Raw genomic sequence first — 57,671 nt, 5'->3', positions numbered from 1 at the left:
ATGCGGTCTTCGGGAACGGAATCTTCGTCGACCGGTTCGCTGCCGTGCTGGCGAAGGGCTTTCAGCCCACAGCGGTATGCGATGCCCATGATCCAGGTGGATACACGCGAGTCGCCGTGGAAGCTGCCGGCCTTCTGCCAGGTGATCCACAGGCAGTCGTTGATGACTTCCTCGATGATGTCCGCGCGCCGGGTCAGGCGCGACAGGAATCGGCACAATCGCCCGTGATAGCTGCGGTAAAGCACGGTCAGCGCTGTGCGGTCGCCTGCCGCCATCCGCTGGAGCAGGAGGCGATCGGTGGTATCGGCGTCGGTGTCCGCGTCATTCATGGGCTGTGGGAACAAGTCGGGAGGCCAGCGTGAGTACCCCTTTCGAGGGGAAAGGTTGCGCCGGCTCAGAACGCCTTCGATACGGTCGCATTCCATCGTGAGACTGACGGCGATCCGTCAGGTCGTGGCGCGTGCTCGGTGATGATGCGTTTGAGTTCCACCCGCCAGCCGTCATTCTCCCACGCCAGTCCGGCGTGTCCGTATTGATAGCGAGGGTACTCCCGATTGTAGGGCGGGATCAGGTACTGGGCCGTTCCCACGCTGGCGGTCACGGAAAGATGCGGAGCGATGGGCCAGCGGAAACCGATATCCGCCGCGCAACGCGGGCCGCGGCCGCCCGTATGGACGAGCCGGGCCTCGGAAATACCAAGCGTAAGGACATCGCGATAGATCCAGTTGGCTCCCAGTTCCACGCGGTCGTAGGTTCGCCAATGGGAATCGTTGCCGTAGCGGTAGTAGAGCAAGCTGGTCTGCATTTGCCAGTCGGTGGACAGCGACCACGCATACGCGGCCTGGGCCAGGGCCTCGACCACCTGTCCGGGTGAGCGCGTCTCGGTGCTCGCCGACAGGCCGAGCGACCAGCCCGAAGGCGTGGTCCAGGAGAGAGCACCCTGGAGCACCGGGGTCTTCGGCGTAACAGCCAGCCCACGATCGACCAGCTGGTTGCTGATCGCCACGACGCCACCGACGCTTGCCGACTGGGCGTGCGGCGCCCCACAGGGAAGGCCGAGCAGCAGGGTTGCCCCGAGGGCGAGGCAGGCACGCCAACGCGTCGGCAAGGTGGAGAGCCACCGTGCCGACCCTATCCCCCTGCGTGTGGAGCTGGGGTCGCTTTGCCGCATCACGTCGTCATTCAGATGGGTTCAGTGCACGCTGCTCAGGTAAGACAGGAGATCGTCCAGCTGCTTCGCGTCGGTGAGTCCATCGTATTTCATCTTCGTGCCAGGGTTGGCCTGTTTGGCGGGTTGGGACAGGTACCAGTGGAGCTTGTCCGCGGTCCACACCCAGTTCGCCTGTTTCAGGGCATCGGAATAGCTGTAGTCGGCGATGCTGCCCGACTGGCGTCCGACGATACCGAACAGGCTGGGGCCTTTCTTGTTGCGACCTTCCTTCACGGTATGGCACTCGGCGCACTCGGACTTGAAGACGTCGGCTCCTGCGGTGGCGTCGCCGGCCCGTGCGGCTGGGGATGCCGCGAGCCAGCCGACCACGAGCGCACCCAGCGCGATGCCATGCAGCCACCGGCCGCGATGAGCCTCAGAACGCCACGCTTGCGGAAAGGGAGAAAGCATTCAGATCTCCTGCACGAGTAGGTTGGACGCCAGGGGGAGCGCCGAAGATGTTGGTCTCGCGACCGTTGAACCGCGTGATGCGGTACCAGGTGGCAGCCAGCTTGAGGTTGGCGATGGTGGTGTACGAATCGTCCTTGCCGAACGGCGCCCAGAACAACGTGATCATGTTGCTCGTGGCGTCCGGATCGCCGAACGGTGGATAGCGCACGCTGTCACGCGTACCCGTGCTCAGCATGTGCGACACGGCGAGGCTGTACGTCTGGTGGAAGGTGTAGGTCGCGGTGAGCGTCTGGTCGCGGACATCGCCGCGATCCGGAGCGACCACGCCACCGGGACCGAACAGGTCCGCGCCATAGTGACGCTGCTCGAGGATATTGACGTAGCTCAGCTGGAGGATGTGCTCGCGATTGCCGAGGTACTGGTAAGTCAGGTCGTAGCCCAGATCGGTGAGCTTGTCGCTGGGGCCCGAGCGAGGCAGCGAGCGATCGGTCGTGAGCGCCACGACGCCGGCCGAGAAGAACTGCGTCTTCATGTCCTTCATGTACGCGAAGCGGAAGTAGCCGGTGTCGTGAAGCTTGCCGGGATCGCTGGCGATGTTGTAACCGAAGTGGTCCTGCGTCGAGGTGGGCAGCGATCGATAGGTGCCTGCTTCGCTGTACCAGTTCTTGTCGTAGAGGGCATACATCGTGGCGCCGATGACGCGGTCRGTCGGCGCATTCGGCGTGGCCAGACTGAGGAACGTGCCAGTGACGCCCACCGGCGAGATGAACGATGCGTTCGGCAGGGCGGCGATCGGATCCTGGAAGCCGGGGCTGTTGTTCACGCTCACGCCGAGCGTGAGGTCCTTCCCGCCGAGCTTCAGTTCCTTGGCGACGAAGCGCAGGTCGAGGTTGCTCAGTCGCGTGTTGTACGTGTCGTGTCCGGTGCGATCGGCCTCGATCTTTACGAAGCCACCGACCTGGTCGGTCAGACGACCGGCGAGGTAGAGATCGCCCTCGGACAGGTCGGTCGAGCTCTTACCCGTGGCCGGGTTCGTGTACGTTTCCTTCAACTGGCCCGACACCGGAACCTTGAAGCCCTTGCCATCGGTATCGGTATAGCCGTTGAGCTTGAAGCGCATGCCGTACGGCGTGAGTTGCGGACCGTAGGAACCCGCGTGACAGTCCGCGCAGGCGGAGCCCGTCTGCCGTGCATAGGCCGGGATCGCCTGTACCGATGTGCTGGCGAGCATCAGCAGGGCAGCGACGGCCCAGCCCAGGTGTGCGGGGCGTGCCCAGCGGCGAACGCTTCGAATCAGAGGGGACAACATGACACTCCTTGTTTTCTCGGGTTGATCAGCGACGACGCTTGGGCCACATCCGGCGGAGCATGCCGTCGCGCATGACGAAGTGGTGCCAGAGCGCGGCGGCGATATGCAGGCTTATGAGGCCGAGTAGCAACCAGGCGGCATCCAGGTGCCAGGCCTGCAAGCTGTCGGCGAGGTCTTCGTCGGCCGCCACTAGATTGGGTAGCGTGGCGCCGAACAGATGCACGGGCTTGCCCTGCGCACTGCTCAGTGCCCAGCCAAGCAGGGGCAAAGTGACCAGCAACGCGTAGAGCGCGATATGGGTGAGGCCGGCGGCGACGCGCATCGGCCAGGGGGCATCGCCCGCCGGTGGCAGCTTGCCGGCCCTCAGGCGCACGACGACGCGGATGACGAACAGGGCCAGCACGAAGAGGCCGAAATGACGGTGCCCTTCGAGCAGCCAGAGGCGTACGGCGCGTCCGTCGAGCTGGTCGCGAGTGAGGATGAACGCCGCGGCCATGGCCACGCAGATCACGGTGAGCCAATGCAGGATGCGCATCCGGCGGGGCAGGGGCGCGGGGCCCCGACGTCCCTCGTGCGCCAACCGGTAACCCCGTGACGGGCTGCCCTTCAATGGAAACACCCTGTTCAGTCCCATGCCCGAGCTGCCCTTCGCATCGCTGCCAATGCGATTGAGTGCCGCCTGGGCGGCGGAAGGTTGCCGCAACCTTTGACGGCAGGCCCGGCACTCAGTTTTCGTAACCCGCCATCAACGCAACAGGGCCTGGCCGACACCATGGACATCGAGCGCATCCAGTTACAGAAGCACGGCGACAGCCGGGGCATGCTCGTTTCCCTGGAGCAGAACCGGAACGTGCCCTTCGACATTCGCCGCGTTTATTACATCTTTGCCAACACGCCCGACGTGCACCGTGGGCAGCATGCCCACCGTCACCTCACGCAGCTGGCGGTCCCGGTGCGTGGCTCGGTCACGCTCCTGCTCGACGACGGCACGGGTCCGGCGACGGTCGTGCTCGACGATCCCACGCAAGGTCTCCTGCTCGGCAGCATGGTCTGGCGCGAGTTGTACGACTTCAGCGACGACTGCGTGCTGATGGTGCTCGCGGACCAGTTCTACGATCCAGCCGACTACATCACCGACTACGCTCAGTTCCTGCGCGAAGTGCACGGCGTGCGTTATGTGGAAGGGCTGGCCCTGTGACGCCGGCCGCGTAATGGACGTGTCCTTCCTCGATGTGCGTGCCATCAATGCGCGCCATGCGGACGAGCTGAAGGCCGCCGCCGCGCGCGTGATCGACTCGGGCTGGTACGTCCTCGGCGAGGAAGTGGCCGCGTTCGAAGGTGAGTTCGCCCAGTGGTGCGGCGTGCCTCATGCGGTCGGTGTCGGCAATGGCCTCGACGCACTCGTACTGATCCTTCGCGCGTATCGCTCGTTGGGTCGTCTGGCGGAGGGCGACGAGGTGATCGTGCCGGCCAACACGTTCATTGCGAGCTTCCTTGCGATCACGCAGAGCGGGCTGGTGCCCGTCGCGGTGGAACCGGACACGCAGACCTTCAACCTGGACCCGGCGCGCATCGAGGCGGTCATCGGGCCGCGAACGCGGGCGATCATGCCGGTGCATCTTTACGGCCAACTGGCCGACATGCCTACTATCTCGGCCATCGCGCGTCGGCACGACCTGCTGGTGATCGAGGATGCGGCGCAGGCACATGGCGCGACCTGGTCCGGCCGCCGTGCCGGCGCCTTCGGCGACGCCGCCGCCTTCAGCTTCTTTCCCGCCAAGAACCTGGGCGCGCTCGGCGACGGTGGCGCGATCGTCACCGCCGATCCCGAACTGGCGCAGCGGGTCGCCGCGCTGCGCAACTACGGCTCGCTGGAAAAGTACCGTCATCTCTACCAGGGCGTGAACTCACGACTGGACGAAATGCAGGCAGCGATGCTGCGCGTGAAACTGAAATATGTCGATGCGGATGTCGGCCGTCGTCGCGCGATCGCGCGACGCTACATCGCCGCCATCCATCATCCCGAGATCGCCTTGCCGCTTGTGTCCGCCGAGGAGCGTCACGCGTGGCATTTGTTTGTCGTGCGCAGCGCGCATCGCGATGCGCTGCAGGCGCACCTGCTGGCCCAGGGCGTTCACGCGCAGGTTCACTATCCCGTGGCGCCACACCGGCAGCTGGCGTACGCAGGCGAGCTGCCGGAAACCCTGCCCTTGACCGAGCGTCTGCACGATGAGGTCCTGAGCCTGCCGATCGGGCCGACCCTGGACCACGGCGGTGTCGAGCGCGTCGTTGCCGCGTGCATGAGCTTCAGGCCGCCGGCATGAACCTGGCGCGTGCCGGCTTCTATTCGGCGATCGGGACCGCCGCGCGCCTGCTGGCCGGGCTTGTCGTGATCAAGCTCGTGGCATGGTTTGCCGGGCCCGAAGGTGTCGGCAGGCTGGGACAGTTCATGAGCCTGATGTCGCTGTTGGCCGTGCTTGCCGGCGGCGGTATCAGCGCGGGTATCGTCAAGTACGTGGCTGAGTACCGTAGCGATCCGCAACGTCTTTCGCGGCTGCTCGCCGCCGCGCTTTCCTATGCGCTATGCGCCTCGTGCCTGATGGGCCTCGCCGCCCTGGTCTTCAGCCGGCAGCTCGCCGTCTGGATACTCGGTGACGCGAGCTTCGCAAGCCTCATCCGCGTACTGGCGCTGGCCCAGCTGGGCATCGCCGCCGCGAACTATGTGCTGGCGGTGATCAATGGCTTCATGGACGTGCGGCGGCTCGCCTTCATTCAGGTGGTCGGTTCAGTGCTGGGCATCGCCATGGCGGCCTGGCTGGCCAGCCGTTTCCAGCTCTACGGCGCCTTGCTTGCCCTCGTCCTCGGCCAGCTGGCGTGGCTGGCGGTGGCGCTGCCTTCATGGTGGCGCAGCCCGTACTTCCGGCAGAGCCTGCCGCGCCTGCGCTTCGATCGCGAAATGAACGGCCGGCTGGCCGCCTTCTCGCTGATGACGATCAGTTCGGCGGTGTTGCCGCCGCTGGTGAACATCGCGGTGCGCGATCACCTCGCGCTGCGCTTCGGCTGGCAAGACGTGGGGAACTGGCAGGCGGTGAGCAAGGTATCCGACGCCTACCTGCTCTTCCTTACCGCCGCGATCAACATCTACTACCTGCCCAAGCTCGCCTCGATCAGCGGGCGCGTCGCGCTGGTAGGTGAGCTGCGTAACGCCTACCGGCACATCCTGCCTGCGGTGATCGTGCTCGCCGCCCTGGTCTACGTGGCACGTGGCTGGGTCACGCGGATCCTCTTCAGCACGGACTTCACGACGGCCGAAGCGCTCTACGCGCCGCAACTGATCGGCGACGTGGTCAAGATCGCCTCGTTCGTCCTTTCCTACGTGATGCTGGCGAAGGCGATGACCCGGTTGTTCGTGGCCTCGGAGATCGCCTTTGGCCTGAGTTACCTGCTGCTCGTTTACCTGTGCACGGCGCATTTCGGCCTGGTCGGCGCGATGTACGCCTTCGCCATCAACTACGTGGGCTACCTGCTCTTCAACCTGCTGGTGGTCCGTCACTACCTGGGAGGGCTGCGCACATGACCGCCGACCTGGACGAAGGCACACGCACCCCCCTGGTATCGGTGCTCATCCCCGCCTTTAATCACGAGGGCTTCGTGGAGCGCTGCCTGGACAGCGTGCTGGAGGATCCCTATCCGGCCAAAGAGATCGTCATCATTGATGACGGATCCACCGATCATACCGCCGAGCGGATCGCGCATTGGGTGGCGGCACATGGCAGCGAGATTCCCGTGGAGTTCGTGCGTCGGGAGAATCGTGGGATCGCGGCGACGCTCAACGAACTGGCGGCGCGCTCGCACGGTGAGTTCCTCCGTATCGGTGCCAGCGACGATTACCTGCTCCCCGGCGGACTCCAGGCGCAGGTGGGCTACCTGCTGTCGCATCGGAACAAGGGCGCGGTGATCGGCGACTCGATCGTGATCGATGGCGAAGGGAACCGGCTCTACGACAGTGGCATGTGCGACCTGCATGGCGCGGACAAACGCCTCTACGATTCCAGTGACGGCATCCGTCGCGCGGTGATCGGCCATTGGGCGGTGGGCGGCCCGGTCACGCTGTTGCGCAAGAGCGTGCTCGAGACGGTTGCCCGCTGGACCGAGGGCCTGCGCATCGATGACTGGGACATGTTCCTGCGCCTGGCCGCGCGCGACGCGATCGGCTTCATCGATGTCACCGTCTGCGCCTATCGCCTGCACGGCGCGAATTTCAGCAAGACCCGGCACACGGCGACGCGCATCGTGAACCTCATCGAATCGCGCGAGGTGGCGATGAGCCGTGTCTGCCTGTTCGACGAGCCTTATCGCACGTTGCTGCGCGCGCAAACCCAGTTCATCGCCGCGAAGATCGCCTTCCTGCAGAAGCGTCACACGCGCGTCGCCCTGCACCTGGCCACCTACGCGTCCCTGGTGTTGCTGTCGAAGCTGCGTCTGCACCGCGCTGCTCATACCCACGCGGAAGGTGTATGAAGCGGTTCCTTCGCCTGCCTTCGACGTACATTGCCTGGCCTTTCCTGTTTGCCTGCGCGATCACCTGGTTTGCCTACGACTTTCCGGCGGGCTACCTGCAGGGAATGGTCTTGCTCGTGATCGTGGCCGCAGGCATCGTCCTCGTCGACGCCTTCGCGGGTATCCGCCTGCCGTCGGTGGCACGCCTTCGTGAACGGAACTACGCCGGCAGCCGCGAGGCCCTGGTCGCTCTCATCTTTGCCGCAGTGGTGATCGTCTTCTGCGGGCTCGACCTGGCCCTGTTCCCCATACCCTTGATCGACAATCCCGCCTCGTACGCGACGATGGAGCCGGGCCGTGAACACGTCCGGCACATCTCCTCGCTGTGCTGGACCTTGCCGCCGATCGGCTTGCTCTGCACGCGCCAGCGTGGCCTGCGCAACGCGCTCATCGCGATCGGCCTGGTCTTTCCGGTGCTGGTGATCGACCGCAACCGGATCTTCGCCGCGCTGTTTTCCTTCGCCCTGGTGATCCTGTTCCGGCGCGATCCGCATCGCCCCCTGCCATGGAAATCCGTCGGCGTGATCGGCGTGATCGGCGCCGGCGTGTTTTCCATACTCGGCGCCGTGCGCTCCGGGTCGCTGGACAACGTGAAGCTACCCTTCAGCGCGCTGTACCTGGCTTCGCCCCAGGGCATCAAGTGGCTGGTGCTTTACATGAGCGCGGGGCCGTACAACTTCGCGTCGATGGTGGCCAAGGGCTATGCCGATACGAGCATCCTGGTCAGCCAGCTGGTCCCGCTCAGCGGACCGCCGGCGACGGCCAGCATTCCGTTCGACGCGGCCAACATCAATGTCGGCACCGAGTTCCTGCCGTTCCTTCTTGCCTTCGGTCCGGTGGGCGCCGTCGCCTCGATGCTCCTGCTCTATGCGCTTCTGCTGTGGAGCGTGCGCCGCCTTCGTGCCTCGGTGTCGCTGTTCTCGCTGTTGATCTTCCTGCGCGTGGCCTATGTCTGCGTGATGTCGCCCTTCGCGCCGCAAGCCTTCATCTGGACCAACGCCGTCTTCATCGTCCTCTGTCTGTTCATGCAGCTCTTCGCGGCGTTGCTGCCAAGCCGACGTGACCGGGCCCTTCTCCATCCCATCGAGCCCCACGCATGGAACCGAACGAGATCTACCTGATCGACCTGTGGCACATCTTCCGTCGCGAGTGGCGCTGGTTCATCGCCGTGCTCGTCGTGGTGCTCAGTCTCACGGTCGCCTGGCTGCACACGACGCGCAGCCAGTGGGAGGCCAACGCCTGGATACAGGTCGGCCAGGTCGCTTCGGCACCGCCCGGCCAGGACCTCAAGACGGAGCCGATGCTTCGCGTGACCGCTCGCGTGCAGTCGGAGGCATTCCAGGAGGATGTGATCCGTCGCCTGGGACTGAGTCCGGAGTCGGCTGACGCGGGGCTGTATCGGTCCAGCATGAAGACCGATCCCCAGTTCTACGCCAACTTCTTCAAGCTCACCGTCCGCGCCTACTCGGCCGCCCAGGCGAGCGACCTGGCCAAGGCGTCGGTCGACGCCTTGCAGGCGATCCATCGGGGTATCGATGCCTTGCCGCTGAAGCTCGCCCACGACCGGCTCGAGGAACTGGAGAGCAACCTGCGCATCGCGCTGGCGGACCGCGATCGCCTCATGGCCTCGACGACGTCGGCCGATCGCACGGCGGCTGCGCTCGCGGGGGTCCTGCTGGCCAGCAAGAACGAAGATATCCGCGCGCTGCAGCAGGCGCACAGTGAACTGCTGGTGCGGCTGGCACCCAATTACACCTATGAGACGTCGATGCCCTGGCCGATCGCCGTCTCGTCAGGCCGCGTCTTTCCCAACGGGGTGTTGACCCTCGGCATCGGCACGGTCTTCGGCCTGTTCCTTGGCGGCGTCGCGGCGATTGCGCGCAATGCGCTGCGGCGTCGTTCAACCAAAGCGGCGCCGCCCGGCACTCACTGATCCGATCCCCCGGAAACGACTGCCATGAGTGCTCAATCGACGCCTGAACCGATCGACGACGCGCGTCTGCTGGACACGCAGCGGGCGTTCGACAGCGTCGCCGCCGACTACGACGGACCGCGTGGTAACAACGCGCTCATCCAGCGGATGCGCCAGACGTTGTGGGACACGGTGACGGCCGCACTTGGCAACCATGCGCGGCTGCTCGACATCGGTTGCGGCACCGGCATCGACGCAGCCGAATTCGCCCGGCGCGGTCACGCGGTCGTGGCGACGGACTGGTCGCCGTCGATGGTCGCGCGCACGGATTCCCGCGCAGGCGACCCGGCGCTGGGCGGACGGTTGAGTGCCCGCCATCTCGGCGTGCAACAGCTCGATCGGCTCGAGGGTACGTTCGACGGTGTCTATTCGAATTTCGGCCCACTCAACTGCGCACCGGACCTGGAGGACGTGGCCAACCAGTGCGCGCGCCTCGTTCGCCCGGGCGGGGTCATGGTCTTCTCGGTGATGGGCCGGATCTGCCCGTGGGAAGCGGTGCACTACGCCCTGCGCGGACGCTTCCGTCGTGCTGCGGTGCGCGCCGCGCGAGGCGCGACGGCCGTCGGCATGAATCGCCACACCATCTGGACGAAGTACTACCTGCCGCGCGAGTTCTATCGCCCTTTCGCGGAGCACTTCCAGCTGGCCAGCTACAGCGCGCTGAGCCTGTTCATGCCGCCACCGTACATGGTCGATCGCTACGAGCGGCAACCGGCGCGCTACGAGCGCCTGGGCAGGCTCGACGATCGGTTCGGCACGTGGCCCCTGTTACGCGACATGGGCGACCACTTCCTGATCGTGATGCGTCGGCGCTGACGGCATGTCCGCGTCACTGACAGCGATGCGTTCGGTGCTGGAGGGTGGCCTGACCACGCTGCCGCATGCCGCGTCGCGAGCACCGTTGCCGCTGCACGGGGGGCGTGTCGCCGCGACGTCTGCCGGTGACGCTTATCGCGTCGACGTTCACGGGCACCGCATTTTCCCCGGCCTGATCAATGCGCACGAACACCTTCAGGTCAATGCGGTGCCCGCCCTGCGCGGCGCGGGCCCGTTCCCGAACAGCTACGCGTGGATCGCCGCCTTCCAGCAACATTTCCAGGATGCCGAGGTGATCGCCGCGCTACGCGTGCCGAAGGCCGTACGGCTGCGCCATGGCGCCCTGAAGAACCTGCTCGCGGGGACCACGTTCGTCGTCCACCACGACCCCTGGCATCCGGTGCTCGACGCGGCGGACTTCCCCGTGTCGCTGCTGCGCGATCACGGATGGAGCTACGCGCTGGACGGTCCGGACTTCGGGCCGCCCGTACGCGACAGCTACGTCGCCACACCGGCCGACCGACCGTGGATCATCCACCTGGCCGAAGGCACGGACGCCGTCGCGGCGTCCGAGCTTGCACGCCTGGACGCGCTCGGCTGCCTCGGCGGCAATACGGTGCTGGTCCATGGCGTCGGACTGAGCGAAGACGACATCGAACGGGTCATCGCCCGCGATGCCGCCGTGGTCTGGTGTCCGGGCAGCAACAAGGCGCTCCTGGGTCGTACGCTCGATCCCCGTCGGCTGCATGCGGCCGGGCGCCTCACGCTGGGCAGCGACTCGCGGCTGAGCGGCCGGCGCGACCTCCTGGACGAGCTGAGTGCCGCCGCGACGAGTGGCGAGCTATCCCACACGGCCCTGCTTGCGTTGGTCACGACCGACGCCGCGCGCATCTTCCGTCTTGGCCTGCGCGGGAGTCTTGCCCCGGGTGCGCCGGCAGACCTCGTGATCGTGAGGGATCGCGATGGCCTGGCTGCGGACTCCCTGGTCGGCGTCGCGCGCAGCGATATCCGCGCGGTGGTACGCGATGGCGTGCCACGTGTCGCTGATCCGGACTTCGCGGACTGGTTCGCCGCGGCGGGCGTCGATGCCGTGCCCGTGCAGCTCGATGGCCAGCCGAAACTAATCGCCCGCGACCTCGTCGATCCCGCCGTCGTGGCTCTCGAGCCCGGCCTCGACCTGTCCCTTTCCGAAGACGAAGGCGAGTTCGATCTCGCTGTGGAGGCCCGGTGTCACTGACCTCACCCTTGCCCGAGCTGGATCCCCTGGAGGCCTATGCGCTGTGGTCGTCGAACTATCCGGCCCATGCGCACAACCCGGTCATGATGGCCGAGGAACGCGCGATGCTGGCCCTGATGCCCGAGGCGTTGCGCGGCAGGCATGTGCTGGACGCGGGCTGCGGCAGCGGACGGTACCTGCTTCACGCGCTTCGCCGCGGTGCCTCGCGGGTCACGGGCGTGGACCTTTCCCCCGCCATGCTCGAACGTGCGCGCGAGGCCCTCGGCGACTATGGCGACACGGCGCACGTCGATCTGCGGCAGGGCGACCTCGCCGCCCTGCCGCTGCCCGGCGCCATGGCCGACCTCACGGTCTGCGGCCTGACCATCGGCCACCTCGAGGCGCTCGCGCCCGCGTTGGGCGAACTGCGTCGTGCCACGCGTCCCGGGGGGCGCATCCTGTGCAGCGACGTGCATCCGATCGGGCATGCCCTCGGCTGGCAGCGTGATTTCCGCGCCGGCGGCCAGCGTTACGCCGTGCGCCATACGCGGCACCTTTACAGCCATTGGCACGCGGCCTGCGCGACGCTCGGTCTGGCGATCGAGCGCGTGGAGGAGCCGATGCTCGATCCCGCCGATATTCTCGTCGGCGCGCATTTCGATCCGATGGCCCTTGAACTCCCGGTGGCCATCGTCTTCCAGTTGAGGCGCATTGCGTGAACCCATTCAATACATCGACGCCCGACATCGGCGGTTCGCCGCGGACCTTGTTGATCAATCCCACGATCACCTCGCGTTCGAGTGCGCGATTCCCCCTGGCACTCCTGAACCTGGCAGCCGCGCTCGACCGTAACGGGCACAGCCAGATCGTCGATGGCAACGTTGATCGCGACCTCATCGGCGCGACACTGGCGGCGATCGAGAGCGACCGGTTCGACGCGATCGGCGTCAGCGTGATGGGCGGGCCGCAGATCGCGCCGTCGATCGAGGTGTCGCGCGTGATCCGTGAGCGATATCCACAGCTGCCGATCATCTGGGGCGGTTACTTTCCGACGCTCTATACGGACACGGCGCTCTCGGCCCCGTATGTCGATTACGCCATTCGCGGTCAGGCTGAAGAAAGCCTGCCGGAACTCGTGGCGGCGCTGGCGCGTCCGGGCACACCGGCCATCGCCAACATCGGCAGCCTGTCGTGGAAACACGATGGCGCGGTGGTGCACAACCCCAACCGACGCTTTTCGCTCGGCGACAGCGGCATCGTGCTGCCTTACGAGAAGCTGGGCGATCCGCGTCGTTACCTGGCACGTACCTTCCTCGGCGAGCGCACCGCCGCGCACCAGGCCGCCATCGGCTGCCGCTTCCGTTGCACGTTCTGTGGCGTGAACGCGATGTTCGGCGGCATGACCGCACTGCCTACGGCGAAACGCCTCGAGCGCGACCTCAGCTATCTCAAGTACGAGCTGGGCGCGGACTCCATCCAGTTCTTCGACCACAACTTCTTCGATCGCGAAGTGGACATGATTCCCTTGCTCGAAGTCATGGCGAAGCTGGAGATGCCGTGGTGGTGTTACGCCCGTTCCGACGCGCTGCTGAACCTTTCCGAGAGCACCTGGGACCTGGTGCGCAAGAGCCGCCTGCGCATGGCCTACGTTGGCGCGGAGTCGCCGAGCGGTGCCATGCTCAAGGAGATTCGCAAGGGCACCCGGCCCGACCAGACGCTGCAGGTGGCCGAACTGTGTCGCAAGAACGGGGTCATTCCCGAGCTGTCCTTCATGGTGGCGCCGCCGCAGAACACGCTGGAGGAAACCGAGCACACGTTCGAGTTCATCCGTGAACTCAAGCGTATCAATCCGGCCTCCGAAATCATCGTCTACATCTACACGCCGTTGCCGGAGAGCAGCAAGCACGAGAAGGATCGCGGCAAGCACGCCTCCATGCCGCTGCTCGATCTGCACGGCGAGCCGGTGGTCTTTCCCTCGTCGCCCGAAGAGTGGACGGAACGCCGCTGGGTGGACTACGCCTGCCACGCCGACGCGCCCTGGCTGACCGACGAGCTGCGTCGGCATATCCAGGATTTCGTGACGGTGCTGCGCTGCCGATTCCCCACCGTGCAGGACTTGCGTTCGCCCTCGTGGGCCAAGCGCGGGCTCAGCGCGATGGCCTCGTGGCGCTATCGCCGTCGTCAGTACGATCGCCCTTGGGAGTTGAACCTCGCGAACCGGCTCGTGCGCCTGCGCATGCCCCAGGTCTCCGGTCTCTAGGCGGGATACGTCCGTGCATGTCGCCCAGATCAACTTCCTCCGCGCGCCGGCGGATTGCCCGCCCGATGCCTTGTTCGAACGCTGGCCGTCGCTGGCGGACATCCCCGAAGCGGCGGCGGCCTCGGGGACGCGCGTATCGGTGATCCAGGTGGCGACCCACACCTGCGTGCTCACCCGGCACGGCATCGACTATCACTTCGTCGACCTGGGCGGCATGCGCTCCCTGGCGGCGCGCGGACGCTTCCTCGCCGACCTGGTCGCCGATATCGGTAGTCAGGTCGTTCACGTGCACAGCCTCGGCTTTGCCGCCGATGCGTTCGCCGTGGCCCAGTGCCTGCCACGCGTGCCGATCCTCATCCAGGACCACGCGGACCGTCCGCCACGCTGGTGGCGACGGGCGCGCTGGCGCATGTGGTACGCGGCGGCGTCCGGTATCGCCTTCACGTCGCCGGGACTGGCCGGGCCATTCACGCGTGCGGGCCTGTTCGCCCAGCGCACCCGCTTGTTCGCCATTCCGGAATCGAGCAGCCGCTTCCATCCAGGCGATCGCATGGCCGCGCGCGCTGAAACGGGCATGGGCGGCGATCCATGCGTGCTCTGGGTGGGACACCTTAGCCACGGCAAGGATCCCCTGACCGTACTGGATGGGATCGCGCGTGCATCGCAGCGCTTGCCGGGCATCCAGCTCTACTGTGCCTTCGGCAGTGCGCCCTTGCTGGACGAGGTGCGTCACCGGATCGAGAGCGACCCGCGCCTGCACGGCCGCGTTCATCTGCTCGGCAACCAGCCGCACGCGCGTATCGAGATGCTGATGCGCAGCGCCGATCTGTTCGTCTCGGGCAGCCGCGCTGAGAGTTGCGGCTTCGCCTTGCTCGAGGCGCTGGCCTGTGGCGTGACCCCGGTGGTCACGGACATTCCGTCGTTCCGCTCGCTCACGGGCAACGTCGTCGGTGAACTGTGGCCGTGCGGCGATGCCGCGCGGCTGGCGGAAGCGCTGGTTCGCGCGGCCGGGATCCGTCCCTCGCGTGCGGACGTGCGTGCGTTCTTCGATGCGACGCTGTCCTTCGCCGCCGTGGGCCGCCAATGGGCGGATGCCTACGCACGTCTGCTCGCCGATCGGCGGGAGGGCCGGTCGTGAAGATTGCCATCGTCGTCCCCGGCGGCATGGATCGCACGGGGGAATACCGGGTCATTCCCGTCTTCCTCGCGCTCGTCGCACGGCTTGCACAACGCCATGACGTGCATGTCTTCGTCCTTCACCAGGAGCCTCTGCCTGGGACCTGGCCGTTGCTGGGCGCGACCGTTCACAACATCGGCGACGGCTGGCCGCGTCTTCGCGCGATTGCCGCGATTCGCGCCGAGCACAGGCTGGCGCCGTTCGCCCTGATCCACGCGATCTTTTCCGGCTCGTGCAGTTTTGTCGCCGTTGCGGCGGCGAAGTGGCTGCGCATCGCGAGCCTGGTCCACATCGCCGGCGGCGAACTCGTCGCGCTGCACGGCATCGGCTACGGCGGCCGGCGCCGCTGGAAGGGACGGCTTCGCGAAGCGGTGGTGCTCCGTGCCACGGACGCCGTGACAGCGGCCAGTGCACCGATCGTCGATTCGCTTGCCGTACTGGGTATCACAGCGCGGCGCATCCCGCTCGGCGTCGACACGACCGCATGGCCACCGCTGGCGCCACGTCGCCGAGCCACGCCGCGCGCGCGCCTCATGCATGTCGCCAGCCTCAATCTGGTGAAGGATCAGACGACCTTGCTGCGCGCCCTGGCGGCGCTACGCGAGGCCGGCGTGGACTTCGAGATGGACATCGTCGGCGTCGATACCCTGCAGGGCCGGATGGATGGACTCGCCCGTCAGCTGGGACTCGACGCGCACGTGCGCTTCCTGGGCTTTCGCACGCAGCGCGAACTCCGCCCATTGGTGGAGGCTTCCGACCTGCTGGTGATGTCGTCGATGCACGAGGCGGGCCCCCTGGTGCTTCTCGAGGCCGCTGTCGCCGGTGTGCCCACGGTCGGTACGGCGGTCGGTCACCTTGCCGAGTGGTCTCCGGTGGCGGCACTCGCGGTCGACGTGGGTGACTGGGTCGGCCTGGCCGCGGCGATCCAGCGTGTCCTGCTCGACGAGGCGCTACGTTGCCGGCTGGCGGTGGCCGCCCAGCATAGGGCGCTCGCCGAGGGCGCCGACCACACCGCCCGGACGTTCGAAGCCCTGTACGTCGAACTGCTCGCGCGCCGCGGTACGGCCGTTTAGGCCAGCGGCGCCGCGGGTTCGAGCGCCGCACGCACGACGTACAACGTGTCCATGCGCGGCACCGGACGCGTGAGCCACGTGAGCATGCGTCGACGGTGACCCTGGGTGACCCAGCTCTGACCCTGCAACCACACCTGCGTACGCACCATGTCGGCGCGTTCCTTCACGCTCTCCGCCGAGGGGCGCAGGCGGTTGCGCAGGCATCGCGCGACCTCGCCCAGACTGCGTGACCACTCGACGCCGGGTAAGGCGTGCAACCACAGGTCCGAGCAGGACACGTCGGTCAGCATCCAGCGCCGTGACAGGGCGCGCAGGAGGGGAGGGCACTCGCTTTCCAGGCGCCCGAGAATCATCGGTGGCACCGCCTGCGTGTAGTAGCGTGCAACGAGGCGCAGCGGCGGTAACGCCCACCACGCCGAGCCGACGCGGCCGTCATCCCACAAGGCCTGCCAGTCGCTCGCCACCATGCGCGTCGAGAGCAGCGAGATATCGTTCAGGTGCATGAGTCGCAGGCTGCGGCCGCAGACATTGCCGGCGGCGTGCAGCAGAAGATGGCTCATCAAGGCGCCATGCGAGGGATAGGGATTGAGCCCCGGCCGCGGATGACGGGGGTAGATACGCGCCGTGATATCGACCGTGGACACCGGCAGGCGCTCCTGGATGCGCGTATGCAGTTCGATGTTGACCGGTGTGTCGCGGTGTTCGCCGAGCCCCTGGAACGCATGACTGTCGATCGGCTTGAACACGCGGTGCTTCCACTGCGCGAACGATTCCTCATAGCCGAGTTCGAGGAGCAGGGCGGTGGTCGGTCCGACGTCGTCCTCGCGGACGAGCAGGTCGATGTCGGCCATGGGACGATCGCCCGGGCTGTAGATGCCCAACGCGTGCAGCGCCGATCCTTTCAACGGCACGATGGCCAGGCCGACGTCGTGCGCGCCCTCGTCGATGCGTTGGAGCAGCGTGGCGATACGGCGGTGCCGTTGCTCCACGTGCTCGCGTTGGGTGGCGAGAAACAGTCGCCAGGCAGGTTTGTTCCAGGTGGACAGGCGACTGAGCAGCGGCGAGACACCGTGCGCCACGGCCACCGCGGAAGCCAGTCGCCATTCGAGGTCGGTCCACGCAGGGAGCCGGCTGCCCGGCCTGGCCAATGCGAGCTCCGCGGCAAGTGCCTCGGTGGTGCGGTTGAGACCGCTACGGACGAGCTTCAGGGAGGGCATCATGACGGCATCTACAGTAGGGGTAGTGCGATGGTCTGCATCGCCATGAACGGCGACGGCGTGGGTTGCTCGGTGCGATGTTCCGCTTCATGGGCGAACAGGGTGTTCCAGCGGGTCTCGAGCTGGGCGTGCACGTCGCGGCGCGTTGCCGGCGAGAGCGTCTCGCGCGACTGGCGCAGGTTGACCTGCTGGTGCAACAGGTCTCGCATGTTGCGATAGAAGTCCGAATCGTAGGCGCCGCGGAACATCATGGCGAGGTCGTTGCTGTCACGCCAATGGGTCTTCCTGCCCAACTGCGCTTTCACTTCTTCGTAGAATGTCGTACCTGGCAGCGGATATGACACGCTGACGCCGATGTCGTCCGGCGCGGCCTCGGCGACGAGGTCACGGGTGGCGAGCAGGTCGGTGAGTTGCTCGCCGAGGTAACCGAGCTGGATGAAGAAGCCGACACGCACGCCGTGCTCGCCGAAACGACGGCGCGCCGCGATCAGCTCGGCGACCGTCGTACCTTTGTTCATGCGGTCGAGTACGCGCTGGCTGCCGCTCTCCGCACCGATCCAGGCTTCCGCGCAACCGGCGTCGGCCAGGGCGGCGACCATGCGTTCGCTGCCGAGGTCGGCGCGGGTCTGGATGGTGAAAGGCACCGAGCCGTCGCTGTCACGAAGATGGTCGGCGAAGGCGCTCACCCAGCCAACATGGAAACCGAAGATGTCGTCGGCCATCCAGATGTGGTCCGGCTGGAACGTGCGCTTGAGATAGGTCATCTCGGCGGCGACGTCCTCGGCGCTGCGCTGCTTGTAGTGGTTGCCCCAGATCGGTTTCGCACACCAGTTGCAACGGAACGGGCAACCGCGGGAGGCCGCCATGTTCAGGCTGAAGTAGCCGTGGCGTTCCTGCCAGAGTGAGCGGTAACGCTCGATGTCGACGAGGTCCCAGGCGGGACGACCGACCACCCGCGGATCGGGGGGTACCGCGCCGAGTCGGACCAGTTGCGTCTCGCCGTCGACGAGGGTGGCGACACCGGCCAGGCCAGCCGTCCAGCTCGCCGTATCGATGTCCGGTGAGCGTTGCAGCCGGTCCACGAGGGCGGCCAGCCCGGCGATGCCTTCGCCGACAAGCACCGCGTCGGCCCCGGCGGCGAGAAACGCCTCGGGTTGGTCCGATGCGTCGGAGCCGGCGACGATCACCCGGGCCCCCGACGAGCGCGCCTCGGCGATCATCTGGCATGCCGCGTCGCGCATGCGGCTGAGGCACATCTTGGTCAGGTAGTTGAAGTTGTCTTCATAGATCACGACGAGGTCGGGGTCCGCGGCGTGCAGCGCACCGGCGTATTCCTCCACGCCCTCGGCCAGCATGGCGTCGAACAACGACAGGGTGTGGCCCATCTCCCTGAGCAGCGCGGCCACCTGGATGGTGGCAAGCGGGGGATAGGGTTTGCCACGTTCCCACTGCTTCGGGTCGTATCGAAGGAAGTAGGAGTGGCCGACCTGGATCTTGAGCATGTCGGGGAAGCCTCGATCGTCGCGTTGGTCAGTGAGTGCCTGCGCGCAACGCGAGGGTTGCCTTCACTTCATGCGCAACCTTTCCGCAGGCGCTCCGCACCCACGGGTTCACTGCCGGGATGCCGCATGGCCCAGATCACCCCTCCGGGCATTGGCGACATTGGCGCCGATCCCTTTTTCGAGCGCTCGCCCTATCCCTTCGCCATGGTCAAGACCATTCTCGGTGCCCGTTTCCGCTTCGACAGTACCCATCCGGCGCTGCTCGCGCCGGTCGAGGCGGCTTACGGTGGTTTGCCGCGCGACGTGCCGGGCACGATGCTGCCGAGCTTTCACATCGAGCTCCGTCTCTCGCCACGGCGCCACGCGCCGGCCTGGGACGAGCCGCCGCCGGTGCTCACGCAATCCGGCGGGGGCCTGCTGTGCGGCATCGTGGATGCCGCCAATTACGTCATCATCGACCACGGCCGCCAACGGGCCTTGGTCGTCGTGTCCGAAGACATGCTCGACTGGCCTTATCACGTCCGCTACGAACTGATCGAGTTCGCGGTCTTCGTGCTGGCCGCACGCGGCATGGACCTGCTCCCGTTGCACGGCGCCTGCCTCGGTCTGGACGGCCGTGGTGTCCTCCTGCTCGGCGCGAGCGGTGCCGGCAAATCCACACTCGCCCTGCATGGCCTGCTCGAGGGGATGGACTTCGTCGCCGAAGACGCCATCTTTGTCGATCCCCGCAGCATGGAAGCGCGTGGCGTCGGCAACTTCCTGCATGTGCGCGACGATGCCTTGCGCTTCATCGACGAGGGGCCGCTGCGTCGCTGGATCGCGGATTCGCCGACGATCCGCCGACGTAGCGGCGTCGAGAAGTTCGAAGCCGATCTGCGCCAGGGATACGGTCATGTCGCGACCGCACCGCTGGCCCTCGTCGGTGCCGTTTTCGTTTCCGCCGAGCTGGCTGCCGACGAGGCCGACATGCTCGTCCCGCTCGCGCATGACGATATCGCCGCGCGCTTGCTTGCCGACCAACCCTATGCGGCCGGCCAGGCCGGATGGCACCGGTTCGTCCATCGGCTGTCGGAGATGGACGTCCATGTGCTTCGGCGTGGGCGGCACCCGCGCGCTTCGGTGGATGCCTTGCGGTCCTTGCTGACATCACGCCACGCCGCGAGTGCATGACGATGAACGCCGCGACGCCGCGCGATGGCCTGCGCGATCTCCTGAGATCGCTCGCGACAACGCTACCCACGGCAGACCGCTGGAACGTCGGCATCTACGTCGCGCTGTCCCTGGGCTCGGCCTTCGCGGGTGCGCTCGCCACCGTGTTGCTGGTGCCACTGGTGCAGCCGGACGCGCGAATGCCGTTCGACGGACGCTGGCTCCATGCCTCACTGAGCGTGGGCTGGCGTATCGCCGCGTTTACCGCGGTGACGCTCGCCTTTGCCCTGCTGCGCTGGCAGGCCGCCTGTCTCGGCGCACGGCTGACGGGTCGCTACGGCATGCGCCTGCGCCGGCAGGTGCATGCGCGACTGATCGCTGCCGAGATCGGGCCGCTTGCGGCCGTCAGCTCGGCGGAGATCGCGAACGTATTTACCCACAACGTCGAGATCATCGTGCAGGCGTTCAGCGCGCTGCAGCAGTTGCTCGTCGCTGGGATCACCGCGGCGGTCAGCCTTTCCCTTGCGTTCTGGGTATCGCCGCTGCTGCTCCTGGTCGCGCCGCCGCTTGCAGCCCTCGCCTTGCTCGCTTCGCGCTTCTACGGTCGTGAACAGGTCGACGTGGCCCGCCGCTACGTCGCGGACATCACACGCCTCTTCTGGCGCAGTGAAGACTTTCCCCGCCGGCTACGACACGTACGCTCGTTCGGCCGCGAGCCCACGGAACGTGACAGTTTCGGCGAGGTATCCGAAGACCTGTCTCGCGGCTACGCCCGCCAACTGGAGCTGATCGCCTCGGGTCGGTTGATACTCGAACTGCTGGCCGTGGGCGGTATCGCCTTGCTCTTCGTCGTCGCACAGCGCTGGCACGGCATCGATCAGGGCGCCCTGATCGCGGTCTGCCTGCTGCTCGGCCGACTCTTGCCCTACCTGGTGTCGACGCGGCAAAGCATGCAACAGATGCGCTCGGCCGCACCCGCGTTCGCGTTGTGGCGGCGCTACATGAGCCTGGCCGCCTCCGACACGCCGTCCGCGTCGATCGCCTTGCCGATCATTCCCGCCAGTGGCATCCATCTCCGGCATATCCACGTCACGCCGCCGATTCCCGGCATCGACCTCGAAGACCTGATCGTACGTCCCGGCGATCTCGTCCTCATCCAGGGCGATTCCGGCATCGGAAAAAGCAGCCTCGTCGATGTACTCGCTGGCATGGCACGGCCGACCCTGTTCGACGTATGGGTCGGCGGGCACGCCATCGATTACGACGCGTACCGCGCTTACGTCCGGCACGGCGCCTACGTCAGCCAGAGTGTGCGGCCATGGCAGGCGACCGTGCGCGACTGCCTGCGCTGGGCGTCGGCATCGGCGACCGACGAGCAGCTGCACGAGGTGCTGTGCGACGTCGGCCTCGATAAAACGCTGGACGCGGCCTTGCACGATATGTCCAGCCGACTCTCCGGCGGCGAACTCCAGCGTCTTCTGCTTGCCCAGGTGATCCTGCGCAAGCCCGCCGTCGCCGTGCTCGACGAAGCCACGGGCGCGCTGGATGCAGCGTCGGAGCTGGCCRTGTTGTCGGCACTGAAGCGGCGCCTGCCGCGAAGCCTGTTGATCGTGGTGTCCCACCGGGAAGGTGTCGCCGCACTGGCCGATCGCTGCGTGACCGTCGGCCCCACCATTCGGTCTATTGTTCCTTCACGCGCCGGGGCCTAACGTCGGCATCGTCAACCGGGGGGAAGGCCATGCGCGTCACCACGAAATCCATCGCGATGCTGGCCGGGCTCATGCTCGCCCTCGCCGGCGGTCGGGCGCAGGCGCCAGGCCAACCGTCGTTCGACACCGTCGCCGCCACGCATCACAACGATGTCTGGAGTACAGACCCCTGCGGACCGCACCGACCGATGGTCGCCATCTGCCGCATGCTGCGTCCCGTTCGCGGCTGAGCCACCGACTGAGCTAGGCTAGCGTCGGATCACAGGGGAAGCCCATGCGCCGTCTGCTCGCCATCGCGACTGTAGTCATCCTGGGCGGTACACCGGCCCATGCCGGGCGGGTCGTTGTCGAGGTCGTGGATACGAGTGGGCATCCGGTGGCGGACGCCGTCGTCAGCCTTGCGCCCCGGCCCGGCACCTCGGCACGAACGATCCCGCCGGTCACGCACTACGTCGACCAGAAAGACGAAACCTTTCTTCCCTTCGTGTCGGCGATGCATGTCGGCGACAGCGTGATCTTCCGCAACAGCGACACGACGCGGCATCACGTCTACTCATTTTCGGACATGGTGAAGTTCGAAACCATGCTTGCCCCCGGCGAGAGCTCGCCGGCGCTGGTGATGAAGGGCCCTGGCAACGCAGCCGTCGGTTGCAACATCCACGACCAGATGCTCACGTACCTCTATGTGACGAAGGATCCCGAGATGGCGACGACCGATGCTCAGGGCAGGGCGAGCATCGACGGCATCGTCGCCGGGGACTACGTCGCACACGCCTGGCATCCCCAGCTTCGTCCCGGCGTGACCCTGCCAATCCAGGGCGTCACGGTGAACGAGTCGAGCCCGGCCACGGTCCGTTTCAACCTCGCCCTGTTGCCCGATCCACGCGGGGCGATGGATCGAGAGCACCTGGGCTACTGAGCCGACCATGCCGGTCCTCGGTTTCCGCACCCGGCTGGCACTGTTCTTCGTCGCCACGCTGATCCTCGTCCAAGGGGTTACCGCCGTTCTGGCCTACGACGTGGCACGCCGCCAGCTGGTTAAGGAAGGCGGCCATCAGTTGACTGCGAGCGCGGCGGCCTTCGTCGCCCAGATGAACGATCTGTCGGCCAGCGTTGCCAACGGTGTGCAGATCATGTCGCTGGACTATGGCCTGCGCTCGGCCATCGGCGCGCGCGACAAGGACACCATCCTTTCCGTCCTGCGCAACCATGGGCGACGCGTCGGCGCATCGCGTATGCAACTGCTCGACCTCGACGGCAAGGTGCAGGCAGATACGGCAAGCGGCGCCGGCGACGGCCAGCCGTTCGCCTTTCCCGATCTGCTGAGTCGGGCCTTCAACGAACGGACGGCGGCCGTCGCGGTCGTCGACGGCAAGGCCTTCTGGGTGGTCGTCGTGCCGATCTACGCGCCGCAACCGGTGGGGTTGGTGGCGGCGAGCATGCCGGTCGACAACGCGATGATCGCGCACATGCAGCAGCTATCCGCGCTACCGCGCGATATCGAGCTCGCCACGCCGACCGGCACCGGACACTACGCCGTCATGGCTCGCGGAAGCAGTCGTTCCGAGCTGACGGCGAGCTTTTCCTCCAGCGACCGCTCGCTGCCGTCGGAGCCGACCGCGGCGACGATCGGCGGCCGCGATTACCTGGTGCTGGCGCAGTTGCTCCGCCAACCGAAGGGAAGCGGTGCGGTCTACGCCGTGCTCGGCTACTCGCTCGACGACGCGTTGCGTCCCTACAAGGCGGTGTGGGATGCCTGGCTGGCCTTGCTTGCCGTTGGCCTCGCGGCCGGGTTGCTCGTTGCCTGGCTGGTCGCGCGCGGCGTGTCGCGACCGGTGGAGGCCTTGGCTGCCGCGGCGCGGCGCATCGCCGGTGGCGATTACCGTGATGCACCCGAGGTGCGTCGCCGCGACGAGATCGGCGAACTGGCGACGGCGTTCCGCACCATGGGTGACGCGGTCCGCGAACGCGAACTGCGCATTCGACACCAGGCCATGCACGATGGCGTGACCGGCCTGCCGAATCGCGCCGCGGCCGAGGAAGCGATCGACCAGGATCTGGCGACCGCACCCGGCCAGCAGGGTGCCCTGTTGATCCTGGGCGTCACGCGCCTGCCGGACATCATCAAGACGATCGGCCACGCACTGGCCGATCGTCTGATGCGCGATGCCGGCGTGCGCGTCGGGCAGGTGGCCGGCACGCACTACGTCGCGCGCGCCACGGACACCCAGTTCGCGGTGTGGCTTCGCGGCGCCGACCGTACCGAGGCGATCTCGGTGGCGTTCCGGGTGATGGATGCGCTCGGCCAGCCCTATCAGGAAGCCGAAGTGAACATGGACATGGGCCCCGCGGTCGGTATCGCGCTGGCGCCAAGCCACGGCGAACGTGCGGCCGCCTTGCTGCGTCGGGCCGAGGTGGCGGAATTCGCCGCTGTAGGTTCGGCGCGGGGTGTCGATGTCTACGACCCGCAGGCCGATCCCCATCGGCCTGAACGTCTTTCCCTCATGAGCGAATTGCGCACGGCCATCGAGACCGATGCGCTGGAGCTGTACTACCAGCCCCAGCGGCGTCTGGCCGACGGTCGCATCGACGGTGTCGAAGCGCTGGTGCGCTGGCCCCGGCCCGGACGCGGCATGGTCTCGCCCGAGCAGTTCGTCGCCGTGGCCGAGGAGACCGGCAATATCGGCCGCCTGACGCGCTGGGTGCTCGCCCGCGGTATCGCCCAGGCGGCGGAACTCGTCCGTGCGGGGCAGCCGCTGCGATTCTCGATCAACCTCTCTGCCCGAGACATCGGCGATACCGAACTGCCCGACCACGTGGCCCATCTGCTGCGGGTGCACCAACTGCCGGCCACCGCGCTGGTCCTGGAAGTGACCGAGAGCGCCGTCATCGGCGAGCCGGAGGCGGCGCTTCAAGTCCTCCGTCGCCTGGCCGATATGGGTATCGACGTGGCGATCGACGATTTCGGGGTCGGCCAGACCTCGTTCGCCTACCTCCGCCGCCTGCCCGTCAGGGAACTGAAGATCGACAAGATGTTCGTCCAGCACCTCGCCACCGATGAAACCGACCGCGTGATCGTCCGATCGCTGGTCGAGCTCGGCCATCGGCTGGGCTATCGGGTGACCGCCGAAGGGGTGGAGGACGAAGACACCATCGCCTTCCTTGGCGAGGTCGGTTGCGACCATGTGCAAGGATTCCATGTCGACCGGCCAATGTCCTTCGCGGCGCTGGTCGCGCGGCGCGCCGCGCCAGACGCGGGATTCGCGTGAGTCGTTTCCGTCGCGCGTTCACCATCACCGCCATCTGCCTGGTTACGCCCCTCGCCAGCGCACAGGAGCTGAAGCTGCATGCGTATGCGGATGTGCGCGTGGTCGACGCCGCCAACGATCCCAGCTTCGTCAACGGCGGCCCGGGACGCCTGCGCTATGGCGACGGCGAGACGCGGGCGCGCTTCGGCGCAGCGGCCGTCGTCGTTACCGCGCAGCTCACGCCGGCCCTGTTCGCCCTGGCCGACGTCCAGCTCCAGCAGACCGACCACGCCAGCCCGCAGCTCACCGAAGCCTTCCTTCGTTACCGTCCGCTGTCCCTTTCGGCCTGGCGCACCGCCATCAAGGGCGGCCTGTATTTCCTCCCCGTCTCGCTCGAAAACGACAGCATCGGCTGGACCAGTCCGTGGACCATCACGCCGTCGGCGATCAACAGCTGGGTTGGCGAGGAATTGCGTGGTCTCGGTGCCGAGGCTCGCGAGGAGTGGCGCGGTGACAACGGCACGATCGGTCTGGGCGGTGGTCTTTTCCGGCATAACGACGTCGCGGGAAACATCCTCGCGATGCGCGGCTGGTCGCTGAGCGACCTGGTCTACGGTGTCGGCGGTCGGTTGCGCGAGCCTTCCGAGGAGGGCGGTACACGGGAGCAGTACGCGCCGTTCCAGCGCGTCGGCGGTCGCACCGGCTGGTATGCGGATGCCGGCTGGAAGAGCAGCACGGGCCTCGACCTGCGCCTGCTGCGCTACGACAACCGGGCGGACCCGCAGGCCTGGCGGCTTTATGCGAACGGCGACGGGCTCTTTGCCTGGCGCACGCGCTTCTGGTCGGCGGGCGCGAAATTCACCACCGGGCCGGTGACCTGGATCGCGCAGGGCATGGACGGGGACACCGACGTCCAGCCGCAGCAGACGATCTTCCGGACCCGTTTCCAGTCGGCCTTCCTGCTGGCCGGCTGGAACCGTGGCGCATGGCGTCCTACGCTGCGCGTGGAGCGTTTCCGCACCTGGCCGTCGGGCGAGCGCGGGCGCGCGATCACCGCCGCGCTGAACTGGCGCCCGAGCGAGTGGTTGCGCCTTACCGCCGAAGTCCTGCACGTGGACGCCACGCGAGACGATCGCCTGGAGGCGGGGCTCGCCCCCCAGGAACGCGGCAACCAACTGCAACTGCTCGCACGGGTACTCTACTGACATGAACGAAGGTGGCGGCGTGGCGCAGGACGTCTGGGAGCGCAAATACCATCTCGCCCTCGAGCGGATGGAGCGCGACGAACACGACTTCCGTGTGACGGAGGAGGGCTTGCGACGCCTCGTGCTTCGCCTTGCCGCGCTGGCTCGTGGACAGAGCGAGGAGGCCGATCGTCTTCTGGATCATCTGGGCGACGGCCTGCGTCACGCGTCGACTCCCGAGACCCTCGACCCCTTGCTGGATGCCCTGACCGAGGCGATCGCTGCGCTCGAACGGCAGTCGCCTTTGCCCATCGTCCCTGCGCGCGACGTGCCGCAGGCGGCGGCTGTCGTGGATCCCATCCCGGTACAGGAGATCGACGCCTGTCGCGTGGCGACGGACGCGTTGCGGCAGGTGCTCCTCACGATCGCGATGATGCCCGCACTCGCCGGGCGTGCCGACGATCTGCATGCAGTGCTGGGCGAAGCCCGCGATCCCGAGGCGATCGCGTCGGCGGCGCAAGGTCTCGCCGACCTCGTGAATCAGGAACGCGCGTCGCTGCGTCACGACATGGCGCAGCTACAGGACCTGCTTGCCGAAGTCAGCGGGCGTCTCGGCGACATGACGCGTTACCTGGTGGCCGAAACCGAGCACATCGCTACCGGTGACGAACAAGGTCGCGACCTCGATGCGACGGTTCGCGAAGAAATGCGTCTTCTCGCCGAGCAGACCCTGGGCGCCACGGACCTGGACGCCTTGCAGGCACAGGTGAATGCGCGCCTTTCGATGATCGACGAGCACTTTCGTGCGTTCCGCGATCGCGAAGACGAACGCATGGCGACCTATCGCGATCGTGCGGAACGCATGAAAGACCGTGTCGAAGAGCTGGAGACCCAGGCCACATCGCTGCAGGACTCGTTGCGTCGCGAACACGAACTCGCGCTCACCGATCCCCTGACCGGCCTGCCCAATCGCCTTGCTTACGAACGGCGCATGGCCGAGATCGAACAGGACGTACGCGACCAGGGCGGCATCGCCTGCGTGGGCGCGTTCGATATCGATCATTTCAAGGTGATCAACGACAGCTTCGGCCATGCGGCAGGCGACGCGGTCCTGCGCATTGTCGGTCAGACTCTGACGCGCGAACTGCCGGCACCGGCCTTCGTCGCGCGTTATGGCGGCGAGGAGTTCGTCGTGATCTTCGCCGGCATCGCGCCGGAGGAGGCCCTCGCCGCCGCCACGGCGCTGTGCGAAACCGTCGCCGCCCTGGCGTTCCACGCCAGCCAGAAACCCGTGACGGTGACGATGTCCGGCGGCATCACCCGCTTCCTCGCCAACGACACCGCCGCCACTGTCTTCGACCGCGCCGACCGCGCGCTGTACGCCGCCAAGCGAGCGGGGCGCAATCGCTGCTTGTTGCTTTGAGGCGGTGAGTCGCGGCGTGGCGCAAGAGCCGGCGGGTATCGCCCTCGGGGCCACGCTCCGGCGACCCGCTAGGGAAGGGCCGCGAATCGCGGCCGTTTACTTATTGCCCTACGGGCCGGGTCGGCGCCCCACCGGCGGTTTCCGACTCGACATCCTGTCTCGCGAAAACGGTCGGCCGTCCTGGCCGCCCCCCTTCGGGCTTTTTCCGGTGTGACGCCTCGCTTGCGCTACCGGCCCCGAGGGCGATACCCGCCGGCTCTTCCGAGCACTGAGGTGCCGTGAGGTCGAGCCAACGCTCGCAACGGGCACAGTGCGGGCCCTTGGTAGGAGCCGATTCATCGGCGAACCCTCAACACAGCTATAGCGAACGAGGCCTTGCGTCGCATCGTGACGGCGGTTAACCGCTCGCCCCATCACCACCCGGCCTCACTCGCTTGCACGATGTCCTGAGGGTTCGCCGCTGAAGCGGCTCCCACACAAGACCTGCGTTGCGCCGGTGGGTGGCGGCGGTTGCTTTCCGCTCACGCCACCTCAGTGCTCGGAAGAGCCGGCGGGTGCCACCCTCGGGGCCGGTAGCGGAGGCGAGGGCGTCGGCTGGATCAGGCCCGTCAGGGGGCCGGCCAGGACGGCCGGCCTTTTTCGCGAGACAGGATGTCGAGTCGGAAAACCCCAGTCGACGCCCGGCCCGGCCCGTAGGGCAATAGATAAACGGCCGCGCTCGCGGCCCTCCTTGGCGGGACGCCGTAGCGTAGCCCCGAGGGTGGCACCCGCCGGCTCTTGCGACGCGCCCTGCGAGCGCAGCAAAACGCGAGGCCGAAGGCGAGCCCACACTCAATGGAAAACGAAAAAGCCCGGCATGAAGCCGGGCTCTTTCAGCGCAGACTTTCGAGGCGACTCAGTCGCGGCGGGCGAGGAGCATGCCTACCAGGATGCCGACGCCGAAGCCGCTCAGGATCGCGCCGAGGGGGCGATGGGCGATGACGTCGCGGGCGGTGTCGACGGCCTCGCCGGCCTTGGCCTGGACGCGACCGGCCGTCTCGCGGATGGCGCCTTCGGCCTCGAGGCCGTGGTCGCCGCCCAACGCCCCGGCAGCACGCTGCACACGCCCGCCGATAGTGTTCGCCGCGCCACGGATCTGGTCTTCGTTCATGGTCCCGCTCCTCGTTGATTAGGAGACGAAGGTGCCCGGCGGGAAGTGCACGGCGCGGCAAGATGCCGTCAAGCCGATGCTTTCACCGGTTCCATGCGGCGACGCGTCATAATGGTCCACCTCGCGTCGAAAAAGGGGCTCCACGCCCATGGCAGCCACGACAGACCAACGGCCCGGTGCCGGCGCTGCGGCTCATCCCGAAGCCGTTGTCGAGCGCGCCGAGGTGCGCTTCACCGTCCTTACGCCACGGCTCATCCGGCTGGAATGGAGCGCCTCGGCGACCTTCCGCGACAGCCGTACGCAGATCGTGGTGCATCGGGCGCTGGAGGTGCCCAGGTTCCGTATCGTCGAGGACGAGTCCGTACTGGAAATCGACACGGGCGCGCTCCGGCTGCGTTACACCAAGGCCGCCGACAGTAAAGCGGCGGGACGCTTCACGGCCGCCAACCTGTCGATCCTGGTCCGTCGCGGCGAGACCGACCTGACGTGGACCCCTGGCGATATCCAGAAGAACAATCTGGGGGGCACCTATCGCACCCTGGACCGCTACGACGGCGATACCTGGCAGGATGGCAGCAAGCTGCCGATCGAAGAGGGGCTGATCGCGCGGGACGGGTGGCATGTCGTCGACGACACCGAGGGCTTCGGCATCGACGACGAAGGTTGGGTGCTCGAGCGGCCCACCGGGGAGCGCCAGGATCTCTACTTTTTCGGCTATGGCCACGACTACCGTGCCGCGCTGGCCGATTTTGCGGCGATCGCCGGTCCGCAGCCGATTCCGCCGCGTTTTGTCTTCGGCTATTGGTGGTCGCGCTACTGGAATTACACCGATGAGGAACTGCGCACACTCGGTGCGCGTTTCGAGAAGGAACGTATTCCGCTCGATGTGCTCGTACTCGACATGGACTGGCACACCACGCCCGGCCTTTCGTTGCGGCCGGGCCACGAGCACAAGGACGTCTTCGGCGAGCAGTCCGGCTGGACCGGCTACACGTTCAACCGAAGCCTGTTTCCGGATCCCAAGGCCTTCATGCGCTGGGCTCACGGGCAGCACCTGCGGGTCACCCTCAACCTGCATCCCGCCTCGGGTGTCCTGCCGCACGAAGAACAGTACGACGCCATGGCGAAGGCACTGTCGTGGGACACCTCGACACGGGCGGCGATTCCGTTCGAAGGCACGTCGCCAACCTATATGCGCGCCTTGTTCGACACGGTGCTGCACCCGCTGGAAAAAGTCGGTGTCGACTTCTGGTGGCTCGACTGGCAGCAATGGCCGGAGTCGAAGGCGCACCCTGGCTTGTCGAACACCTGGTGGCTCAACCACACGTTCTTCACCGAGATGCAGCGCGACGGCGGCCGGCGTGGGTTGATCTACCATCGCTGGGGTGGGCTCGGCAATCACCGGTATCCCATCGGTTTCTCTGGCGACAGTGTTATCTCCTGGGATTCGCTGGCCTTCCAGCCGCACTTCACCGCGATGGCGTCCAATGTCCTTTACGGGTACTGGAGCCACGACATCGGCGGGCATACCTTCCACAAGCATATTCCGCGGCCGGAGCGGCATCTCGAGCCGGAGCTCTATGCGCGCTGGATGCAGCTCGGTGTCTTCAGTCCGGTGCTGCGCACGCATTCGGCCAAAGAGGCCAGCCTGCACAAGGAACCATGGCATTTCGGACCGCCGTATGGCGACGCGATCTTCGCCGCGATCCGCTTGCGCTACCAGCTGGCGCCGTATATCTACGGTGCCGCCCGGCACGCGTACGACACCGGGCTGTCGATCGTGCGCCCGATGTATTACCACTGGCCCGAGCACGAGGAGGCCTACGAGCATCCGGCGCAATACATGTTCGGCAACGACATCCTCGTGGCGCCGGTCACCACGCCGGTCGGTGAGGACGGTGCCGCGTCGTTCCCCGTGTGGCTGCCGCCGGGGCTGTGGTACAGCCGCGACGGTGCCGAGTCCTTCGAGGGTGGGCAGATGATCGAGCGGCATTACACGCTCGAGGAGATTCCCATCTTCGTGCGCCCGGGCAGTGTGGTCCCGCTGTATCCGGAAGGCTTGCGCAACCTCGCCAGCGTGCCCGATGCCCTGATCCTCCAGGTTTTTCCGGGTGACGAAGGCGCCACCGAACTCTACGACGACGACGGCGAGAGCCAGGGTTACCAGCGCAGCGAATTCGCGCGCACCAGCGTGCGTAGTCGCCGCGGAGACCGTGCGCAGCGCGTGCACATCGATGCCATGCGTGGCCACTACCAGGGGCGGCCCGCGGCGCGTTCGTACATCGTGGAGCTGCTCGATGCCGGCATTCCCGAGAGCGTCGAAGTGAATGGCGTGCCCCTGCCGTACAGCGAGCCGCCCGCGCCGCAGACCTGGCTGTTCGATACGGCCTCGTTGTGTATTCGTGTCGATCTCGGCTCCGTGTCACTCGACGAGCCTCAGGACATCGTCGCGCGCTTCACGCCCGAACATACGATGCCTGCCGGGCTGCTGCATCGGATGCGTCGCGCCGGCATCGCCGTGGACTACCTGAAGCAGGTCTGGGGTGATATTTCCGCATTGCCCGACGATGTCGACCTCGCGGGGCAAGCGGCGCGTGTGCTGGCCTATGCCGTGGAGGAGGGCGACGACGAAGGCCGCGCCGAGCGTTTCATGGCGGCGGTCCTCGCCTTCGAGGCGCGCTTTCGCGGGCTGCCGGCGAGCGTCGATGCCACACCGATCGACGAGTCCTTCAAGCGTGCCTTCGCCAATCTGCTCGGACGCTGACGTTGCGCCGGCTGCTTGGCGTCCTGCTCGTCCTGCTGACCTTCGCGGCGCATGCGCAAACGGCGGTGCGGGTAGGTTCGAAGGCAGATAACGAAGGTGCGGTCCTCGGACAAATCGTGTTGCAGGTACTTCGCCATGCCGGTGTGCCGGTGGTCGACCGAACCCAGCTCGGACCCACGTCCATCGTGCGGCGCGCGTTGCTCAATGGCGATCTGGATGTCTATCCGGAATACACCGGCAATGCCGCGTTCTTCTTCCATCGCGAGAGCGATCCGGAGTTCCGCGATGCACGGAAGGCCTACGCGCTTGCTGCGTCGCTCGACCTGACGGCGAATCGCCTGGTCTGGCTGGCGCCTGCGCCGGCCGACAACCACTGGGCGATCGGCGTGCGTGGTGACGTGGCGCGCGCGGCGCGGCTGGTCACGCTCGATGACTTTGCGCGCTGGGTGAACGGCGGCGGTGATGTCTTGCTGGCCGGTTCGGCCGAGTTCGTGGAAAGCGATGCCGCGCTGCCGGCCTTCCAGTCCGCGTACGGATTCACCCTGCGCGGCGATCAACTCCTGGTACTGGCGGGCGGCGATACCTCGGCGACGATCAAGGCGGCCGCCGAAGGCATCTCCGGCGTCAACGCGAGCATGGTCTATTCCACCGACGGTGCGATCGCCGTGACCGGGCTGACCGTGCTTGCCGATCCGCGGCACGTGGAGATGGTGTATCAACCGGCGCCAGTGGTTCGCGGCGAGGTATTGCGCCGTTACCCGTCCATGCGCGGCGCACTGGATGCCGCGTTCCGACCGTTGACGGTCGAGGTGCTGCGCAAACTCAATGCGCGCACGCAGATCGATGGTGAGGATCCGGCCGTGGTGGCGCGGGACTACCTGCACGACGCGGGGCTCGTGCCGTGAACCCTCGCGCCTTGCCCGTGATGGTACTGGCCTGCATCGGTCTGCTCGCCGCGCTCGCCTTTCCGTTTCTCTATGTCACGCCCAATCGTCTGCTGAGCGGCGAGCCACACAGCCCGCACGTCGTGGCCCTTGCTCTCGTCTGGCTGCTTATCGTGGGGCTGGGCGTCACGCCGGTCAGAGGCGGCAGGGGAGTCGTGGCTGTGCTCGCATGGGGACTGATCGCCGGCTTGCCCCTGCTGGCGAGCATGGATGCGCGCACGCTGTTGCTGGCGGCACCGCCCAGCGCGCGCGTTCCGCTGGGTGCCGGCTTCTGGCTGATGTGGCTTTCGGCGAGCCTGCTCCTGCTCGATCGGTTGCGCGAGTTGCGCAGGGCTGCGCGAATGAGCGGGTGGACAACGCTTGTCGTCGCCCTTGTCGGCATGGGCACGGCCGGCGCGTTCGATACCTTGGCGCTGGCCCGCGAATTTCATGCGCAACGCGGGCCCTTCATGGATGCGCTGCTGACCCATCTCACGCTCGCCGCAACGACCCTGCTAGTGGCGCTGGTCATCGGCGCGCCCCTGGGCTGGTGGGCCTGGCGCACGCGGCGGGCGGACGGTGCCGTGGTCGGCCTGCTCGCCTTCCTGCAGACGGTGCCGTCGCTCGCCTTGTTCGCCCTACTGATCGGACCGTTTGCCTGGCTGGCGCACGCATGGCCGGCGCTGGGCGCGCTCGGCTTCGGCGGCACCGGTGCGGCACCCGCCGTGTTCGCGCTGGTGCTCTACGCCTTGCTGCCGGTCGTTCGCTACACCATCGCAGGCCTTGGCGCGGTACCCGCCGATGCGCGCGACGCGGCACGCGGACTCGGCATGAGCCGGTTGCAACTGCTGTCACGCGTGCAACTGCCCCTGGGGTGGCCGGTGCTGCTGGCCGGCCTGCGCATCGTTGCGGTGCAGACGATCGGCCTGGCGGCGGTGGCGACCCTTATCGGAGCAGGTGGCCTCGGGCGTTTCGTCTTCCTCGGCATCGGCCAGGGGGCCAACGACATGGTGATGTTGGGTACGCTGGCGATCATCGCGCTGGCCCTTGCCGTCGATCTTCTCTTCCAGGCCATGCTCGCCCTGACGGAACGCCGCTCATGATCGAATTCGACCACGTCTATAAACGCTTCGGCGACCATGTCGTCATCGACGACCTGTCGTTGCGCGTGGAGGACGGCGAGTTCTTCGTCCTTGTCGGGCCCTCGGGTTCCGGCAAGTCCACGCTGCTACGCACGGTGAACCGGCTGGTCCACATCGACGCGGGGAGTGTGCGCATCGACGGGGTGGATGTCGCCACTCAGGCGGTCGAGACGCTGCGGCGTGGCATCGGCTATGCCATCCAATCCGTCGGCCTGTTTCCCCATCGTACCGTCGGCGAGAACATCGCCACGGTGCCGCGCCTGCTCGGCTGGCCGGATCGCGACATTCGTGCGCGGGTCGACGCCTTGCTCGAGCTGCTCAAGCTGGACGAGCCGGGCTTCGCCGACCGCTATCCCGACACGTTATCCGGCGGACAACAGCAGCGCGTGGGTGTCGCGCGGGCGCTGGCTGCGCGGCCGCGCATCGTGCTGATGGATGAGCCCTTTGGCGCGCTCGACCCGGTGACGCGCGAGTCGCTGCAGACCAGCCTCAAGGCGATCCAGCGCGACACCGCCACGACGATTCTTTTCGTCACTCACGACATGGACGAGGCCTTCGGTCTCGGCCATCGCGTGGCCCTGATGCTCGACGGCAAGGTGGCCCAGGTCGGCACGCCACTCGAACTCATCCGCCATCCGGTGAACGAACGCGTACGCGAGTTCGTCGGCGGTTCGCGTGCGCGACTGCGCGAACTGGCGGTGCGATGTGTGCGTGACAGCATGCGCAAGGGCGAGGTCGCGGACGGCGATGCGATCGATGGCGCAGCCTCGTTGCAGGACGCGCTGGGGGCGATGCTTATGCAAGGTCGCGATCGCTTGCCGGTGCTCGACGCCGGGCAGGTCGCCGGTGCGATCCTGCTCGCCGATCTCGTGGTGTCGCGCGAGTGAAGGCGATCGTCGCCCCGTTGCTGCTCGTTGTCCTGCTCGTCGTGCTGCCGCACAGCGCGCCGTGGTTCCACGCGTGGATGCCGACGCTTTCGCATCCACTCTATACGCGCACGTCTTTTTTCGCGCTGACCCTGTCGCACCTGTGGCTGGTGGCCCTGGCGACCCTCGTCGCCGTGGTGTCGGGCCTCGCGCTGGGCGTGTTGGCGACGCGTCCGGCCGGACGTTCGTTGCTGCCGACGGTGCGCGCGGTCGCCGTGATCGGGCAGACCTTTCCGCCGGTCGCGGTGCTGGCGATCGCCGTGCCTTTGCTGGGCTTCGGTGCGGCGCCGACGTTACTGGCGCTGACGCTCTATGGCGTGCTGCCCGTGCTCGGGCAGACCGTCGCGGGCCTGGATAACGTGTCGCCCGCCGCGTTACATGCCGCCGACGGCATGGGCTACGGGCGCTGGCGACGATTGTGGGAGGTCGAACTGCCCTTGGCCGCCGGCCCGATCATGGCTGGCGTGCGGCTGTCGGCCATCGTCGGCGTCGGGACCGCCACCATCGGTTCGGCGGTCGGTGCGACGACGCTCGGCTCGCCGATCGTGGAGGGGTTGGTGGGTAACAACACGGCGTACGTGGTGCAGGGCGCCTTGCTGGTCGGCGCGTTGGCGCTGTCGATCGACGGGGTGTTGGGTGTCGTCGAGCGACACGTTCGTCGGMAGCGCTGATCGCCGATAAATCGGTTCCTACCCGGTAGCCGCATACGGCACGGTAGGAGCCGATTCATCGGCGAGCTCTGCTCAGGCGATTACCAGATCTTCACCCGCTGCTTCGGATCCAGATAAAGCTTCTGGCCGGCCTTCGGCTGGAACGCGTCATACCAGGGATCGAGGTTGCGCACGGTCTGCGCGCGGAACTCGCCCGGTGCATGACCATCGCCGATCACCTGCGCGCGCAACGCGGCGTCGCGCGTCTTCGTCCGCCAGGACTGGGCGAAAGCGAGGAAGAAGCGCTGGTCGCCGCTCATGCCGTCGATCACCGGCGCCGGCTTGCCGTGCAGGCTTTCCTTGTACGCCGCATAGGCGATCGTCAGGCCGGACAGGTCGGCGATGTTCTCGCCCAGCGTCTGCTGACCGTTGACGTGCAGGCCGGGCAGCGGCTCGTACTGGTTGAACTGCTCGACGAGGCGCTGGCCGGCTTCCTTGAAGTGCTTCTGGTCGGCGTCGGTCCACCAGTTGGCCAGACGGCCCTGGGCGTCGAACTCGGCGCCGGTATTGTCGAAGCTGTGGCTGATCTCATGGCCGATCACCGCGCCGATCGAGCCGTAGTTCGACGCCGGGTCCGCCTTCGGATCGAAGAACGGCGCCTCGAGAATCGCCGCCGGGAAGTTGAGCGCATTCTGCAGCGGCAGGTTCACCGCGTTCACCGTCTGCGGGGTCATCCACCACTCGTCGCGATCCACCGGCTTGCCGAGCTTGGCGATCTGATGGTGATATTCGGCCAGTACCGCGCGTTCGTGGTTGCCGAGCGCATCGTCCGGACGAATCTCGAGCTTCGAATAATCGCGCCAGGTATCCGGGTAGCCGACACCGACCTTGATCGTGGCGATCTTCGCCTTGGCCTTCTGCCGGGTTTCCGGTGACATCCAGTCCAGCGTGTCCACGCGCGCGTCGAACGCCTTGAGGATGTTCTTCACCATGTCCTGCACCTGGGCGCGGGACGACGCAGGGAAGTACTGCTTCACGTAGATCTGGCCGACAGCATCGCCGAGGTCCGTGTTCACGCGGCTCAGGCCGCGCTTCCAGCGATCGCGCTGCTTGGGCGTGCCGGTGAGCGTGGTGCCGTAGAAGCCGAAGGACAGGGCGTCATAAGCCTTGGGCAGCAGGCCGTTGGTCCCGGCATTGATCGTGTGGAAGCGGAGCCACGCCTTCCAGGTATCCAGCGGCTCGCTGGCGACCAGGGCGGCGAACTTCGTCACGGTGGCGGGCTGCCAGACGATGAAGGTCGGCTGGTCGTCGAGTTGGGCCGCCTTGAAGTAGGCATTCCAGTCGAGGCCCGGGGCCTTGCTCGCGAATGCGGTCCGCGGCCACGGATTGTTCGCCTTGTGGATGTCTTCGCTGTCGACGATCGAGGCCTGGGCCTGGGCGATCTTCGTTTCGAGGGCGACGATGGCCTTCGCCTTGCCGGCGGCGTCCGGCGTGCCGGCCTGGGCCAGCACTGCCTCGACAAAGCTGGCGTACTTGGCGCGGGTCTCCACCATGTCCTTGTCGGTCTTCAGGTAGTAGTCGCGATTGGGCATGCCCAGGCCGCCCTGCAACAGGTAAGGCATGTTCTTCGAGGGATCCTCGAGACCCTGGGCGATGAAGAGGCCAAGCAGGTGCTCGGTGCCGAGGTTGGTCGCGTTGATCGGGTCGACGTCGGCGCGCAGCTGCGCCCCGAGCGCGGCTGACAGGGCGGTCTTGTCCTTGATCGCCTCGATCGCGGCCAGGGCGAGCTCGAGCGGCTTCAGCCCCGCTTTCTCGATGCCGGCCTCGTCCATGTACGCCTTGTAGTAGTCGGCGATGAGCCGCTGCTCGCTGCCGGCGGCCGGATGACCGTCACCCGCCGCCTTGACCAGCGCCGCATTGCGTTTCTCGGCCTTCTGGAACACCTCCAGGAACACGCCCGTGCTGGCGCGATCGGCGGGAATCACCGCCGTCTTTTTCCAGCTGCCATTGGCGTAGCCGTCGAAGTCGTCGCCGGGCTGCACCGAATGATCGATGCCCTTGAGGTCCACGCCGACGGGCGTTCCCGCGGGGGCATCGGCGGCAAGGGCACCGGTGGAAGCGAGGCCGCAGGCGATGGCGGCAGCGAGGATGCGGTTGATCGTGACCATGGGAGCGATGTCCTTGCCATTGGGATGTCCACGATAGACCCCGCCGCGCTGCCTGTGGCCCATGACGAATGGGCTAGGTGGGCTGGCGCGTTCTTGCCGAAAAAGCGGGCTCCCGGTTGTGCCCTAATGATCGTCCGGCCCCGCAAGGGGGCCGGCTTGGCGGGCCGCGGGTCGCCCGGGCCTGCCTCGACCTTCAATTGGCAGCAGATCCCTTGGGAGTTCCTATGAACGCACGTTTTGAACTGACCGGCTCACAGACCGACATCGCCAGCTATCCGCTCTGGGCGCAGGACATGGTCTCGTCCTGCGAGGACACGCGGGCAAAGATCGTCGGCCATGAGATGTGGTCGGCGATGATTGCCGCCACCCTCGATCCGGAGACCACCCGCAACTTCATGATCGGCGTGTGGCCGGTCATCGAGCGCTTTCCGGGCTACATGTCGCACAGCCTGCTGAAGACGCGTTACGGCCGCAGCCCGGGCGACGACCTCGCCCGCCGCTGGCTGGTCCGCAACATCCGGGTGGAACAGAACCACGCCGAGTACTGGCTCAATTGGGCGGAAAGCGCGGGGGTGTCCCGCGAGGACGTGCTCCGGGCCGAACCGGCCAAGGGCACGCAGACCCTGGCCCAGTGGTGTGAAGAGGTGAGCCGCGACGATTCGCTGGCCGCGGGCATCGCGGCAACCAACTACGCGGTGGAAGGCGCGACCGGTGATTGGTCGCAAATCGTCTATGAAAGCGCGGCCTACGCGGAAAGCCTGCCGATTACGGGCCGCAAAGCCGGGCTGCGTTGGCTTCAGCTTCACGCCGCTTATGACGATACCCATCCATGGGAAGCGCTGGAAATCGTCTGCACCCTGCTGGGGAGCAATCCGCCGGTGGACCAGATCGAGCACATAAAGGAGTGCGTCCGTCGCAGCTACGTCAGCATGAGCATTACCCTCGATCGCTGCATGGATGCCACGGCGTCGATTCGCACGTGGAACGAGGCAGCTGCGTAACTCGCAAGTTGGGCACCAAGTGGCGCACTATCACGACCGGATGAGGATCTGAGGGACGAATGCAACGCGTTGAGGCCAACCACCAATTGCCGTTATCGAGGCGCCTCAGGCCATTGGCCTATGCGCTCGTTGCGGTCGTGGGTCTCATCCTTGCCCTCACGTGGGTAGCGCTCCAGACGCAGGTGACTCTCGCCGGTTTCCTCAACGGCGAGAGTCTTTGGTCCAAGGCACAGAAACAGGCGGTCATCGATCTCGACGAATACGCCGCGCACGGACGCCCGGCGGACCTTGCCGGTTTTCGGCGAAATTACAGTGTGTTGATGGCGGACCGCTGGGCGCGTGACGCGATCGCCAGCGGGGACYTCGCCCATGCCGAGGTTTACGACGCGTTCGCCCGCGGCGGCGTGATTCCCGAAGCCATCCCGGGGATGGTCTTCATCTTTCAGTATTTTTCCGGCATGCCCTACGTGCGCGAGGCCGTGACGGAATGGCGTTCGGTGGACGGCAGCCTGGCCGATCTTGCCGATACCGCCGACCGGCTCGACCGCGCGTATGCGGCAGGTATGGCGCCCGCTGCGATGATCGATGCGGAGCGTGCGCACATCGCGGCGCTCAATACCTACATGGAACCGCGCGCGAAAGCCTTTTCGCTCGATATCGCCAACGGCGCATCGTGGATCGGGCGCGTCCTCTTCTTTACGGTGTTCGGGGTCGCCGCCCTCGCGTCCTTGCTGTGGCTGCGTATGGCGGGGCGCATCGTCGCCACCATCCGCGGCACCGAGGAGCGTTACAGCCTGCTGTTCGACAGTGCGGCCGACGCCATCTTCATGGTCGACGAGGAAAGCGGACGCATCCTCGATGCCAATCGACGGGCGGCGAGCTGGCTTGGCTGCTCGCGCGCCGAGCTCACCGGCATCCAGCTGTCCAGCCTGTTTGTCGAAGGCTCCGACCACGCCGGGAATGGTGTGCTGCGCAACGCCGATGGCAGTACCCGGCCGGTGGAAACGCAAAGCAGCCTCGTCGCCTGGGGCTCGCGGCAGGTCTGCCAGGCCATCGTTCGCGACATCTCTGATCGTGTGGCCATGGAACAGGAGCGCAAGATCGCCGCCGAAGCCCTGGCCAGCATCGCCGAAGGCGTCATCATCGCCGACGCCGATCGCCGCGTGACCACGGCGAACGCGGCCCACGCCAAGCTCACCGGCATCTCGTTGCAGGCGCTGCGTCGCACACGTTTCGACGCCACGCGCACCTTGCCCGATGGCCGGCCGCTGCCGGCCTCCCTATGGGAAGACATTGCATCGGGTGACAACTGGCTGGGCGAAGTGGAAAGCCAGCGCGCCGATGGCAGCACGTATCCGGAGCTGTTGAGCATCAGCACCATCCGCGACGGCGAAGGGCGTCCGCAGCACTACGTCGCCGTGGTCTCCGACATCACCGCGCGCAAGGCCGATCGCCAGCGCCTGCAGCACATGGCCACGCACGATCCGCTCACCGGCCTGGTGACGCGCGCCGAGTTCGAGCGCCGATGCGCCGAAGCGATCACGCGCGCCGCCCATGAGCGCGGGGCCATCGCGGTACTCTTCGTCGACCTCGACGCGTTCAAGGTGGTCAACGACAGTTACAGCCACGCGACCGGCGATGCGCTCCTGATGCGCGTGGCCGAGCGCATCCGCGCGCAGCTCACGCCCGACGATATCGCCGGCCGCATCGGCGGCGACGAGTTCACCGTGCTGCTTGCCGACCTGCGCTCGCGCGAGGAGGCGCTGGTCGTTGCCGAGGCCATGCTCGCCGCACTGGCACGCCCCTTCGACCTGGGTGACTACGAACTCTTCGTCAGCGCGAGCATCGGTATCGCGGGTTACCCCCTCGACGGCAACGATGCCGTCACCCTGATCGCGAACGCGGACGCGGCCATGTACGTGGCCAAGACCGAAGAGCGCAACGCGTTGCGCTTCTACACGCCGAAGATGCATGCCGATGCGCGGCGCCGGCTCAAGCTCGCGTCCGAGCTGCGTCAGGCGCTGACACGTCATGAGTTCCACGTGGTTTACCAGCCCAGCGTGGAGATGAAGAGCGGTCGCATCGTCGCGGTCGAGGCCTTGATCCGCTGGCGTCATCCCGAGCGCGGCAACGTGGGCCCGGACGAGTTCATCCCGCTTGCCGAGAGCCTGGGCCTGATCCGCCAGATCGACCAGTGGGTGCTCGAGACCGCGTGCGAGCAACTTCGCCTTTGGGATGCCGCACGACTGCCGCCGTTGCGTCTCGCCGTGAACGTGTCGGCAGGCTCGTTCGGTCATCCGGATTTTCTTGCGGGGGTGAGCCAGGCCGTGCTCACCAGCGGCATCGCACCCAAGCGCCTGCTGGTAGAACTCACCGAAAGCGCCATCCTGCGTCTTGGCGAGGACACCGAACGGGCCATGCTCGCCCTGCACAAGTTGGGCGTGGGCGTGGCGATCGACGATTTCGGCACCGGCTATTCGTCCCTGGCTTATCTGAAACTGCCCGCTGTCGCGTATCTGAAGATCGACCGCTCGTTCATCACCGGGCTGCCGACCAACAGCAACGACGTGGCGATTACCGAAGCCATGGTGGCCATCGCGCGGAGCCTCGAGCTGCATACGATCGCCGAGGGTATCGAGACGGAAGCCCAGCACGACTTCCTGCTCCGTGCCGGATGCCAGGAAGGGCAGGGCTTCCTTTATTCGCGCCCACTGCCGCCGGATGAAATCGAGCGCCTGCTGGCACCGAACTCGAAAACGGGCGGCGCCACCCGGCTCTCCCTGGTCCCGCCGGGGCGCGCGTGATCGGGTCCGCCGATACAAGACCCCGAGGCCCCTTCGGTCCACGATGAGCATCCCCATATAGGCGGGAAGCTACCCGTGCAAGGATCCATCGTGTCTACCCGCGACCCCATCGTTTTCCTGTTCGACGTCGACAACACCCTGATCGACAACGACCGTTTCAGTGCCGACCTCGCCGCACGCCTGGTGCGTGATTTCGGCGATGCCGGGCAAGCGCGCTACAAGGCGATCGACAAGGAGATCCGCGACCAGGTCGGTTACGCCGACTATCTGGGCGCGCTCCAGCGCCTACGCGGCCAGGAGAGCAGCCCGGCCTTCATGGAGATGTCGTTCTTCCTGCTCGACTATCCCTTCGACGAACGCCGGTTTCCCGGTGTGATCGAAGCGATCGACCATCTGCGTACGCTGGGTCGGCCGGTGATCATGTCCGACGGTGACACCGTGTTCCAGCCGCGCAAGATCCGTCGTGCCGGACTGTGGGATGCGTTCCGCGAGGACGTGCTGATCTATGTGCACAAGGAAGACATGCTCGACGACATGCAGAAGCGCTATCCCGCCGACCACTACGTGATGGTCGACGACAAGCCGCGCATCCTCGTCGCGCTGAAGAAGCTTCTCGGCGACAAGGTGACGACGGTGTTCGTCAAGCAGGGGCACTACGCTGCCGCGGCGGGCGCGGACCTGCTCGAGACCCCGCCCGACATCACCATCGACTCGGTCGGCGAGCTGGCGACGATGGGCCGCGAAGCCTTCCTGGCCACCGCCTGACGAAATCCCGGTAGGAGCCGATTCATCGGCGATTGGCGTTGCAGCTTCTCCGCTCCGTTGGCTTTTCGCCGCTGAAGCGGCTCCTACATGTCTTTATTCGCCGCTGAATCGGCTCCTACCGAGCCGCGTCTGCGTCGAACGCCGCGCGGATCCACTCCATGGTTTCGCCCTCGAACGCCAGCACATCGAAGCGGCAGGGCCGCTGCGCATCCTGCGGATGCCAACCCAGCCACAGGTGCGCGGCGCTGATCAGCTTGCGCCGCTTTGCCGCGGTGACCGAACCCAGAGCTCCGCCGAACGCGCTGTTGCGCCGGTAACGCACCTCGACGAAGACGAGGGTTGGGCCATCGCGCATGACCAGGTCGATCTCGCCGTGCCGACAGAGGAAGTTCGCGCGCACGAGGCGCAGGCCGCGCGCTTGCAGAAACGATAACGCCGCGCCCTCGAAGCAGTCTCCGGTGGCGCGGCGCGCGGTGATCTTTTTCGTTGTCGTGGTCACGCGGCCTCCTGGCCGCGCCGGCGGGAATCAGCCGCCGCCGCTTTCCACGTTCGGGGCCGCTGCCGGCGCTTCGAGTTCGAGGCTACCGGCGACGGGGTGGGCGACGCCGTCAGTGAAGCGCGCCCAGATCAGTACGCGGCGCACGCGGCCGAACTCATCCGCCACCAGCTGGCCGGTGGCACCGGGCAGGTAGCTGCCCGGATGCCCGCGCATCCAGTCGATGTAGGGCACGAGGCCCCATGCATCCATGCCGAAGGCGAACAGGCGCGCCGCGACGCCCCGGGTCGAGGGCAGTGCGGAGGAAAGATCCGCACGGCGGGGCAGGCCCGGCTGCCCATCGAACAGCCAGGGCGCGTCGCAGAACTCCACGCCTTCCAGGTCGCGATCGGCCGTGGCGTCGTCGCCGCCGCTGTACACGTGCGAGGTCGCGAACACCGGCAGGGTGATCTTTGCCAGCCGCAGCTGCGGCAGGAGCAGGCGAGCCTGCTGCGGCTTCATGCTGATGAAGACGCCGCTGGTGGCGGGGTCCTGGTCGGCAGGCGCGGAAAGCTGCGAGGCGAAGTCGATGCTCGCCGAATCCAGCGTCGCCTGGCTCGTCACGGTGCCGCCGCGGGCCTGCCACTCGGCCTTGAAGGCATTGCCGGCACGGCGGGCGAAATCGTCGGTGGAGACGATAACCACGGCCGTGTGCATGCCACGGTCGGCCATGTGATCGGCCACCTGGGCGCCTTCCGTCTCCGGCAGCAACCCGAACTCGTTCGCGCCGGCCGGCGGAAGGTTCTTATTGTCGTTGGGGTAGTTCAGCGTGAGCATCGGCGCGGGCAGGGCGCCCTTGGCGAAGATGGCCGTCACGCCATCCCGGTTGAGCGGGCCGACCACGAAGCGCGCGCCTTCGGCCACGGCCTTGTCGTACGCGGCGACGGCATGCTGGGCATCATTGCCCGCGTCATAGACGACGACCTCGGGACGCGGCGCATTCGTGTGCGCCGCTTCGACGTAGTTGGTGAAGAAGCCGTCGCGGATCGCGGCACCGGCACCGGCGAGCGGGCCGGTGAGCGGAAGCAGCAGCGCGACCTTGGTCGGCACCTTGTAGCCTTCGCGCACACCCTTGTCGCCGGTCACGGTGCCGACGGCCTGGTCGAGGACCGCCGGGGAGCGCGTGACGTTGCCGAGCTGGTTCTGCGCTTCCGCCACCCAAGGGCGCATCGGATCGTTCGGCGGGAGAGCGCCGGCGCGTTCCGTCAGGGGCTGGCTGCCCATGCCGGTGAGCAGGCTGACGATCTCCCTGCGGTTCTGCTCGCGGTCGAGGCCGCGTAGCTGGCTGTCGAGTTCGACGCGGGTCTGCGCCGCGCTCCAGGGATCGTTGGATGCCGCCTGTGCGCGGGCACGCAACTCCGCGAGCCGCTGCTCGATCTGAGGCGACACTCGCGACGATGGCTTGCCGGTGTACGAGAGGGCCGCTGCGGGGTCATTGTTCTTAAGGGCGATTTCGGCGCGCAGGGCATCGAAGCGCAGCGCGTCTTCACCCTCGAGGTGCGAACGGTGGATATCGGCGACGACGGGAGCGGCCCGGTCCAGCGCGCCTTCCTGGCGGTAGGCTTCGGCGGCGAGCAGCTTGTAGTAGTCACGGTGCGCCGAATCCTGGCCGGCGAGCGCGAGATACGCCTGCGCCGCCTGATCGAACTGGCCCTTGGTGTAGAGCGCCTGCGCCGCCTGCGTGGCCTCGCCGGAAGGCGCGGCCCCATGTTGGCTCACCCCGCCCTGGGTCACGCAGCCGGCGAGGCCGGTGCAGAGCAGGAGGCCGAGAGTAGTGGCGCGGATCGGTCGCATCGCAAGATTCCTTGGTAGCACGGTGGCACCCACCGGCGCCGAAACGTCCGGATCATAGCCCATCGCTTCGCGAGGCCGATGTGAGGCGGCGCTCGCGACGCCGCCCGGCGTCAACTGCCGTACAGGGCCTTGCGGGGTGCGCCGGTGATCGCGGCAGCCATCTTCGCGGCCTTGGCCGGCGGCAGTTCTTCCTTGAGGATCGCGAACACGCGCAGGCCCTCGGCCAGTCGCTCGTCTTCGCCTTCCTCGCGCCCGGCGACCATCACGACGAACTCGCCTTTTTGCTGGTTGGGATCGGCCGTGACCCGTTCGACGAGGCTGGCGAGGCTGCCGTCGAGCACGGTCTCGAACATTTTGGTGAGCTCGCGCGCGACGACGGCTTCGCGCTCGGCGCCGAACGCCGCGGCCATGTCCTCCAGTGACTCGACGATGCGATGCGACGATTCATAGAAGATCAGCGTGCGCGGTTCGCCCGCCAGCTCGTTCAGACGCGTGCGGCGGGCGCCTGCCTTGGACGAAAGGAAGCCTTCGAAGATGAAGCGGTCGCTGGGCAGGCCGGCCACGGACAAGGCAGCGACGACGGCGCTGGCGCCCGGCACCGGGCTCACCCGCAAGCCCGCCGCGCGGGCAGCGCGTACCAGCCGGAAGCCCGGGTCGCTGATCAGTGGCGTACCCGCGTCGGAGACCAGGGCCACGTCGTCGCCGCCGCGCATGCGCTCCACCAGGCCATCCACCGCCGTACGCTCGTTGTGGTCGTGCAGGGCGACCAGGGGCGTGTCGATGCCGAGGTGTTGCAGCAGGGGCCGGGTGTGCCGGGTGTCCTCGGCAGCGATCACCTTCACCCGCTTCAGCGTTTCGATGGCACGGGCGCTGATGTCGTCACGATGACCGATCGGCGTGGCGACCACGTGGAGGATGCCGGGGCGGGACAAGGACATCGAGAGGGATCCGGTGGGAGGTGACCTGGCATTGTAGGAGCCGATTCATCGGCGATGCTCTTTCCTTCGATGGGGAATGAGGCCAGCAACCTGGAAGGAACGCTGCTGCGCAGCGGGTTTATTCATTATTCGCCGATGAATCGGCTCCCACATGTACTATAGGAGCTGGAGTCGGCCGGACAGTCGCGTCACGCCTTCGGGCGTATCGAGGAAAGTCCGGGCTCCATAGGGCAGGGTGCCAGGTAACGCCTGGGCAGCGTGAGCTGACGGCTAGTGCAACAGAGAGCAGACCGCCGATGGCCCCGCAAGGGGATCAGGTAAGGGTGAAAGGGTGCGGTAAGAGCGCACCGCATGCGGGGCTAACGTCGCATGGCACGGTAAACCCCACCCGGAGCAAGACCAAATAAGGGAACTATGACGCGGCCCGCGTCGTTCCCGGGTAGGTTGCTAGAGCCTGGCGGTGACGCCAGGTCGAGAAGAATGACTGTCACGTCGCAAGACGAACAGAACCCGGCTTACAGGCCGACTCCTTTTCTTCGCGGTCATGGCGGCGCCGTCTCAGGACGGCGCCGCTTTGTTTTGTTTTTGCCTCCCACATTTTCTTATGAACGTGAGTTCAGTCACACATTGGAAAACCCGTTTGCCGCGCCCCTGAAACACCGAGCCCGTTCGTAAAAAACCTCAACGATTCAACCACCTTCCGCCCCTTCCTCAGAAACGGCTGGAATTGGTGATGAACGTGAGCTTTCTCCTTGATTCACAAGAAAAATTTCCTTGACAGTCTCAGGACCCGAGACTATCGTGGGCCCCAGTGTGAAATCGTGGGATTTGGTGGGGCGGCCAACGAAGATGTTTCAAGGCGAGACAGCCATTACGGTCGACGACAAAGGTCGTCTGACGATTCCGACGTCATATCGGGATCTGGTTGCGAACGCCTGCGCGAATCGTCTGGTCATCGCCTACAACCCCTTCGACACCGGTTGCCTCTGGATCTTTCCGTACGCGGAATGGGAACAGGTTCGCGACCAGGTGAACGCGCTGCCCAGCGTCAAGGCCGTACACCGGGCTTTGCAGATGAAGCTGGTGGGTGCTGCGGCCATCGTCGAGCCTGACGGAGCGGCCCGCATCCTCCTCCCATCGAGTCAACGCTCGGCGGCTGGCATAGAAAAAAAGGCCGTCCTCCTCGGCATGGGCAACAAGTTCGAGCTTTGGAGCGAACAGGCCCACCTCGCCAAGATCCGGCAAACGATCGGCGAGGACGAGATCAGCGACGACATGGCGGAACTGCGGTTGTGACGAACTAATTCGAGGTGTTGGTGGAACGGGAGCGGGATGTGGTGATGGCGGGGCGCGATGTGCACATCCCTGTGATGCTCGACGAAGCGGTGGAGGGCCTCGCCTTGCGCGAGAACGGGCGCTATCTCGATGGAACGTTCGGCCGCGGCGGCCACGCCCGGGCGATCCTTTCGCGTCTCTCCGCCGACGGCCGCCTGTTCCTCATGGACCGCGACCCCACCGCGATCGCCGTTGCCGAAGCCGACCTCGCCACCGATCCGCGTGTCGCCCTGCGTCACGAGAACTTCGCCACCATGGGTGAGTGGGCCGCGCTCGAAGGCGGCCTCGACGGCATCTTGCTCGATCTGGGCGTGTCCTCCCCCCAGCTCGACGATCGCAGCCGCGGTTTCAGCTTCATGGCCGACGCACCGCTCGACATGCGCATGGACACCACGCGCGGCATCAGCGCCGCCGACTTCCTTGCCGAGGCCGACGAGGTCGAGATCGCCGACGTGCTCTGGCGCTTCGGCGAAGAGCGCTTCAGCCGTCGCATCGCCAAGGTGATCGTCGAGCGTCGTGCCACCACGCCGATCACGCGTACCGCCGACCTCGCCGATCTCGTCGCTGGCTGCGTGGGTCGTCGCGAGCCGGGCAAGAACCCGGCGACGCGTACGTTCCAGGCCCTGCGCATCCGCGTGAACGCCGAGCTGGAATCCGTCGAGCGCGGCCTCGATGCCGCCCTCGACCTCCTCAAGGTCGGCGGCCGCCTGGCCGTGATCAGCTTCCACTCGCTGGAAGACCGGACGGTGAAGCAGTTCATCCGCTCCCACGAAGGCCGCGTGCAGGGCAATCGTCGCGGTCCGCCGCCGCCGGATGCGAAGCAGGCCCGCCTCAAGCCGGTCGGCAAGGCGATCTTCCCGTCCGATGCCGAAGTGGCCGCGAACCCGCGTTCGCGCTCCGCCGTGCTACGCATCGCGGAGAAACTCGCATGAAGGTGTTCGGCGCGATCTGCCTCTCGATCCTGCTGCTGGCGGTCCTCGCCAGCGCGATCGGTGTGGTGTGGACGCGCCACGAGAGCCGCCAGCTGTTCGTCGAGCTCTCGAAAATGCAGTCGCAGAAAGACGATATCGGCGTCGAGTACGGTCGTCTCGAACTCGAACAGGCGACTTACGCCGAGCCCAGCCGCATCGATGCGGAAGCCCGCGCCAAGCTCGGCATGATCACGCCGAAGCCGCAGGACATCCAGTTGGTGCGTCGATGAAGGCGCGCTACGGCAAGCCGGTGGTGCCAAGCCGCCGTCGCGGCCAGGGCCCGAGCCCGCGCAAGCGCATGACCGTGGTCGTCGCGCTGCTCTGCGTCTGTGCGTCCGGCCTGGTCGTGCGCGCGTTCGACCTGCAGGTGGTGCGCAAGCAGTTCTACCAGGACCAGGGTGATGCCCGCTTCCTGCGTGAAATGCCCATCGCCGTCTCGCGTGGCACGATCTTCGATCGCAACGGCGAGCCGCTGGCGGTATCGACGCCGGTCGCCTCGATCTGGGCCAATCCGCCGGAAGTGCTGGAAAACGAAGACCGTATTCCCGAGCTGGCCAAGGCGCTCCACGTCGACGCGGACGATCTGAAGCAGAAGATCGCCGCGCGCGCCGACAAGGAATTCATGTACATCGCCCGCCAGATGCGTCCCGAAGACGCGCAGGCGATCGTCGACCTGAAGATTCCGGGCATTTCCTCGCAGCGCGAATACCGTCGCTACTACCCGTCGGGCGCGGTCAACAGTCACATCCTCGGTTTCACCAACATCGACGATCATGGCCAGGAAGGCCTGGAACTGGCCTACGACGAGTGGCTCTCCGGCAAGCCTGGTGCAAAGCGCGTCATTCGCGATCGCATGGGACACGTGGTCGAAGACGTCGAACTGGTCCGTGAGCCGCAGCCCGGCCGCGACCTGACGCTGTCGATCGACCGTCGCATCCAGTACCTCGCCTACAGCGCACTGAAAGACGCGCTGGATAAGAACAAAGCCGATTCCGGCTCGATCGTCGTGATGGACGTGCACACGGGCGAAGTGCTCGGCATGGCCAACCTGCCGACGTTCAACCCGAACGCCGTGCGCGGCAGCACGCCGAACGATCGCCGCAACCGTGCGCTCACCGACGTGGTCGAGCCGGGCTCGACGATGAAGGCCTTCACCATGGCGGCGGCGCTGACCAGCGGCAAGTACACGCCGACCTCGCCGATGATCGAGACCTCGCCGGGCACCTGGATGATGGGTGGTCACCCGGTGCGCGATACGCACAACTGGGGCACGCTCACGCCGACCGGTGTGATCACGAAGTCGTCCAACGTCGGTGCCGCCAAAATCGCCATGACGCTCGATACCGACTTCCTCTACAACATGTGGAAGTCGTTCGGCATCGGCAGCAACACCGGCAGTGGCTTCCCTGGCGAAGCCGCCGGTTACCTGCCGGTGAGCCGCACCTGGAAGCCGATCGAAAAGTCGCGCATGGCCTACGGCTACAACCTCAGTGTGACGCCGTTGCAGCTGGCCACGGGCTATTCGGCGATCGCCAACGGCGGCGCCTTGCGTTCGCCCACCTTCATCAAGGGTGCCGACAACCCGGCGAACCAGATCATCACGCCGGACGTGGCGCATGAGTTGGTGCGGATGCTCGAGACCGTGCTTCAGCCCGGTGGTACCGGCTTTGGCTTCGCGTCCGTCGCCAACTACAGCGTGGCCGGCAAGACGGGTACTTCGCACAAGTTCTCGGTCGGCGGTTACTACGCGAAGAACTACATTTCGCTCTTCGTCGGCATGATTCCGGCCAGCGCCCCGCGCCTGGTCACCGTGGTCGTGATCAACGATCCGCAGGGCGGCCACTACTACGGTGGCTCAGTGGCCGGCCCGGCCTTCGCCCAGGTCATGCAGGGCGCCGTGCGCCTGCTCGATATCCCACCCGACAACGTCGGCCGCTGGTATGTCGGCGGCCCAAGCGTAGGCGGTCTGATCGGATCGTCGAATGCGCCACCGCCGCCAGCGGACGACAGCGCGGCAGAAGAGGTGGTCCCATGACCCTGCCTCTCGCCGAACTCCTTAATGGTTTCGCCGACGCCTCGGGTGCCGGCGACATCGTCGTCTCGGGGCTTTCGCTGGATTCCCGCGAGATCGCCGAAGGCGACGCCTTCGTCGCCTTGCGTGGTGGCAAGGGTCACGGCATCGACTTCGCAGCGAAGGCCGTGGTGCAGGGCGCCAGCGTGATCCTTGCCGAGCCGCCGTTCACGGCCATCGATGCCGGTGTGCCGGTCATCGCTATCGAGAAGCTGCGCGACAAGGCCGGCGCCATCGCCGCCCGTTTCTTCGGCGAGCCGTCGCAGTCGCTCGAGCTGATCGGCGTCACGGGCACCAACGGCAAGACCTCGACGGTGCAGCTGATCGCACAGGCGCTGGCTTTCCTCGGGCGCAAACCGGCGACGGTCGGCACGCTGGGCGCGGGCATGCACGGCGCGGTCGTCGAAGGCGAGCGCACCACACCGGACGCGATCAGCATGCAGGCCCTGCTGGCGGGATTCCGCGATGCCGGCGCCTCGCACGTCGCCATGGAAGTGTCCTCGCATGCGCTGGAGCAGGGCCGGGTCAACGCGCTGGCGTTCGACGTCGCCGTGTTCACCAATCTCACCCGTGACCATCTCGACTATCACGGCACGATGGAAGCCTACGGCGCCGCCAAGGCCAAACTGTTCGCCTTCGATGGCCTGCGTGCCGCGGTGATCAACATCGACGATCCGTTCGGCGCGAAGCTGGCCAAGGGCCTGGCCGACGGCATCGCGAAACTGCGCACGACGATGGCGGGCGATAGCACCGACAAGGATGCCGAGATCCGCGCCGATATCATCGTGACGTCGGCGAAGGGGCTCTCGTTCAACCTCAATACGCCGTGGGGCATGCGCACCGTGCGTAGTGCGCTGCTCGGCCGGTTCAATGTTGCCAACCTGCTTGCCGTCGCCGCCGTCCTCGGTGCGCTGGGCGAGCCGTTCGATCGCATCCACGCCGCCCTGGAATCCCTCGAGCCGGTCAACGGCCGGATGAGCCGGCTCGGTGGCGACGGGCGCAAGCCGCTGGTCGTCGTCGACTACTCACACACGCCGGACGCACTGAAGCAGGCCTTGCTGGCGTTGCGTTCACACACCAAGGGCAAGCTGATCTGCGTGTTCGGCGCCGGTGGCGACCGTGACCAGGGCAAGCGCCCGCTCATGGCCGCGATTGCCGAACGTCTCGCCGATGCGGTCATCGTCACCGACGACAACCCGCGCTCGGAAGACGGCGACACCATCGTCGCGCAGATCATGGAAGGCTTCGCCCACCGAGAGACTATCCGGGTCGAGCGCGATCGCGCGCAGGCCATCGCCATGGCCCTGGCCGACGCGAAAGCCGACGACGTCGTGCTCATCGCGGGCAAGGGTCACGAAACCTATCAGGAAGGTCCGCAGGGCAAGTCGCCCTTCGACGACCTCGCCGTCGCCCGAGAGGCGATGGCCAAGAGCACAAAAGGAGTCCGCGCATGATGCGCCTGTCCGCCGTCGCCCTCTGGACCCGCGGCCGCCTGCATGGCGCCGATGTCGAGGTGACCGGCTTTTCCATCGATACGCGCACGCTGGTGGCCGGCGACCTGTTCGTCGCGCTGCCGGGCGAGCGCGTCGATGCTCATGATTTCGTCGCCGCTGCCGCCGAGCGTGGTGCCGTCGCTGCCCTGGTCACTCGCCCGGTCGACGTGGCGATTCCGCAGGTGATCGTGGACGACACGCAGATCGCGCTGGGTGATCTCGCCAGTGCCGTACGCGCCCAAAGCAACGTCCGCGTGGTCGGCATTACCGGTTCCAACGGCAAGACCACGGTGAAGACGCTGACCGCGTCCATCCTGTCGCGTCACGGCCGTACGCACGTCAACGCCGGCAACTTCAACAACGAGATCGGCATGCCGCTGACCTTGCTGGCGATGCCGCAGGACACGCAGTACCTCGTGCTCGAGATGGGTGCAGGCAAGCCCGGTGATATCGATTACCTGGCTGCCATCGCACGGCCCGATATCGGCCTCGTCAATTCCATTGCGCCTGCGCATCTTGAGCGCATGGGCACGATCGAGGGCGTCGCTGAAACCAAGGGCGCGCTCTACCAGTCGCTCCCCGTTGACGGTGTCGCGGTCATCAATGCCGACGAGACTCGCTTTGCAGGTTTCTTCGCCAACCTCGCCGGCACGCGGACCATCCTCCGCTACGGGCTCGAGCACCGTGCGGATATCGGCGCCGACATCGTCGAGGAACGCATCGACGGCACGCACTTCGTCCTGTCCACGCCGCATGGTGACGGTGACGTGCACCTGCCGATGGCGGGTCGCCACAATGTCGCCAACGCGCTGGCTGCCGCTGCCATCGCCACCGCCCTCGACGTGCCGGTCGACCTCATCGTCGAGGGTCTCGAGCAGGTGCCGCGTGTCGCCGGTCGGCTCGATCTCGAAGCGATGCCGGGCAACTGGTTCCTGATCGACGACAGCTACAACGCCAACCCGGGTTCCGCTGCCGCCGCCATCGACACCTTGTCACTGGCCCGCGGCGAGCGCTGGCTGATCCTCGGCGACATGGCCGAACTCGGCGCGGACACGATCAAGCTTCATGCCGGTATCGGCAAGCTGGCGCACGAGCGTGGCATCGAACGGCTGCTCGCCACCGGGATCAAGTCGGCCGCGGCGGTCGAGGCCTTTGGTCCGGGGGCGCAGCATTTCGCCACGCAGGAGGCGCTGATCGAGGCCGCCTGCACGCAAATCCACGAGGGTGTGACCTGCCTCGTGAAGGGGTCGCGTTCCTCCGGCATGGACCGGGTCGTGGCGGCCATGAAGAAACACGCTGAAGGAGCATCCGATGCTGCTTGAACTGGCGGAATGGATGGCTCGGCACTTCACGTCGCTCCATCTTTTCCAATACATCACGTTCCGCGCGATCATGGCGGCGCTCACCGCGCTGGCCGTGTCGCTCCTGCTCGGCCCGGCGCTGATCCGCAAGCTGGCTGCCCTGAAGGCGGGGCAGGTGGTGCGCAGCGACGGCCCGCAGACGCACCTTTCAAAGGCCGGCACGCCGACCATGGGCGGCACGCTGATTCTTTTCGCCATCGGCATCGCCACGTTGCTGTGGGCGGACCTCGGCAACCGCTACATCTGGGTGGTGCTGCTGGTCACGCTGGCCTTCGGTGTCATCGGTTTCTACGACGACTATCGCAAGCTGGTGCTCAAGGACAGCCGTGGCCTGGCCAGTCGCTGGAAGTATTTCTGGCAGTCCGTGTTCGGCCTCGCCGCCGCCGTCTTTCTTTACAAGACCCACCAGGCGCCGGCCGAGATCGCGCTCTACGTGCCCCTGTTCAAGCAGGTGGCCGTGCCGCTCGGCCTGTTCTTCGTGGTGATCGGCTATTTCATCATCGTCGGTTTCTCCAACGCGGTGAACCTGACCGACGGCCTCGATGGTCTGGCGATCATGCCGAGCGTGCTGGTTTCCGGCGCACTGGGCATCTTTGCCTACCTTGCCGGTAACAAGCTGTTCTCCGAGTACCTCGGCATCCCGGCCATTCCCGGTGCGGGCGAGCTGGCGATCTTCTGTAGTGCGCTCTCCGGTGCGGGCCTCGGCTTCCTCTGGTTCAACACCTATCCGGCCCAGGTCTTCATGGGCGACGTGGGCGCGCTGGCGATCGGCGCTGCGCTCGGTTGCGTGGCTCTCATCGTCCGTCAGGAAATCGTCCTGCTGGTGATGGGCGGTGTGTTCGTGATGGAAACCGCCTCGGTGATGTTGCAGGTCGCCAGCTTCAAGCTGCGTGGCAAGCGCATCTTCCGCATGGCGCCGATTCACCATCACTTCGAGTTGAAGGGCTGGCCCGAGCCCCGCGTCATCGTTCGCTTCTGGATCATCAGCGTCGTGCTGGTGCTTATCGGTCTCGCCACGTTGAAGGTGCGCTAAGAATCATGTTTGGCTTCGGCACAAAACAGGCGCAACGCCGACAGGGCCCGCGGGGGAGTTTCGATCTCCCGTTGCTCCTGGCTGCGCTCGCGCTCGCCGCGCTGGGAGTGGTGATGGTCACCTCCAGTTCGATCGCCGTCGCCGATGGTTCGCACCAGGGCGCCTTCTATTATCTCAAGCGCCACCTGGTGTTCCTCTTCCTCGGTGGCTGCTTCGCCGCCGCGGCGATGCGTACCGAGCTGAAGACGCTCGAGAAGCACAGCTTCCTGCTCCTGCTGCTCGGCATCATCATGTTGCTGATGGTGTTCCTGCCCGTGTTCGGCATGCGCATCAACGGTGCGCGCCGCTGGGTGAACCTGCTGGTGACCAGCTTCCAGCCGGTCGAGGCGGTCAAGCTGATTCTTGTCGCCTATCTGGCGAGCTATCTCGTGCGCCATCGTGAAGGCGTGGAATACGAACTGTTCGGCGTGGTCAAGCCGGTCGGCGTCGCGGGTCTCATCGTGCTCCTGCTGCTGGCCCAGCCCGACTTCGGCTCGGCGGCGCTGGTCGTCGCCACCACGGTCGGCATGGTCTGGCTGGCCGGTGCGCGCATGCGCAACCTGTTGCTCCTGGCGACGCCCCTGGTCCCCGCCCTGATTTATGCGGCGACCGCCGAGGACTACCGCATCAAGCGCCTAACCTCCTTCCTCGACCCGTGGAAAGATCCGTTCAACGACGGTTTCCAGCTCACCCAGGCACTGATCGCCGTGGGCCGTGGTGAGTGGACCGGCGTGGGCCTGGGCTCGAGCGTGCAGAAGCTGTTCTACCTGCCCGAGGCGCATACCGACTTCATCCTGGCCGTGCTCGCCGAGGAACTCGGTCTGGCTGGCATCGTCCTGGTCATCTTCCTTTACATCGTCCTGGTGGGACGTGGCCTCTACGTGGGCCTGAAGGGCGTCGAACTCGGTCACCGTTTCTCGGGCTATGTCGCCTACGGCATCTCGCTGATGATGGGCTTCCAGGCCATGGTGTCGATCGGCGTGAACCTGGGTGTGCTGCCGACCAAGGGTCTGACCCTGCCGCTGATCAGCTCGGGCGGCTCGTCCGTGCTGATGACCTGCGCCATGGTCGGCGTGCTCCTGCGCGCGACGTTCGAGATCAATCGCGCCGAAGACGCACGCCAGACCGCCGTTCGCCTGCCAGCCAATGCCGTGCCGGATGCGGCCGCGCCGCTCGGAGGCATGGCATGAGCGCGCCAGTCCTGATCATGGCCGGCGGTACCGGCGGACACATTTTCCCGGGCCTCGCCGTGGCCGATGAATTGCGCTCGCGTGGCGTGCCGGTGGCGTGGCTCGGTGCCGAGGGCGGCATGGAAACGCGCGTCGTGCCGGCACATGGCCTCGACCTGCACACCATCGCCGTCGGCGGCTTGCGTGGCAAGGGCCTGACGACGCGCCTGATGGCGCCGTTGATGCTCGCCCGCGCGCTTTTCGCGTCGTTGAAACTGCTGCGCAAGCTTCGCCCGCGCTGCGTGCTGTCGATGGGCGGCTACGTCGCCGGCCCCGCGGGTGTCGCTGCGCGTCTGGCTGGCATCCCGTTGGTCGTACACGAACAGAACGCCGTCGCCGGCTTCACCAATCGCAAGCTCGCGTCGTTTGCGAAGAAAGTGCTCACGGGGTTTCCCAACGTGCTGCCGAACGGCGAGTGGGTGGGTAATCCCGTCCGCGCGAAGATCGCCGCGTTGCCGACCCCGGATCAACGCCTCGCCGGCCGCGATGGTCGTCCGCGCCTGCTGGTACTTGGCGGCAGCCTCGGCGCACGCACGCTCAACCTCGCCATGCCCAAGGCGCTGGCCTTCATGCGCAGCTCGGTGGAGTTCTCAGGTCTCGAACCGGAAGTCGTGCACCAGACCGGTGAGCGCGGCCTCGACGAAGCCCGTGCTGCCTACGCCTCGGCGGGTATCACCCACGCCAATGTCGTGCCTTTCATCGAGGACATGGCCGGCGCCTACGAATGGGCCGATCTCGCGGTGTGCCGCTCGGGCGCCCTGACCGTGGCCGAATTGTGCGCCGCTGGCCTCGAAGCCTTGCTCGTTCCGTTCCCGCATGCCGTCGACGACCACCAGACGGCGAATGCCCGAGCGATGGTCGACGCCGGCGGTGCGCTGCTGGTCCCGGATCCCATCGCTGCTTCCAGCGACGGTCCCGAGGCGATTGCCGTGCTTCTGGGTAGCCTGCTTGGCGACCGGGAACACATCCTTTCCGCGGCCAATGCGTCCCGTACGCTGGCCAAGCCCGACGCCGCATCAACGATTGCACGTCACTGCATGGAGGTTTCCGCATGACGCCCGGTCGTTTGCGTGCCCACGACGATTTCATGACTTCGTTCCGCCGTGTCCACTTCATCGGCGTGGGCGGCGTCGGCATGAGCGGTATCGCCGAAGTACTGAAAAACCTCGGCTACAGTGTGTCCGGTTCCGACCGTGCGCCGTCGCCGACCACCGAACGCCTGGCCAAGCTGGGTGTGGAAGTGCACATCGGTCACAGCGCCGCGAACATCGACGGCGCCGACGTGATCGTCACCTCGAGCGCGATTCGCCAGGACAACCCGGAGATCGTCGCCGCGCAGGCCGCACGCGTGCCGATGGTGCCGCGCGCGGAAATGCTCGGTGAGCTGATGCGTTTCCGTCGCGGCATCGCCATCGCCGGTACGCACGGCAAGACGACGACGACCAGCCTGGTCGCCAGCGTGCTCGCCGAAGCGGATTACGATCCGACCTTCGTCATCGGTGGCCAGCTCAACGCGGCCGGTGCCAACGCGCGCCTGGGTACCGGCCAGTACCTGGTCGCCGAGGCCGACGAATCGGACGGCTCGTTCCTGATGCTGTCGCCGGTGATGGCGGTCGTGACCAATATCGACGCCGACCACCTCGAGAACTACAACGGCGACTTCGCCCAGGTGAAGAAGGCCTTCCGCGACTTCCTGCACCGCCTGCCGTTCTACGGCATGGCCGTGCTTTGCATCGACGACGAGGAAACGGCCCTGCTCGCGCAGGACACGTCGCGTCGGATGCTGACCTACGCGATCGACAAGCCCGGCGCCGACGTGACGGCGACGAACGTGCGCCAGCTCGGCTTCGAAATGCATTTCGACCTGCACCTGCCGGGTATGGCGGGTACGTTGCCCGTGACGCTGAACCTGCCGGGTCGCCACAACGTGCAGAACGCACTCGCTGCTGCGGCCGTGGGCTGGCAGCTCGGTGTCGAAGCCGAAGCGATCGCGCGCGCGCTGGCCCGTTTCGAGGGCGTCGGTCRTCGCTTTCATCGTCGCGGCGAAGTCGCGCTCGACAGCGGCACGGCACTCCTGGTCGACGACTACGGCCACCATCCGCGTGAGCTCGCCGCCGTGTTCGCCGCCGCGCGTGGCGGCTGGCCGGATCGTCGCCTGGTCGTCGCCTTCCAGCCGCATCGCTACAGCCGTACCCGCGACCTTCTCGACGACTTCGCCAACGTGCTTGCCGAAGTGGATGTGCTGGTGCTGACCGAGGTCTACCCGGCCGGCGAGTCGCCGATTGCCGGCGCCGACGGCAAGGCCCTGGCCCGTGCCATTCGCGCGCGTGGCAAGACCGACCCGGTCCTGGTCGACCATCCGCGCGACCTGCGCGACACGCTGTCCGCGCTGGTGCGCGACAACGACCTGATCATGCTGCTTGGCGCCGGTGACATCGGTGCGGCGGCCATCGAGCTGGGTAATGCCGGCCACCTTAGGAGCAACAAGTAATGGATGACACCCGTTTCCCCCGCCTGGTCACCGATGCCGCCGATTTCGGCCGCGTCGCCGTGGTGATGGGCGGCAATTCGGCCGAGCGCGAGGTCTCTCTCGATTCCGGTCGTGGCGTGCTCGACGCACTGCGTTCGCGCGGCGTGGATGCCCATGCCATCGACGGCATCCCGGCCTTGCTCGATGCCGTGCGCGCAGGTCACTTCGCCCGCGTCTTCAACATTCTTCATGGCGCCGGTGGCGAGAACGGCGAGCTCCAGGGTGCGCTGCAGTCGTTGGGTGTGCCGTACACGGGTTCCGGCGTGCTGGGCTCCGCGTTGTCGCTCGACAAGGTGCGCGCCAAGCAGGTCTGGATCGCGCTCGGTTTGCCGACGCCGAAGTTCAAGGCGTTGCCGCGCGGTGCCGACGTGCACGCCGCCGCGCGCGACGTCGGTTTCCCTCTGATCGTGAAGCCCGCCTGGGAAGGTTCCAGTGTCGGTGTCACGCGCGTGTTCGACGAGGCCGGCCTCGACGCCGCCGTGGAACTGGCGCGCAAGTACCCCGGCGACATGCTCATGGAAACGCTGATCGAAGGCGACGGTAACGAGGGCGGCGAGTTCACCGTCGGCATCCTCGGCCGCGAAGTGTTGCCGACGATCAAGATCGTGCCCAA

At 66.6% G+C, this 57,671-nt stretch carries 50 protein-coding genes and 1 other RNA gene (2 of these 51 only partly in view); 39 read left to right on the top strand and 12 right to left on the bottom strand.

The window, feature by feature from the left end:
* From AC1DYM_RS02830 to AC1DYM_RS02810, 5 genes are all read right to left on the bottom strand, one after another.
* A protein-coding gene (locus tag AC1DYM_RS02830) for an RNA polymerase sigma factor (RefSeq protein WP_477335742.1) crosses the window boundary here: on the bottom strand, positions 1-329 show its 5' portion. It extends 256 nt beyond the left edge of the window; 329 of the gene's 585 nt are visible here — the first part of the coding sequence; the start codon lies at positions 327-329; the stop codon falls past the left edge of the window.
* 65 nt (positions 330-394) lie between these two features.
* Positions 395-1,108 carry a TorF family putative porin gene (locus tag AC1DYM_RS02825; RefSeq protein ID WP_477335740.1) on the bottom strand — a complete coding sequence of 238 codons (714 nt, stop codon included), beginning with the start codon at positions 1,106-1,108 and terminating at the stop codon, positions 395-397.
* Positions 1,109-1,192: 84 nt separating this feature from the next.
* A complete protein-coding gene (locus AC1DYM_RS02820) occupies positions 1,193-1,621 on the bottom strand; it encodes a c-type cytochrome (protein ID WP_477335738.1) in 429 nt (142 codons plus the stop codon).
* Positions 1,587-2,930, bottom strand: a complete 1,344-nt coding sequence (locus tag AC1DYM_RS02815) for a cytochrome C (RefSeq protein WP_477335736.1) — start codon at positions 2,928-2,930, stop codon at positions 1,587-1,589. The genes AC1DYM_RS02820 and AC1DYM_RS02815 overlap by 35 nt, the downstream gene beginning before the upstream one ends.
* A gap of 25 nt (positions 2,931-2,955) precedes the next feature.
* Positions 2,956-3,465, bottom strand: coding sequence for a cytochrome b (locus AC1DYM_RS02810; protein ID WP_477335734.1), 510 nt, complete (start codon positions 3,463-3,465; stop codon positions 2,956-2,958).
* Between the two features lie 237 nt (positions 3,466-3,702).
* On the opposite strand from AC1DYM_RS02810, the gene AC1DYM_RS02805 reads away from it, so the two are divergent.
* Genes AC1DYM_RS02805 through AC1DYM_RS02750 form a run of 12 tightly spaced genes read left to right on the top strand, consistent with a single transcriptional unit; the run spans position 3,703 to position 16,004 of the window.
* Positions 3,703-4,128 (top strand): sugar 3,4-ketoisomerase, encoded by a 426-nt coding sequence (locus tag AC1DYM_RS02805; RefSeq protein WP_477335732.1) that lies wholly within the window; start codon positions 3,703-3,705, stop codon positions 4,126-4,128.
* A 13-nt stretch (positions 4,129-4,141) separates the two neighbouring features.
* Entirely contained in the window at positions 4,142-5,254 is a 1,113-nt protein-coding gene (locus tag AC1DYM_RS02800; RefSeq protein WP_477335730.1) for a DegT/DnrJ/EryC1/StrS family aminotransferase, read from the top strand.
* Entirely contained in the window at positions 5,251-6,507 is a 1,257-nt protein-coding gene (locus tag AC1DYM_RS02795) for an O-antigen translocase (RefSeq protein ID WP_477335728.1), read from the top strand. The genes AC1DYM_RS02800 and AC1DYM_RS02795 overlap by 4 nt, the downstream gene beginning before the upstream one ends.
* Entirely contained in the window at positions 6,504-7,451 is a 948-nt protein-coding gene (locus tag AC1DYM_RS02790) for a glycosyltransferase (RefSeq protein ID WP_477335726.1), read from the top strand. The genes AC1DYM_RS02795 and AC1DYM_RS02790 overlap by 4 nt, the downstream gene beginning before the upstream one ends.
* Entirely contained in the window at positions 7,448-8,611 is a 1,164-nt protein-coding gene (locus tag AC1DYM_RS02785; protein ID WP_477335724.1) for a hypothetical protein, read from the top strand. Before AC1DYM_RS02790 ends, AC1DYM_RS02785 begins: the two co-directional genes overlap by 4 nt.
* Positions 8,587-9,423 carry a Wzz/FepE/Etk N-terminal domain-containing protein gene (locus tag AC1DYM_RS02780; protein ID WP_477335722.1) on the top strand — a complete coding sequence of 279 codons (837 nt, stop codon included), beginning with the start codon at positions 8,587-8,589 and terminating at the stop codon, positions 9,421-9,423. Before AC1DYM_RS02785 ends, AC1DYM_RS02780 begins: the two co-directional genes overlap by 25 nt.
* Before the next feature lie 24 nt (positions 9,424-9,447).
* Entirely contained in the window at positions 9,448-10,278 is an 831-nt protein-coding gene (locus AC1DYM_RS02775; protein WP_477335720.1) for a class I SAM-dependent methyltransferase, read from the top strand.
* Between the two features lie 25 nt (positions 10,279-10,303).
* Positions 10,304-11,515 (top strand): amidohydrolase family protein, encoded by a 1,212-nt coding sequence (locus AC1DYM_RS02770; RefSeq protein WP_477335962.1) that lies wholly within the window; start codon positions 10,304-10,306, stop codon positions 11,513-11,515.
* Entirely contained in the window at positions 11,512-12,213 is a 702-nt protein-coding gene (locus tag AC1DYM_RS02765; RefSeq protein WP_477335960.1) for a class I SAM-dependent methyltransferase, read from the top strand. Before AC1DYM_RS02770 ends, AC1DYM_RS02765 begins: the two co-directional genes overlap by 4 nt.
* Complete coding sequence (locus AC1DYM_RS02760; RefSeq protein WP_477335718.1) at positions 12,210-13,754, top strand: B12-binding domain-containing radical SAM protein; 1,545 nt, start codon at positions 12,210-12,212, stop codon at positions 13,752-13,754. The genes AC1DYM_RS02765 and AC1DYM_RS02760 overlap by 4 nt, the downstream gene beginning before the upstream one ends.
* Before the next feature lie 13 nt (positions 13,755-13,767).
* Positions 13,768-14,892 carry a glycosyltransferase family 4 protein gene (locus tag AC1DYM_RS02755; RefSeq protein WP_477335716.1) on the top strand — a complete coding sequence of 375 codons (1,125 nt, stop codon included), beginning with the start codon at positions 13,768-13,770 and terminating at the stop codon, positions 14,890-14,892.
* The gene (locus tag AC1DYM_RS02750; RefSeq protein WP_477335714.1) at positions 14,889-16,004 is read left to right on the top strand and encodes a glycosyltransferase family 4 protein; all 1,116 of its coding nucleotides are present in this window, start codon (positions 14,889-14,891) and stop codon (positions 16,002-16,004) included. The genes AC1DYM_RS02755 and AC1DYM_RS02750 overlap by 4 nt, the downstream gene beginning before the upstream one ends.
* On the opposite strand, the gene AC1DYM_RS02745 is transcribed toward AC1DYM_RS02750, so the two are convergent.
* On the bottom strand, positions 16,001-17,224 hold the full coding sequence (locus AC1DYM_RS02745) for a nucleotidyltransferase family protein (RefSeq protein WP_477335712.1): 1,224 nt from the start codon (positions 17,222-17,224) through the stop codon (positions 16,001-16,003). The two genes, AC1DYM_RS02750 and AC1DYM_RS02745, sit on opposite strands and share 4 nt — an antisense overlap.
* 8 nt (positions 17,225-17,232) lie before the next feature.
* Complete coding sequence (locus AC1DYM_RS02740) at positions 17,233-18,723, bottom strand: B12-binding domain-containing radical SAM protein (protein WP_477335710.1); 1,491 nt, start codon at positions 18,721-18,723, stop codon at positions 17,233-17,235.
* Positions 18,724-18,849: 126 nt separating this feature from the next.
* Between AC1DYM_RS02740 and AC1DYM_RS02735 the strand changes: the two genes are divergently transcribed.
* From AC1DYM_RS02735 to AC1DYM_RS02705, 7 genes are read left to right on the top strand one after another with little or no spacing between them, the layout of a single operon-like run.
* Positions 18,850-19,893, top strand: a complete 1,044-nt coding sequence (locus tag AC1DYM_RS02735) for a phosphoenolpyruvate carboxykinase (ATP) (RefSeq protein ID WP_477335708.1) — start codon at positions 18,850-18,852, stop codon at positions 19,891-19,893.
* On the top strand, positions 19,890-21,581 hold the full coding sequence (locus AC1DYM_RS02730; protein ID WP_477335706.1) for an ATP-binding cassette domain-containing protein: 1,692 nt from the start codon (positions 19,890-19,892) through the stop codon (positions 21,579-21,581). The genes AC1DYM_RS02735 and AC1DYM_RS02730 overlap by 4 nt, the downstream gene beginning before the upstream one ends.
* Positions 21,582-21,610: 29 nt before the next feature.
* Entirely contained in the window at positions 21,611-21,811 is a 201-nt protein-coding gene (locus tag AC1DYM_RS02725; RefSeq protein WP_477335704.1) for a hypothetical protein, read from the top strand.
* Between the two features lie 44 nt (positions 21,812-21,855).
* Entirely contained in the window at positions 21,856-22,500 is a 645-nt protein-coding gene (locus AC1DYM_RS02720) for a hypothetical protein (RefSeq protein WP_477335702.1), read from the top strand.
* Positions 22,501-22,507: 7 nt separating this feature from the next.
* Complete coding sequence (locus AC1DYM_RS02715; protein ID WP_477335700.1) at positions 22,508-24,850, top strand: putative bifunctional diguanylate cyclase/phosphodiesterase; 2,343 nt, start codon at positions 22,508-22,510, stop codon at positions 24,848-24,850.
* Positions 24,847-26,034, top strand: coding sequence for a hypothetical protein (locus tag AC1DYM_RS02710; RefSeq protein WP_477335698.1), 1,188 nt, complete (start codon positions 24,847-24,849; stop codon positions 26,032-26,034). Before AC1DYM_RS02715 ends, AC1DYM_RS02710 begins: the two co-directional genes overlap by 4 nt.
* Position 26,035: 1 nt before the next feature.
* On the top strand, positions 26,036-27,436 hold the full coding sequence (locus AC1DYM_RS02705; protein WP_477335696.1) for a GGDEF domain-containing protein: 1,401 nt from the start codon (positions 26,036-26,038) through the stop codon (positions 27,434-27,436).
* A gap of 895 nt (positions 27,437-28,331) precedes the next feature.
* Here AC1DYM_RS02705 and AC1DYM_RS02700 read toward each other — a convergent pair.
* Positions 28,332-28,586, bottom strand: coding sequence for a CsbD family protein (locus AC1DYM_RS02700; RefSeq protein ID WP_046968237.1), 255 nt, complete (start codon positions 28,584-28,586; stop codon positions 28,332-28,334).
* Positions 28,587-28,734: 148 nt separating this feature from the next.
* Here AC1DYM_RS02700 and AC1DYM_RS02695 point away from each other — a divergent pair, with 148 nt between their 5' ends.
* The 5 genes from AC1DYM_RS02695 to AC1DYM_RS02675 are packed head-to-tail and all read left to right on the top strand — an operon-like array spanning position 28,735 to position 35,012.
* Positions 28,735-31,350, top strand: coding sequence for a glycoside hydrolase family 31 protein (locus AC1DYM_RS02695; protein ID WP_477335694.1), 2,616 nt, complete (start codon positions 28,735-28,737; stop codon positions 31,348-31,350).
* Between the two features lie 2 nt (positions 31,351-31,352).
* On the top strand, positions 31,353-32,255 hold the full coding sequence (locus tag AC1DYM_RS02690; RefSeq protein WP_477335692.1) for an ABC transporter substrate-binding protein: 903 nt from the start codon (positions 31,353-31,355) through the stop codon (positions 32,253-32,255).
* Positions 32,252-33,376, top strand: a complete 1,125-nt coding sequence (locus tag AC1DYM_RS02685; RefSeq protein WP_477335690.1) for an ABC transporter permease — start codon at positions 32,252-32,254, stop codon at positions 33,374-33,376. The genes AC1DYM_RS02690 and AC1DYM_RS02685 overlap by 4 nt, the downstream gene beginning before the upstream one ends.
* On the top strand, positions 33,373-34,302 hold the full coding sequence (locus AC1DYM_RS02680; RefSeq protein ID WP_477335688.1) for an ABC transporter ATP-binding protein: 930 nt from the start codon (positions 33,373-33,375) through the stop codon (positions 34,300-34,302). Before AC1DYM_RS02685 ends, AC1DYM_RS02680 begins: the two co-directional genes overlap by 4 nt.
* Entirely contained in the window at positions 34,299-35,012 is a 714-nt protein-coding gene (locus AC1DYM_RS02675) for an ABC transporter permease (RefSeq protein WP_477335686.1), read from the top strand. The genes AC1DYM_RS02680 and AC1DYM_RS02675 overlap by 4 nt, the downstream gene beginning before the upstream one ends.
* Before the next feature lie 80 nt (positions 35,013-35,092).
* On the opposite strand, the gene AC1DYM_RS02670 is transcribed toward AC1DYM_RS02675, so the two are convergent.
* Positions 35,093-37,159 carry a M13 family metallopeptidase gene (locus AC1DYM_RS02670; RefSeq protein WP_477335684.1) on the bottom strand — a complete coding sequence of 689 codons (2,067 nt, stop codon included), beginning with the start codon at positions 37,157-37,159 and terminating at the stop codon, positions 35,093-35,095.
* Positions 37,160-37,383: 224 nt separating this feature from the next.
* Here AC1DYM_RS02670 and AC1DYM_RS02665 point away from each other — a divergent pair, with 224 nt between their 5' ends.
* The 3 genes from AC1DYM_RS02665 (at position 37,384) to AC1DYM_RS02655 (ending at position 41,729) form a co-directional block, all read left to right on the top strand.
* A complete protein-coding gene (locus AC1DYM_RS02665) occupies positions 37,384-38,160 on the top strand; it encodes an iron-containing redox enzyme family protein (protein WP_046968242.1) in 777 nt (258 codons plus the stop codon).
* A 59-nt stretch (positions 38,161-38,219) separates the two neighbouring features.
* Positions 38,220-40,964, top strand: coding sequence for a putative bifunctional diguanylate cyclase/phosphodiesterase (locus AC1DYM_RS02660; RefSeq protein WP_477335682.1), 2,745 nt, complete (start codon positions 38,220-38,222; stop codon positions 40,962-40,964).
* A gap of 90 nt (positions 40,965-41,054) precedes the next feature.
* Entirely contained in the window at positions 41,055-41,729 is a 675-nt protein-coding gene (locus AC1DYM_RS02655; protein ID WP_477335680.1) for an HAD family hydrolase, read from the top strand.
* A 115-nt stretch (positions 41,730-41,844) separates the two neighbouring features.
* Here the strand turns inward: AC1DYM_RS02655 and AC1DYM_RS02650 are convergent, their stop codons facing one another.
* The 3 genes from AC1DYM_RS02650 to rsmI form a co-directional block, all read right to left on the bottom strand.
* On the bottom strand, positions 41,845-42,228 hold the full coding sequence (locus AC1DYM_RS02650) for a YraN family protein (RefSeq protein ID WP_477335678.1): 384 nt from the start codon (positions 42,226-42,228) through the stop codon (positions 41,845-41,847).
* 27 nt (positions 42,229-42,255) lie between these two features.
* On the bottom strand, positions 42,256-44,058 hold the full coding sequence (locus tag AC1DYM_RS02645; protein ID WP_477335676.1) for a penicillin-binding protein activator: 1,803 nt from the start codon (positions 44,056-44,058) through the stop codon (positions 42,256-42,258).
* Between the two features lie 110 nt (positions 44,059-44,168).
* Positions 44,169-44,990 (bottom strand): 16S rRNA (cytidine(1402)-2'-O)-methyltransferase, encoded by an 822-nt coding sequence (gene rsmI / locus AC1DYM_RS02640; RefSeq protein WP_477335958.1) that lies wholly within the window; start codon positions 44,988-44,990, stop codon positions 44,169-44,171.
* A 173-nt stretch (positions 44,991-45,163) separates the two neighbouring features.
* Between rsmI and rnpB the strand changes: the two genes are divergently transcribed.
* The 12 genes from rnpB to AC1DYM_RS02580 all read left to right on the top strand — a co-directional run.
* Positions 45,164-45,530, top strand: an RNA gene (rnpB, locus tag AC1DYM_RS02635) — RNase P RNA component class A.
* Between the two features lie 315 nt (positions 45,531-45,845).
* Positions 45,846-46,292, top strand: coding sequence for a division/cell wall cluster transcriptional repressor MraZ (gene mraZ / locus AC1DYM_RS02630; RefSeq protein ID WP_046968246.1), 447 nt, complete (start codon positions 45,846-45,848; stop codon positions 46,290-46,292).
* 44 nt (positions 46,293-46,336) lie between these two features.
* The gene (gene rsmH / locus AC1DYM_RS02625) at positions 46,337-47,263 is read left to right on the top strand and encodes a 16S rRNA (cytosine(1402)-N(4))-methyltransferase RsmH (protein WP_477335674.1); all 927 of its coding nucleotides are present in this window, start codon (positions 46,337-46,339) and stop codon (positions 47,261-47,263) included.
* A complete protein-coding gene (gene ftsL / locus AC1DYM_RS02620; RefSeq protein ID WP_046968248.1) occupies positions 47,260-47,532 on the top strand; it encodes a cell division protein FtsL in 273 nt (90 codons plus the stop codon). The genes rsmH and ftsL overlap by 4 nt, the downstream gene beginning before the upstream one ends.
* Positions 47,529-49,337 (top strand): peptidoglycan D,D-transpeptidase FtsI family protein, encoded by a 1,809-nt coding sequence (locus tag AC1DYM_RS02615; protein WP_477335672.1) that lies wholly within the window; start codon positions 47,529-47,531, stop codon positions 49,335-49,337. The genes ftsL and AC1DYM_RS02615 overlap by 4 nt, the downstream gene beginning before the upstream one ends.
* Positions 49,334-50,827, top strand: a complete 1,494-nt coding sequence (locus AC1DYM_RS02610; RefSeq protein WP_477335670.1) for a UDP-N-acetylmuramoyl-L-alanyl-D-glutamate--2,6-diaminopimelate ligase — start codon at positions 49,334-49,336, stop codon at positions 50,825-50,827. The genes AC1DYM_RS02615 and AC1DYM_RS02610 overlap by 4 nt, the downstream gene beginning before the upstream one ends.
* Positions 50,824-52,188 (top strand): UDP-N-acetylmuramoyl-tripeptide--D-alanyl-D-alanine ligase, encoded by a 1,365-nt coding sequence (locus AC1DYM_RS02605; protein WP_477335668.1) that lies wholly within the window; start codon positions 50,824-50,826, stop codon positions 52,186-52,188. The genes AC1DYM_RS02610 and AC1DYM_RS02605 overlap by 4 nt, the downstream gene beginning before the upstream one ends.
* Complete coding sequence (gene mraY / locus AC1DYM_RS02600; protein WP_107911076.1) at positions 52,178-53,260, top strand: phospho-N-acetylmuramoyl-pentapeptide-transferase; 1,083 nt, start codon at positions 52,178-52,180, stop codon at positions 53,258-53,260. The genes AC1DYM_RS02605 and mraY overlap by 11 nt, the downstream gene beginning before the upstream one ends.
* A 5-nt stretch (positions 53,261-53,265) precedes the next feature.
* Entirely contained in the window at positions 53,266-54,489 is a 1,224-nt protein-coding gene (ftsW, locus tag AC1DYM_RS02595) for a putative lipid II flippase FtsW (RefSeq protein WP_477335666.1), read from the top strand.
* A complete protein-coding gene (gene murG, locus AC1DYM_RS02590) occupies positions 54,486-55,583 on the top strand; it encodes an undecaprenyldiphospho-muramoylpentapeptide beta-N-acetylglucosaminyltransferase (RefSeq protein WP_477335664.1) in 1,098 nt (365 codons plus the stop codon). The genes ftsW and murG overlap by 4 nt, the downstream gene beginning before the upstream one ends.
* On the top strand, positions 55,580-57,019 hold the full coding sequence (murC, locus tag AC1DYM_RS02585) for a UDP-N-acetylmuramate--L-alanine ligase (RefSeq protein ID WP_477335662.1): 1,440 nt from the start codon (positions 55,580-55,582) through the stop codon (positions 57,017-57,019). Before murG ends, murC begins: the two co-directional genes overlap by 4 nt.
* On the top strand, positions 57,019-57,671 hold the 5' portion of the coding sequence (locus AC1DYM_RS02580; protein WP_477335660.1) for a D-alanine--D-alanine ligase. 322 nt of this gene lie beyond the right edge of the window; 653 of the gene's 975 nt are visible here — the first part of the coding sequence; its start codon is at positions 57,019-57,021; its stop codon lies beyond the right edge, outside the window. Before murC ends, AC1DYM_RS02580 begins: the two co-directional genes overlap by 1 nt.

The organism is Luteibacter sp. P1_D3, assembly GCF_056406135.1.
This window is presented reverse-complemented; position numbering and strand designations above follow the sequence as displayed.

Excerpts from the sequence above, each read along its gene's own strand:
- AC1DYM_RS02800 (WP_477335730.1), top strand. The coding sequence starts at position 4,142 with ATGGACGTGTCCTTCCTCGATGTGCGTGCCATCAATGCGCGCCATGCG.
- AC1DYM_RS02705 (WP_477335696.1), top strand. The coding sequence starts at position 26,036 with ATGAACGAAGGTGGCGGCGTGGCGCAGGACGTCTGGGAGCGCAAATAC.
- AC1DYM_RS02665 (WP_046968242.1), top strand. The coding sequence starts at position 37,384 with ATGAACGCACGTTTTGAACTGACCGGCTCACAGACCGACATCGCCAGC.
- AC1DYM_RS02820 (WP_477335738.1), bottom strand. The coding sequence starts at position 1,621 with ATGCTTTCTCCCTTTCCGCAAGCGTGGCGTTCTGAGGCTCATCGCGGC.
- murG (WP_477335664.1), top strand. The coding sequence starts at position 54,486 with ATGAGCGCGCCAGTCCTGATCATGGCCGGCGGTACCGGCGGACACATT.
- AC1DYM_RS02715 (WP_477335700.1), top strand. The coding sequence starts at position 22,508 with ATGCCGGTCCTCGGTTTCCGCACCCGGCTGGCACTGTTCTTCGTCGCC.
- AC1DYM_RS02770 (WP_477335962.1), top strand. The coding sequence starts at position 10,304 with ATGCGTTCGGTGCTGGAGGGTGGCCTGACCACGCTGCCGCATGCCGCG.
- AC1DYM_RS02645 (WP_477335676.1), bottom strand. The coding sequence starts at position 44,058 with ATGCGACCGATCCGCGCCACTACTCTCGGCCTCCTGCTCTGCACCGGC.
- AC1DYM_RS02790 (WP_477335726.1), top strand. The coding sequence starts at position 6,504 with ATGACCGCCGACCTGGACGAAGGCACACGCACCCCCCTGGTATCGGTG.
- AC1DYM_RS02605 (WP_477335668.1), top strand. The coding sequence starts at position 50,824 with ATGATGCGCCTGTCCGCCGTCGCCCTCTGGACCCGCGGCCGCCTGCAT.
- AC1DYM_RS02740 (WP_477335710.1), bottom strand. The coding sequence starts at position 18,723 with ATGCTCAAGATCCAGGTCGGCCACTCCTACTTCCTTCGATACGACCCG.
- AC1DYM_RS02610 (WP_477335670.1), top strand. The coding sequence starts at position 49,334 with ATGACCCTGCCTCTCGCCGAACTCCTTAATGGTTTCGCCGACGCCTCG.
- AC1DYM_RS02735 (WP_477335708.1), top strand. The coding sequence starts at position 18,850 with ATGGCCCAGATCACCCCTCCGGGCATTGGCGACATTGGCGCCGATCCC.
- AC1DYM_RS02785 (WP_477335724.1), top strand. The coding sequence starts at position 7,448 with ATGAAGCGGTTCCTTCGCCTGCCTTCGACGTACATTGCCTGGCCTTTC.
- AC1DYM_RS02810 (WP_477335734.1), bottom strand. The coding sequence starts at position 3,465 with ATGCGCATCCTGCATTGGCTCACCGTGATCTGCGTGGCCATGGCCGCG.
- AC1DYM_RS02680 (WP_477335688.1), top strand. The coding sequence starts at position 33,373 with ATGATCGAATTCGACCACGTCTATAAACGCTTCGGCGACCATGTCGTC.
- AC1DYM_RS02745 (WP_477335712.1), bottom strand. The coding sequence starts at position 17,224 with ATGATGCCCTCCCTGAAGCTCGTCCGTAGCGGTCTCAACCGCACCACC.
- AC1DYM_RS02700 (WP_046968237.1), bottom strand. The coding sequence starts at position 28,586 with ATGAACGAAGACCAGATCCGTGGCGCGGCGAACACTATCGGCGGGCGT.
- mraZ (WP_046968246.1), top strand. The coding sequence starts at position 45,846 with ATGTTTCAAGGCGAGACAGCCATTACGGTCGACGACAAAGGTCGTCTG.
- ftsW (WP_477335666.1), top strand. The coding sequence starts at position 53,266 with ATGTTTGGCTTCGGCACAAAACAGGCGCAACGCCGACAGGGCCCGCGG.
- AC1DYM_RS02805 (WP_477335732.1), top strand. The coding sequence starts at position 3,703 with ATGGACATCGAGCGCATCCAGTTACAGAAGCACGGCGACAGCCGGGGC.
- AC1DYM_RS02780 (WP_477335722.1), top strand. The coding sequence starts at position 8,587 with ATGGAACCGAACGAGATCTACCTGATCGACCTGTGGCACATCTTCCGT.
- ftsL (WP_046968248.1), top strand. The coding sequence starts at position 47,260 with ATGAAGGTGTTCGGCGCGATCTGCCTCTCGATCCTGCTGCTGGCGGTC.
- AC1DYM_RS02670 (WP_477335684.1), bottom strand. The coding sequence starts at position 37,159 with ATGGTCACGATCAACCGCATCCTCGCTGCCGCCATCGCCTGCGGCCTC.
- AC1DYM_RS02720 (WP_477335702.1), top strand. The coding sequence starts at position 21,856 with ATGCGCCGTCTGCTCGCCATCGCGACTGTAGTCATCCTGGGCGGTACA.
- mraY (WP_107911076.1), top strand. The coding sequence starts at position 52,178 with ATGCTGCTTGAACTGGCGGAATGGATGGCTCGGCACTTCACGTCGCTC.
- AC1DYM_RS02615 (WP_477335672.1), top strand. The coding sequence starts at position 47,529 with ATGAAGGCGCGCTACGGCAAGCCGGTGGTGCCAAGCCGCCGTCGCGGC.
- AC1DYM_RS02725 (WP_477335704.1), top strand. The coding sequence starts at position 21,611 with ATGCGCGTCACCACGAAATCCATCGCGATGCTGGCCGGGCTCATGCTC.
- AC1DYM_RS02695 (WP_477335694.1), top strand. The coding sequence starts at position 28,735 with ATGGCAGCCACGACAGACCAACGGCCCGGTGCCGGCGCTGCGGCTCAT.
- rsmH (WP_477335674.1), top strand. The coding sequence starts at position 46,337 with ATGGCGGGGCGCGATGTGCACATCCCTGTGATGCTCGACGAAGCGGTG.
- AC1DYM_RS02775 (WP_477335720.1), top strand. The coding sequence starts at position 9,448 with ATGAGTGCTCAATCGACGCCTGAACCGATCGACGACGCGCGTCTGCTG.
- AC1DYM_RS02795 (WP_477335728.1), top strand. The coding sequence starts at position 5,251 with ATGAACCTGGCGCGTGCCGGCTTCTATTCGGCGATCGGGACCGCCGCG.